Annotated in this window: 51 protein-coding genes, 1 tRNA gene and 1 pseudogene (2 of these 53 only partly in view); 20 read left to right on the forward strand and 33 right to left on the reverse strand. The window is 66.6% G+C overall.

Translation table 11 applies throughout. The features are described 5' to 3' along the window. The 6 genes from lepA to rpoE form a co-directional block, all read right to left on the reverse strand. Nucleotides 1-716, reverse strand: the 5' end (the start) of a protein-coding gene (gene lepA, locus ACSX1D_RS15350) for a translation elongation factor 4 (RefSeq protein WP_439859329.1). It extends 1,084 nt beyond the left edge of the window; 716 of the gene's 1,800 nt are visible here — the first part of the coding sequence; its start codon is at nt 714-716; its stop codon lies beyond the left edge, outside the window. A gap of 148 nt (nt 717-864) precedes the next feature. Next, nucleotides 865-2,295, reverse strand: coding sequence for a DegQ family serine endoprotease (locus ACSX1D_RS15355; RefSeq protein WP_439859330.1), 1,431 nt, complete (start codon nt 2,293-2,295; stop codon nt 865-867). Between the two features lie 37 nt (nt 2,296-2,332). Beyond that, entirely contained in the window at nt 2,333-2,788 is a 456-nt protein-coding gene (locus ACSX1D_RS15360; RefSeq protein ID WP_439859331.1) for a SoxR reducing system RseC family protein, read from the reverse strand. Then, a complete protein-coding gene (locus ACSX1D_RS15365; RefSeq protein ID WP_439859332.1) occupies nt 2,785-3,741 on the reverse strand; it encodes a MucB/RseB C-terminal domain-containing protein in 957 nt (318 codons plus the stop codon). The genes ACSX1D_RS15360 and ACSX1D_RS15365 overlap by 4 nt, the downstream gene beginning before the upstream one ends. A gap of 8 nt (nt 3,742-3,749) precedes the next feature. Further along, entirely contained in the window at nt 3,750-4,337 is a 588-nt protein-coding gene (locus tag ACSX1D_RS15370; protein WP_439859333.1) for a sigma-E factor negative regulatory protein, read from the reverse strand. A 31-nt stretch (nt 4,338-4,368) separates the two neighbouring features. After that, complete coding sequence (rpoE, locus tag ACSX1D_RS15375) at nt 4,369-4,950, reverse strand: RNA polymerase sigma factor RpoE (RefSeq protein ID WP_439859334.1); 582 nt, start codon at nt 4,948-4,950, stop codon at nt 4,369-4,371. Between the two features lie 377 nt (nt 4,951-5,327). Here rpoE and nadB point away from each other — a divergent pair, with 377 nt between their 5' ends. After that, a complete protein-coding gene (nadB, locus tag ACSX1D_RS15380; RefSeq protein ID WP_439859335.1) occupies nt 5,328-6,944 on the forward strand; it encodes an L-aspartate oxidase in 1,617 nt (538 codons plus the stop codon). Here nadB and ACSX1D_RS15385 read toward each other — a convergent pair. Both ACSX1D_RS15385 and ACSX1D_RS15390 read right to left on the reverse strand, forming a co-directional pair. Further along, nucleotides 6,913-7,365, reverse strand: a complete 453-nt coding sequence (locus ACSX1D_RS15385; protein ID WP_439859336.1) for a protein YgfX — start codon at nt 7,363-7,365, stop codon at nt 6,913-6,915. The genes nadB and ACSX1D_RS15385 overlap by 32 nt on opposite strands. Continuing rightward, nucleotides 7,349-7,603: a succinate dehydrogenase assembly factor 2 gene (locus ACSX1D_RS15390; RefSeq protein ID WP_439859337.1), complete on the reverse strand. Its 255-nt coding sequence runs from the start codon at nt 7,601-7,603 to the stop codon at nt 7,349-7,351. The genes ACSX1D_RS15385 and ACSX1D_RS15390 overlap by 17 nt, the downstream gene beginning before the upstream one ends. A 189-nt stretch (nt 7,604-7,792) precedes the next feature. Here ACSX1D_RS15390 and ygfZ point away from each other — a divergent pair, with 189 nt between their 5' ends. Next, nucleotides 7,793-8,734, forward strand: a complete 942-nt coding sequence (gene ygfZ, locus ACSX1D_RS15395) for a CAF17-like 4Fe-4S cluster assembly/insertion protein YgfZ (protein ID WP_439859338.1) — start codon at nt 7,793-7,795, stop codon at nt 8,732-8,734. A gap of 37 nt (nt 8,735-8,771) precedes the next feature. Then, nucleotides 8,772-9,611, forward strand: a complete 840-nt coding sequence (locus ACSX1D_RS15400; protein ID WP_439859339.1) for an HDOD domain-containing protein — start codon at nt 8,772-8,774, stop codon at nt 9,609-9,611. Between the two features lie 79 nt (nt 9,612-9,690). Here the strand turns inward: ACSX1D_RS15400 and ACSX1D_RS15405 are convergent, their stop codons facing one another. Next, on the reverse strand, nt 9,691-11,082 hold the full coding sequence (locus ACSX1D_RS15405) for a sensor histidine kinase (RefSeq protein WP_439862337.1): 1,392 nt from the start codon (nt 11,080-11,082) through the stop codon (nt 9,691-9,693). Nucleotides 11,083-11,098: 16 nt separating this feature from the next. After that, complete coding sequence (locus ACSX1D_RS15410) at nt 11,099-11,770, reverse strand: response regulator (RefSeq protein WP_439859340.1); 672 nt, start codon at nt 11,768-11,770, stop codon at nt 11,099-11,101. A gap of 242 nt (nt 11,771-12,012) precedes the next feature. Here ACSX1D_RS15410 and ACSX1D_RS15415 point away from each other — a divergent pair, with 242 nt between their 5' ends. The 6 genes from ACSX1D_RS15415 to ACSX1D_RS15440 all read left to right on the forward strand — a co-directional run bounded on the left by ACSX1D_RS15415 (nt 12,013) and on the right by ACSX1D_RS15440 (nt 18,366). Further along, a complete protein-coding gene (locus ACSX1D_RS15415; RefSeq protein ID WP_439859341.1) occupies nt 12,013-13,275 on the forward strand; it encodes an OprD family porin in 1,263 nt (420 codons plus the stop codon). Nucleotides 13,276-13,303: 28 nt separating this feature from the next. Beyond that, nucleotides 13,304-14,281 (forward strand): Bug family tripartite tricarboxylate transporter substrate binding protein, encoded by a 978-nt coding sequence (locus ACSX1D_RS15420; RefSeq protein WP_439859342.1) that lies wholly within the window; start codon nt 13,304-13,306, stop codon nt 14,279-14,281. Between the two features lie 85 nt (nt 14,282-14,366). After that, nucleotides 14,367-14,810 carry a tripartite tricarboxylate transporter TctB family protein gene (locus ACSX1D_RS15425; RefSeq protein ID WP_439859343.1) on the forward strand — a complete coding sequence of 148 codons (444 nt, stop codon included), beginning with the start codon at nt 14,367-14,369 and terminating at the stop codon, nt 14,808-14,810. A 1-nt stretch (nt 14,811) separates the two neighbouring features. Continuing rightward, entirely contained in the window at nt 14,812-16,320 is a 1,509-nt protein-coding gene (locus ACSX1D_RS15430) for a tripartite tricarboxylate transporter permease (protein WP_439859344.1), read from the forward strand. Beyond that, nucleotides 16,313-17,377, forward strand: a complete 1,065-nt coding sequence (locus tag ACSX1D_RS15435) for an AbrB family transcriptional regulator (protein ID WP_439859345.1) — start codon at nt 16,313-16,315, stop codon at nt 17,375-17,377. Before ACSX1D_RS15430 ends, ACSX1D_RS15435 begins: the two co-directional genes overlap by 8 nt. A 107-nt stretch (nt 17,378-17,484) precedes the next feature. After that, entirely contained in the window at nt 17,485-18,366 is an 882-nt protein-coding gene (locus ACSX1D_RS15440) for a DUF6279 family lipoprotein (RefSeq protein ID WP_439859346.1), read from the forward strand. An 8-nt stretch (nt 18,367-18,374) separates the two neighbouring features. Here ACSX1D_RS15440 and ung read toward each other — a convergent pair whose 3' ends face one another. The 3 genes from ung to ACSX1D_RS15455 form a co-directional block, all read right to left on the reverse strand. Continuing rightward, entirely contained in the window at nt 18,375-19,067 is a 693-nt protein-coding gene (ung, locus tag ACSX1D_RS15445) for a uracil-DNA glycosylase (protein ID WP_439859347.1), read from the reverse strand. A gap of 61 nt (nt 19,068-19,128) precedes the next feature. Next, complete coding sequence (locus ACSX1D_RS15450) at nt 19,129-19,785, reverse strand: DJ-1/PfpI family protein (protein WP_439859348.1); 657 nt, start codon at nt 19,783-19,785, stop codon at nt 19,129-19,131. A 101-nt stretch (nt 19,786-19,886) separates the two neighbouring features. Beyond that, nucleotides 19,887-20,783 carry an AraC family transcriptional regulator gene (locus ACSX1D_RS15455; RefSeq protein ID WP_439859349.1) on the reverse strand — a complete coding sequence of 299 codons (897 nt, stop codon included), beginning with the start codon at nt 20,781-20,783 and terminating at the stop codon, nt 19,887-19,889. A 194-nt stretch (nt 20,784-20,977) separates the two neighbouring features. Between ACSX1D_RS15455 and ACSX1D_RS15460 the strand changes: the two genes are divergently transcribed. From ACSX1D_RS15460 to mmsB, 5 genes are all read left to right on the forward strand, one after another. Next, on the forward strand, nt 20,978-22,471 hold the full coding sequence (locus ACSX1D_RS15460; protein ID WP_439859350.1) for a CoA-acylating methylmalonate-semialdehyde dehydrogenase: 1,494 nt from the start codon (nt 20,978-20,980) through the stop codon (nt 22,469-22,471). A 70-nt stretch (nt 22,472-22,541) separates the two neighbouring features. Further along, nucleotides 22,542-23,705, forward strand: coding sequence for an acyl-CoA dehydrogenase family protein (locus ACSX1D_RS15465; protein WP_439859351.1), 1,164 nt, complete (start codon nt 22,542-22,544; stop codon nt 23,703-23,705). 75 nt (nt 23,706-23,780) lie between these two features. Beyond that, a complete protein-coding gene (locus ACSX1D_RS15470) occupies nt 23,781-24,599 on the forward strand; it encodes an enoyl-CoA hydratase (protein ID WP_439859352.1) in 819 nt (272 codons plus the stop codon). A gap of 41 nt (nt 24,600-24,640) precedes the next feature. After that, entirely contained in the window at nt 24,641-25,744 is a 1,104-nt protein-coding gene (locus ACSX1D_RS15475; protein ID WP_439859353.1) for an enoyl-CoA hydratase/isomerase family protein, read from the forward strand. Nucleotides 25,745-25,837: 93 nt separating this feature from the next. Further along, on the forward strand, nt 25,838-26,722 hold the full coding sequence (mmsB, locus tag ACSX1D_RS15480; RefSeq protein WP_439859354.1) for a 3-hydroxyisobutyrate dehydrogenase: 885 nt from the start codon (nt 25,838-25,840) through the stop codon (nt 26,720-26,722). Nucleotides 26,723-26,797: 75 nt separating this feature from the next. Here mmsB and ACSX1D_RS15485 read toward each other — a convergent pair whose 3' ends face one another. From ACSX1D_RS15485 to ACSX1D_RS15535, 11 genes are all read right to left on the reverse strand, one after another. Further along, nucleotides 26,798-27,943, reverse strand: coding sequence for an alginate O-acetyltransferase AlgX-related protein (locus ACSX1D_RS15485; protein WP_439859355.1), 1,146 nt, complete (start codon nt 27,941-27,943; stop codon nt 26,798-26,800). A gap of 12 nt (nt 27,944-27,955) precedes the next feature. Continuing rightward, nucleotides 27,956-29,371 carry an MBOAT family O-acyltransferase gene (locus ACSX1D_RS15490; RefSeq protein WP_439859356.1) on the reverse strand — a complete coding sequence of 472 codons (1,416 nt, stop codon included), beginning with the start codon at nt 29,369-29,371 and terminating at the stop codon, nt 27,956-27,958. Nucleotides 29,372-29,381: 10 nt separating this feature from the next. Beyond that, nucleotides 29,382-30,053 carry an alginate O-acetyltransferase AlgF gene (locus ACSX1D_RS15495; protein WP_439862338.1) on the reverse strand — a complete coding sequence of 224 codons (672 nt, stop codon included), beginning with the start codon at nt 30,051-30,053 and terminating at the stop codon, nt 29,382-29,384. 2 nt (nt 30,054-30,055) lie between these two features. Then, nucleotides 30,056-30,715 carry an SGNH/GDSL hydrolase family protein gene (locus ACSX1D_RS15500; protein WP_439859357.1) on the reverse strand — a complete coding sequence of 220 codons (660 nt, stop codon included), beginning with the start codon at nt 30,713-30,715 and terminating at the stop codon, nt 30,056-30,058. A 49-nt stretch (nt 30,716-30,764) separates the two neighbouring features. Further along, nucleotides 30,765-31,421 (reverse strand): SGNH/GDSL hydrolase family protein, encoded by a 657-nt coding sequence (locus tag ACSX1D_RS15505; protein WP_439859358.1) that lies wholly within the window; start codon nt 31,419-31,421, stop codon nt 30,765-30,767. A 9-nt stretch (nt 31,422-31,430) separates the two neighbouring features. Beyond that, nucleotides 31,431-35,366: a cellulose synthase subunit BcsC-related outer membrane protein gene (locus ACSX1D_RS15510; protein ID WP_439859359.1), complete on the reverse strand. Its 3,936-nt coding sequence runs from the start codon at nt 35,364-35,366 to the stop codon at nt 31,431-31,433. Then, the gene (gene bcsZ / locus ACSX1D_RS15515; RefSeq protein WP_439859360.1) at nt 35,345-36,517 is read right to left on the reverse strand and encodes a cellulose synthase complex periplasmic endoglucanase BcsZ; all 1,173 of its coding nucleotides are present in this window, start codon (nt 36,515-36,517) and stop codon (nt 35,345-35,347) included. Before bcsZ ends, ACSX1D_RS15510 begins: the two co-directional genes overlap by 22 nt. An 8-nt stretch (nt 36,518-36,525) precedes the next feature. After that, nucleotides 36,526-38,826, reverse strand: coding sequence for a cellulose biosynthesis cyclic di-GMP-binding regulatory protein BcsB (bcsB, locus tag ACSX1D_RS15520; protein WP_439859361.1), 2,301 nt, complete (start codon nt 38,824-38,826; stop codon nt 36,526-36,528). Further along, nucleotides 38,823-41,006: a UDP-forming cellulose synthase catalytic subunit gene (bcsA, locus tag ACSX1D_RS15525; protein WP_439859362.1), complete on the reverse strand. Its 2,184-nt coding sequence runs from the start codon at nt 41,004-41,006 to the stop codon at nt 38,823-38,825. The genes bcsB and bcsA overlap by 4 nt, the downstream gene beginning before the upstream one ends. Beyond that, nucleotides 41,003-42,160: a cellulose biosynthesis protein BcsQ gene (gene bcsQ, locus ACSX1D_RS15530; RefSeq protein WP_439859363.1), complete on the reverse strand. Its 1,158-nt coding sequence runs from the start codon at nt 42,158-42,160 to the stop codon at nt 41,003-41,005. Before bcsQ ends, bcsA begins: the two co-directional genes overlap by 4 nt. A 459-nt stretch (nt 42,161-42,619) precedes the next feature. Further along, nucleotides 42,620-43,069 (reverse strand): hypothetical protein, encoded by a 450-nt coding sequence (locus ACSX1D_RS15535; protein WP_439859364.1) that lies wholly within the window; start codon nt 43,067-43,069, stop codon nt 42,620-42,622. Between the two features lie 309 nt (nt 43,070-43,378). Here ACSX1D_RS15535 and ACSX1D_RS15540 point away from each other — a divergent pair, with 309 nt between their 5' ends. The 5 genes from ACSX1D_RS15540 (at nt 43,379) to ACSX1D_RS15560 (ending at nt 47,231) form a co-directional block, all read left to right on the forward strand. Then, nucleotides 43,379-44,851, forward strand: coding sequence for a sensor domain-containing diguanylate cyclase (locus tag ACSX1D_RS15540; RefSeq protein ID WP_439859365.1), 1,473 nt, complete (start codon nt 43,379-43,381; stop codon nt 44,849-44,851). After that, nucleotides 44,848-45,075 (forward strand): cysteine-rich CWC family protein, encoded by a 228-nt coding sequence (locus ACSX1D_RS15545; RefSeq protein WP_439859366.1) that lies wholly within the window; start codon nt 44,848-44,850, stop codon nt 45,073-45,075. Before ACSX1D_RS15540 ends, ACSX1D_RS15545 begins: the two co-directional genes overlap by 4 nt. 2 nt (nt 45,076-45,077) lie before the next feature. Continuing rightward, the gene (locus ACSX1D_RS15550) at nt 45,078-45,782 is read left to right on the forward strand and encodes a 16S rRNA pseudouridine(516) synthase (RefSeq protein WP_439859367.1); all 705 of its coding nucleotides are present in this window, start codon (nt 45,078-45,080) and stop codon (nt 45,780-45,782) included. 391 nt (nt 45,783-46,173) lie between these two features. Next, nucleotides 46,174-47,058, forward strand: coding sequence for an alpha/beta fold hydrolase (locus ACSX1D_RS15555; protein WP_439859368.1), 885 nt, complete (start codon nt 46,174-46,176; stop codon nt 47,056-47,058). Nucleotides 47,059-47,157: 99 nt separating this feature from the next. Continuing rightward, nucleotides 47,158-47,231 (forward strand) — tRNA-Gly (locus tag ACSX1D_RS15560). A 665-nt stretch (nt 47,232-47,896) separates the two neighbouring features. Here the strand turns inward: ACSX1D_RS15560 and folE are convergent. The 3 genes from folE to ACSX1D_RS15575 form a co-directional block, all read right to left on the reverse strand. Next, entirely contained in the window at nt 47,897-48,451 is a 555-nt protein-coding gene (folE, locus tag ACSX1D_RS15565; RefSeq protein ID WP_439859369.1) for a GTP cyclohydrolase I FolE, read from the reverse strand. 79 nt (nt 48,452-48,530) lie between these two features. Beyond that, the gene (locus ACSX1D_RS15570) at nt 48,531-49,325 is read right to left on the reverse strand and encodes a hypothetical protein (protein WP_439859370.1); all 795 of its coding nucleotides are present in this window, start codon (nt 49,323-49,325) and stop codon (nt 48,531-48,533) included. A 97-nt stretch (nt 49,326-49,422) separates the two neighbouring features. Then, nucleotides 49,423-50,262 carry an oxidoreductase gene (locus tag ACSX1D_RS15575; RefSeq protein WP_439859371.1) on the reverse strand — a complete coding sequence of 280 codons (840 nt, stop codon included), beginning with the start codon at nt 50,260-50,262 and terminating at the stop codon, nt 49,423-49,425. Between the two features lie 227 nt (nt 50,263-50,489). Between ACSX1D_RS15575 and ACSX1D_RS15580 the strand changes: the two genes are divergently transcribed. After that, complete coding sequence (locus ACSX1D_RS15580; protein ID WP_439859372.1) at nt 50,490-51,509, forward strand: amidohydrolase family protein; 1,020 nt, start codon at nt 50,490-50,492, stop codon at nt 51,507-51,509. 37 nt (nt 51,510-51,546) lie between these two features. Here ACSX1D_RS15580 and ACSX1D_RS15585 read toward each other — a convergent pair whose 3' ends face one another. The 6 genes and pseudogenes from ACSX1D_RS15585 to ACSX1D_RS15610 all read right to left on the reverse strand — a co-directional run. Beyond that, entirely contained in the window at nt 51,547-52,104 is a 558-nt protein-coding gene (locus tag ACSX1D_RS15585; protein WP_439862339.1) for a DMT family transporter, read from the reverse strand. Then, nucleotides 52,084-52,476: pseudogene (locus tag ACSX1D_RS15590) on the reverse strand (DMT family transporter); the annotation flags it as partial. The gene ACSX1D_RS15585 and the pseudogene ACSX1D_RS15590, both read right to left, overlap by 21 nt. Nucleotides 52,477-52,622: 146 nt before the next feature. Then, nucleotides 52,623-53,486: a cache domain-containing protein gene (locus ACSX1D_RS15595; protein ID WP_439859373.1), complete on the reverse strand. Its 864-nt coding sequence runs from the start codon at nt 53,484-53,486 to the stop codon at nt 52,623-52,625. 47 nt (nt 53,487-53,533) lie between these two features. Further along, nucleotides 53,534-54,658: an acyl-CoA dehydrogenase family protein gene (locus tag ACSX1D_RS15600; RefSeq protein WP_439859374.1), complete on the reverse strand. Its 1,125-nt coding sequence runs from the start codon at nt 54,656-54,658 to the stop codon at nt 53,534-53,536. A 29-nt stretch (nt 54,659-54,687) separates the two neighbouring features. Continuing rightward, a complete protein-coding gene (locus tag ACSX1D_RS15605; protein WP_439859375.1) occupies nt 54,688-55,488 on the reverse strand; it encodes a crotonase/enoyl-CoA hydratase family protein in 801 nt (266 codons plus the stop codon). Then, nucleotides 55,485-56,402 carry the 3' portion of an acyl-CoA dehydrogenase family protein gene (locus tag ACSX1D_RS15610; protein ID WP_439859376.1) on the reverse strand. It continues 156 nt past the right edge of the window, so only the last 918 of its 1,074 coding nucleotides appear in the window; the start codon falls outside the window, past its right edge; it ends in the stop codon at nt 55,485-55,487. The genes ACSX1D_RS15605 and ACSX1D_RS15610 overlap by 4 nt, the downstream gene beginning before the upstream one ends.

The following is a 56,402-nucleotide window of genomic DNA, read 5'->3' on the forward strand; positions in this document are numbered from 1 at the left end:
CTGTCGACCTGGTGGATCTTGCCGGTGGACTTGACCAGCACCTTGTCGCCCTTCTTGATGCGGCCGTGGCGTACGCGCACCAGGGACACCACACCCAGGTAGTTGTCGAACCAGGAGTCGATGATCAGCGCCTGCAGCGGTGCCTCGATCTCGCCCGTGGGCGCCGGGATGACCTGCACCAAGCGCTCCAGCACCTCATCCACGCCCATGCCGCTTTTGGCGCTGCAGGGCACGGCGTCGGTCGCGTCGATGCCGATGATGTGCTCGATCTCGTCCTTGACCTTGTCCGGATCGGCCTGGGGCAGATCCATCTTGTTCAGTACCGGCATGACCTCCAGGCCCTGCTCGATGGCGGTGTAACAATTGGCCACGGACTGGGCCTCGACACCCTGGCCGGCGTCCACCACCAGGATCGCCCCTTCACAGGCAGCCAGGGAACGGCTCACCTCGTAGGTGAAGTCGACGTGGCCGGGGGTATCGATGAAGTTCAGCTGGTAGGTCTTTCCGTCCCGCGCCTTGTAGTGCAGGGTCACGCTGTGCGCCTTGATGGTGATGCCGCGCTCGCGCTCCAGATCCATGGAGTCCAGCACCTGGGCCTCCATTTCACGCTCGCTCAGGCCACCGCACATCTGGATGAAACGGTCAGCCAAGGTGGACTTGCCATGATCGATATGGGCGATGATGGAGAAATTGCGGATATGACTCAGGTCACTCACAGAACAACACTCGAAAAGGCCGCAGGCGACTGCCCGCCGAAAATAGCCGGGAAGTGTACCCGATCGGCGCCACGCACGTCACGCCCAGGCGCCGATCGGCAGGCATGAAAAGGGCGAACTGCGCCGCCCTGTTTCAGGATTGGCGGGGCTACTCCGCCAGCTTGAAGGTGATGAAGCTTGCCCGCCCCTGACGCAGCACGCGCATCGACACCGAACGATTCTTCGGCAGCGACTGGGCAACCTGGGTGAAGGTCTTGGCCGAATCGATCGCCTGGTTGTTCAGGTGGGTGATCACATCGCCGGAGCGCAAACCGATCATGGCCGCCGGCCCGTCCAGCACCTCGGTGATGACCACCCCGCCCTGCAGATCGAGGCTCTTGCGCTGCTCCGCGGTCAGCTCGACCACCTTGACCCCGAGACGATTGCTGCTGCGCTCGCCACCCGGCGCCGCGGCGCCCGCCAGCATCTCGCCTTCCTCAGGCAAGGCGCCGATGGTGAGCTTGAGCTTCTTGCGCGACCCTTCGCGCACCACATCCAGCTCGGCCTTGCTGCCCGGCTTAAGCCCACCGACCAGATGAGGCAGATCAGCGGACATGATGATCGGCTTGTCGTTCAGGCTGAGGATCACATCGCCGACCTGCAGTCCGCCCTTGGCGGCGGGTCCGTTGTCCAGCACCTGCGCGACCAGCGCCCCGGCCGGCTTGTCCAGGCCGAAGGACTCGGCCAGGTCCTTGTTCACTTCCTGGATCACCACCCCCAGCCAGCCGCGACTGACCTTGCCATCGACCTTGAGCTGCTCGGCCACATCCAGGGCCACGCTCATCGGAATGGCGAAGGACAGGCCCATGAAACCGCCGGAACGGGTGAAGATTTGCGAGTTGATGCCGACCACTTCGCCTTCCAGATTGAACAGCGGACCACCGGAGTTACCCGGGTTGATCGCCACGTCGGTCTGGATGAACGGCACATAGCTTTCGTTCGGCAGGCTGCGCCCCTTGGCACTGACGATGCCGGCCGTTACCGAGTGATCGAAACCGAACGGCGAACCGATCGCCAGCACCCACTCGCCGACCTTCAGGTCCTCGGACTTGCCGAGCTTGACGGTGGGCAAGTTGCGTCCCTCGATCTTCAGCAAGGCCACGTCACTGCGCGGATCGCTGCCCACCAGCTTGGCCTCCAGCTCGCTGCGATCCGACAAGCGAACGAGAATCTCGTCGGCATCGGCGATCACATGATTGTTGGTCAGCACATAGCCATCGGCAGAGATGATGAACCCCGAACCCAGCGATTGAGCCTCGCGCTGGCGCCCGCCACCCGGCGAGCGCGGCACCTGCGGGATGTTGCGCTCAAAGAACTCGCGAAAAATAGGCGGCAGGCCCTCAAGGTCAGGCATCGGCAATTGCCCGGCACCGGCTGCGGCCCGCTCCGGGATCTTCTGCCGGGTACTGATGTTCACCACGGCCGGCGAGGCCTCCTCGACCAGCTCGGTAAAGTCCGGCAACTCCGCATGCGCGGCGACCGCCTGCCCTAACAGCAGCACTGCAAGCAACGCGGAAAAACACAGTTTCAGGCTAGGCATCGACATACAGCTCCCCATCCAGAAGAAACAAAAAGACTCACAACGTAGAGACATGACCCGCGATCAGGGCACGCAAGACCACTGGCTGCAGGGCCGGATCACCGGCGGTGCACGCACTGCGCCAGCGAACCGCGCCCCACGACAGCCCGAGCCCAAGGAAGGCGCCGAGCACGACATAGGGCTCGGCCAAGGCCAGGCGGTCGGCGAGCAACGCCGCGCCGAACAACCCTAGCAGAGGCATCAGGTACACCAGAAGGGAACCACGCACCAGCAGGTCTTCACGCACACCGATCACCACCGCATCGCCCACACTCAGAGACAGATCGGACAAGGCGCGCACATGACCACGACGACCACCCGCCCCGAGGCGATCGAGCACCCCCTGACCGCAGCCGGCACTCACCGAGCAGCTGGAGCAGGTGCTCTTGCGTAGCGTCTCGACCCACACGGCACCTGCTTCGACCGCAACCACCCGCCCCTGTTCTTCGATCATGGCGTGCCCGACGACTCTTCAGCGCGCATCGACAGCGCCACGCGCTCGGCCGTGCCCAGCGGAATCTCGCCGACCACCGTGACCATCACATCACCGTCACCGGTCGCCATACGCCGCGACACCGCCGCGGTCGGACCAAGCTGGCTGCGTGCATCCTCCACCAGAGCCCCTTGCAGCGGCTCGAGGAACACACTGAAACGCGCCACGCCATCGTCGTAGACCAGACAGGCAACCGACTCATCCGAGGCCGGACTGCGCCGCCGACTGCTGCTGCTCAGGGCAAACCCCGGGGGTAGCCAGTCCGCTCGCCAGGCACCGGCGGCAGGAGCCTGGGCCTCGACCATGCGCACGGGCTTGCAGCTCACCCCTGGCCGCAACGAGCCATCGGACAGAGGCGACGACGTATCCAGGCGGGTGAATTGAAAACGCTCGAGCAGCTGCCCCTTGTCATTGAGCAGCAGGGTCTTTAGCGGCAAACCGCTGTCGCGGTCCAGGTGCAGCTCGACGCCGTAGCGGTGCTGATCGCGCGGCACCAACGCCAACACGACGGCCGCGCGATTGGCCACCCGGGACTCGCCGACGACTCGCAGCTCATACCATTTCTCGAGCTGCCGGACATCAAGCACACGGGCGGGCCACGCCTGGTTGCCGGCCACCTGATCGGCCAGCGTGCTGCTTACACACTCGGCACGTCCATTGACCCGTAGCACCTCCTGGGCCGGACCATCCAGCTGCAGGAGACGCTCACGCACGGCTCCGCCCTGCTCCACACGGTGCCAGATGCTATGGGTAGAGAAGCTGCCGTTGCGCTCGTAAACGAAAGTACCCTGAAAGCTCTGACTGCGCTCTGCCTCGGCCAGGCGCCGCAGCCAGTCTTGCGCATTCTCGGCAGCGACAGCGGAAAACGCCCAGCCACTGCCGCAGAGAAAAACCAAGAGAGGAATAAAGCGCATGCGACTCCTTAACGGCTTTCCAGGCTTGCTGCGCGCGCGTAAGGCAATGCGCTCTCGCCGCCACTCAATGCTGCCTGCTGAGCGTGCTGCCGCAGATAGGCCGGCAAACGCTGCTCATGCCACCCCGCCTCGGTCTCGCCGGCCTGTTGCGCCACCGGCTGCTCGCCTGCGGCGCTGTAGCCCGCCAGCATCGCAGGCCCCTGCACCTGCGGGCTGACCAAGGCCGGCTGCGCGGCCTGCTGCGCCAGCTGCATGCCAGTGACCTCATCCTGGTTGTACAGGCGCACGCCCGCCAGCACGGCGACCGTTACCGAGGCTGCCACAGCCAGGCGACCGACAGCGCGCCAGGGGCCGCGAACCACTTTTTGGGCCACCGGCAGCGCTTCATCGGCAAGCGCCGCAGAGACCGCGGCGGCGATGTCCAGCTTGGGCTCCAGCAACTCCTTGTGCATTGCCGCGCGGGCGATCTGGTAACGCGACCAGGTCGCGCGCAGCTCGCCGTCGTTGCTCGCGCTGAGCACGCGCCGCAATTCCAATTCGTCCGCTTCGTTATCCATCACCGCGGACAGCGATTCCTGCAGGGCTTCTCGACTCATGGCGGTTCCTCTCTTGGCTGTCGCCGCTGTCTTAGGCTTCCTGCAACAAGGGTTGCAGGGACTTGTCTATGGCCTCGCGCGCTCGAAAGATTCGCGAACGCACGGTACCCACCGGACACTGCATTACGCTGGCAATGTCCTCGTAACTGAGACCATCGAACTCACGCAAGGTTAGGGCCGTACGCAAATCTTCTGGCAACTGCTGGATGCTGCGGTGCACCGTGGCTTCGATCTCATCGCGCAGCAACAGGCGCTCCGGCGACTCGATGTCCTTGAGGGCATGATCGCCGTCGTAGAACTCCGCATCCTCAGCACTTACATCGCTATCCGGCGGTCGCCGTCCCCGCGACACCAGATGGTTCTTCGCCGTATTGATGGCAATCCGATACAACCAGGTATAGAACGCGCTCTCGCCACGGAAATTCCCCAACGCCCGATAGGCCTTGACGAAGGCCTCCTGCGCCACATCCTGTGCCTCATGGCTGTCGTGCACGAACCGCACGATCAACCCGAGAATCTTGTGCTGATACTTCAGCACCAACAGATCAAACGCCCGCTTGTCGCCGCGCTGCACGCGCTCGACCAGCTGCTGATCCTCTTCCTGGGTTAGCATGAACACTCCTCATGGCGCTCGAAGGAGTGTCGCGCCTGCCGCTGACTCGGCTTGCCAAAATAGACTCGGGCGTTGCGCAAAAGTTCTCCCCCCCAAACAAGCTTCCGGCAAATCGCTTTTTAGCGTCGCACGGAATAACGCGACAGTGAGCCGCTCCCTGCCGCGCAAATAATCTTAGGCCACCCGCTCGCGCCTCAGACGCCGGTCTCGCTGAAAGACGAAACTCCGCGCCACCTTGAACACGACCCACCCTGGGCGACCGTTTATGGAACCCGAAACGCTAAGAAAGTTCCCAAGCGCCACAGCCCGTCATAAGCGCGCTATTGTGCCGACCACCCCCTCTATATACTAGGGGCGCTTCTTCGCGGAATTTGCACATGAGCCAACACTACCAGCACGACGTTCTAGTCATTGGCAGCGGCGCAGCCGGCCTGACACTCGCCCTGACCCTCCCCGAGCACCTGCGCATCGCCGTGCTGAGCAAGGGCAACCTGGCCAATGGCTCCACTTACTGGGCCCAGGGCGGCGTGGCGGCGGTGCTGGACGACAGCGACACGGTCGAATCCCATGTCGAAGACACGCTCAATGCCGGCGCCGGCCTGTGCCGAGAGGACGCGGTGCGCTTCACCGTGGAGCACAGCCGCGACGCGATCCAGTGGTTGATCGACCAGGGCGTGCCCTTCACCCGTGACGAGCAGAGCGCCGGTGAAGAGCGCGGCTTCGAGTTCCACCTGACCCGTGAAGGCGGCCACAGCCACAGGCGCATCATTCACGCCGCCGACGCCACTGGCGCGGCGATCTTCAACACCCTGCTGGACCAAGCCAGGCAGCGCGCCAATATCGAGCTGCTGGAACAGCGAGTGGCGGTCGACCTGATCACCGAACGCAAGCTCGACCTCGACGGCCAGCGCTGCCTGGGCGCCTACGTGCTCAACCGCGACAGCGGCCAGGTCGACACCTTCAGTGCCCGCTTCGTCGTTCTCGCCACCGGCGGCGCGGCCAAGGTCTACCTCTACACCAGCAACCCGGACGGTGCCTGCGGCGACGGTATCGCCATGGCCTGGCGCGCCGGCTGCCGGGTCGGCAACCTGGAATTCAACCAGTTCCACCCGACCTGCCTGTACCACCCCCAGGCCAAGAGCTTCCTGGTGACCGAGGCCCTGCGCGGCGAAGGCGCGCTGCTCAAGCTGCCCAATGGCCAGCGCTTCATGCCGCGCTTCGATCCGCGCGGCGAACTGGCCCCGCGCGACATCGTCGCCCGCGCCATCGACCATGAGATGAAGCGCCTGGGCGCGGACTGCGTGTACCTGGACATCAGCCACAAGCCCGCGGAGTTCATCAAGTCGCACTTCCCGACTGTCTACGAGCGCTGCCTGGACTTCGGTATCGACATCACCCGCGAACCCATCCCGGTGGTACCGGCGGCGCATTACACCTGCGGCGGCGTGGTGGTCGACCACAATGGCCAGACCGACGTCCCCGGCCTGTACGCCATCGGCGAGACCAGCTTCACCGGCCTGCACGGCGCCAACCGCATGGCCAGCAATTCACTGCTCGAGTGTTTCGTCTATGCCCGCGCCGCCGCCAGCCATATCGCCCTGGCACTGGACCAGGTGCCCATGCCGGCCGACCTGCCCTGCTGGGATGCCAGCCAGGTGACCGACTCCGACGAAGACGTGATCATCGCGCACAACTGGGACGAACTGCGGCGCTTCATGTGGGACTACGTCGGCATCGTCCGCACCAACAAGCGCCTGCAGCGCGCCCAGCACCGGGTACGCCTGCTGCTCGACGAGATCGACGAGTTCTACAGCAATTACAAGGTGAGCCGCGATCTGATCGAGCTGCGCAACCTGGCCCAGGTCGCCGAGCTGATGATCCGCTCGGCCATGCAGCGCCGCGAAAGCCGCGGCCTGCACTACACCCTGGACTATCCCGAGCAGCTGCCCGTGGCCGAGGACACTATTCTGGCGCCGCCCACCTACGCCGACTGAACTTCAGCCGCACCCGCAGGCGCCGATGCAGGTCGCGCGCCAGCGCATCGCGCGGGATGCACAGGCCGCGCACCCGCCACTCCCCGGCCAGGCGAAAGCGCAGCACCACGATCGACGGCAAGGCCAGGCTGTCCGGCCTCAGCTGGATCGCCTGCCAGCCCTTCGCCTCGCTCCACAGCTGCCAGCCATCGGCGCCACAGCGCACGCCGCGGAAGGCCTCGGGCGCACTCAGCAGGATGTGGCGCGGCAGCACCCAAAGCGCATGGAGCAGGCACAGCGCAAGCGCCAGGCCATAGCCCCAGGGCGGCAACTCGACCAGCAGCAGGGTGAGCAGAGCCAGCGCCTGGATCAGCCCATAGCAGAGCAGCAGCTGCCGCGACGGCCGCCAGCGACATTCGAAGCCGTCACTTGGGCTGGACACGATCCAGAATCATGCGAACCATGCGCTTGAGGTCGGCATCCTCCGGCTCGCCGCGCTGCATGAACCAGCCGAACATGTCCTGATCCTCGCACTCGAGCAGCTTGCGGTAGCGCGCCTGATCCTCGGCATCGAGGTCCGCGTACACCTCCTTGACGAATGGCACCAGCAGCACGTCCAGCTCCAGCATGCCGCGACGGCTGTGCCAGAACAGGCGATTGAGTTCAGTCGAGTCGACCATTAGCAGATTCCTTGAGATTGCCGAGCGTTGAGTCAGCCCGGCAGTATAACGGCGAAAGCGCAGGCTGTTGATCTCGGCGGACGGGCGCCTGCAAGCCTGTCCGCCGGCTGTGCGCTCAGGCGCTGACAAGCCTCCGGTGGCGCTCTATGATGTCGCCCCTGACTCTTATCCAGCGATCCCTAGTTCCCCATGGCCGAAACCGCATTCTTCTGCACCCTCAGCCACGAAGGCATTCTCGCCGTTCGCGGCCCAGACGCCAGCAAGTTCCTCCAGGGCCAGCTGACCTGCAACCTCAATTACCTAAGCGACAACCGCTGCAGCCTCGGTGCCCGCTGCACGCCCAAGGGCCGCATGCTCTCGAGCTTCCGCATCGTCAACGTGGCGGATGGCTTCCTCCTGGCCATGGCCAGCGAACTGATCGAAGCGCAGCTGGCGGACCTGCAGAAGTATGCGGTGTTCTCCAAGTCCAAACTCGCCGATGAGCGCGATGCCTGGGTGCGCTTCGGCCTCAGCGGCGGCGATGGCGTGCTGGTCAGCCTGGGGCTTGATCTGGCCCAGGATGCCGATTGCGTGGCCCGCGCCAACAATCTGCTGGCGCTGCGCCTGAGCGACGGCCGCAGCGAGCTCTGGGCGCCAGCCAGCGAGGCCGAGACCCTGCGCACCCGCCTGGCCGCCCAGCTGAGCGAGGCACCGCTGAACGACTGGCTGCTGGCCCAGGTCCGCGCCGGCGTCGGCCAGGTGCTGGGCAGCACCCGCGAACTGTTCATCCCGCAGATGCTCAACCTGCAGGCCCTCGGCGCGGTGAGTTTCAAGAAAGGCTGCTATACCGGCCAGGAGATCGTCGCGCGCATGCAATACCTGGGCAAGCTCAAGCGCCGCCTGTACCGCCTGCGCATGGCCGGCGAGCACCTGCCGGAGCCGGCGGTCGAACTGTTTTCCCCGGTACACAGTTCCGGCGTCGGCGAAGTGGTGCTGGCCGCCCGAAGCGACAGTGGCATCGAACTGCTCGCGGTACTCCAGGAGGACGCCATGAAAGATGGGCGCATCCACCTCGGCGCCCCCGAAGGCCAGCCACTGACCCTACTCGATCTGCCCTACGGCCTGGATGCAGACCGCGAAATCCAGCGCTGACACCGTCCTCGCCGCCCGACTCAGAAGAGAACCGCGCATGAGCAAGCTTGCTGAAAAAGTCCAAGAAGAACTGCTCCAGGCCATCGACAACGATGCCCTGGTCCTGCCCACCCTGCCCGAGGTCGCCTTGCGCGTGCGCGAAGCGGCGGAAAACCCCAACGTCGGCATTCCGGATCTGAGCAAGGTGATCGGTAACGACGCCGCGCTGACCGCACGGATCATCAAGGTGGTGAACAGTCCGCTGCTGCGTACCAGCAAGGAGATCACCGACCTGCAGATGGCGGTGAGTCGCCTGGGCATCAACTACACCAGCAACCTGGCCACCGGCCTGGCGATGGAGCAGATGTTCCAGGCCACCTCCGACGTGGTCGACCGCAAGATGCGCGAGGTGTGGAACAAGAGCACCGAGATCGCCGGCATCTGCCATGTGCTGTGCCGCCACTACACCCGACTCATGCCGGACCAGGCGACCCTCGCCGGCCTGGTGCACCAGATCGGCGTGCTGCCGATCCTCACCTACGCCGAGGAACACAGCGAACTGCTGTCCGACTCGATCAGCCTCAACCATGTGATCGAGAAGATTCACCCGATCATCGGCGACAAGATCCTGCGCACCTGGGAATTCCCCGAGCAGATCGCCATGGTGCCCAGCCAGCACCTGAATTTCAGCCGCGACAGCGCCAAGGCCGACTATGTCGACATCGTCCAGGTCGCCACCCTGCAGAGCTACCTGGGCAGCGAGCACCCACTGACCCACCTGGACTGGAGCAAGGTTCCGGCATTCGCCAAGCTCGGTCTCGAGCCGAACGTCGACATGCAGGAAGACGAAGACCTCTCCGCCGCGATGGAGGCGGCCATGGGCATGCTACAGGGCTGACTCGGCGGAAGTCAGCCGCTGCAGATCGCCCCAGCGGGCGATCTGCAGCAGTCCCTCCTAGGCAGTGCCCAGCGCCGACTCAGCCCGCCTCCTGAGCAAACTCCACCCGCACCAGCAGACCGCACGGCTGCGCCTGATGCAGGCTGATCGAGGCCCGGTGGGCGCGGCAGATCTCGCCGACGATGGCCAGCCCCAGGCCGGCGCCGGCGCCCCGAGGGCCACGTCGATAGAAGCGCCGGAACACCTTCTCGTGTTCCTCCGGCGGTATGCCCGGACCGTCGTCCTGCACCTCCAGCACCGCCGGGGCCAGCACCCGCACCACCACGTTGCCGCCCGCGGGGATATGGGCCAGGGCGTTGTCCAGCAGGTTGCACAGCAATTCGTTGAGCAAGTTCGGCTCGCCGCGTAGCCACACCGGCTGCTCGGCCTCCAGGGCCAGGGAGACGCCGCGGGCATGGGCCAGGGGCGCCAGGGCCAGGCCCAGCTCGCGAGCCAGCTGGCTGAGGTCGAGACGCTCGGCGCCACCCTCGGCGATCGCCCGCGCGCCGCTCTCGATGCGCGCCAGGGAGAGCAGCTGGTTGGCCAGCTGGCTGAGGCGTTCGGTATTCTGCGCCGCTTCCTCCAAAGTTCCGCGCCACTCCTGCGGCTGCTGCGCGCGCAACCCCAACTCGACCCGCGCCTTGAGCGCCGCCAGGGGCGTGCGCAGCTCGTGGGCCGCCTCGGCGATGAATTGCGACTGGCGCTCAAACAGGTTGCGTAAGCGCTCGTTGAACTGGTTCAAGGCATTCACCAGCGGCCGCAGCTCCCGCGGCAACTCGTCGTCGGGCAGCGGTCGCAGGTCATCGCTGCCACGCTCGGCCACCGCCCGGCGCAGGCTCTCCAGCGGGCGCAAGGCGGCGCTGACCGCCAGCCACACCAGCAGCAGCGCGCTGAGCGAGAGAATGCCCATGCGCCACAGGGTACCGAGCAGCAGCTCGCGGGCCATGCGCTCGCGGGCACCCTGGGTCTCGGCCACGCGGATCTCCGCGACGCCGTTGAGCGCCGGCTCGCTGACCGGTTGCAGCAGGCTGACCACCCGCACCCCCTGGCCGCGGAACTCGGCATCGTAGAAATGCGCCAGGGCCGGGTAGTCGTCGGTACGCGGGGTGCCGGCCGGCGCGCCGGGCAGCTGCTCATAGCCGGAAACCAGCACACCGTGCATGTCCAGCACCTGGTAATAGATACGCCCGGCACTGTCGTAGGCGAAGGTATCCAGGGCGACGTAGGGCACGTTGGCCTTGAGCCGGCCGTCGTCGCTATACAGGCCCTGGGCGATGGCCCGCGCCGAGGCCAGCAGGGTGCGGTCGTAGGCGGTGTCGGCGGCGCGCCGGGCGCTCCAGTAGGCGCTCAGGCTGCTGAGCAGGAGGATCAGCGCCAGCAGCAGCGCCAGGCGCCGCAGCAGGCGCCCGCGCAGGCTGCCCGGTTCGCTCACCGCCGGCCTCAGGCGTTCAGTCACCAACGGCCTCCAGCAAGTAGCCCAGGCCGCGGAAGGTGACGATGCGCACACCACTGCCCTCGAGCTTCTTGCGCAGGCGGTGCACGTAGATCTCCATGGCATCGCTGCTGGCCTCCTCGTCGAGGCCGAACACCTGGGCCGCCAGCTGCTCCTTGCTCATCACCCGGCCGGGGCGGGCGATCATCGCCTCGAGCACCGCCTGCTCGCGGGATGTCAGGCTCAGCGGCTCGCCGCGTAGGCTGAAGCGCCGGGTGCCAAGATCGTAGAGCAGCTCGCCGCAGCGCTGCTGCTGTTCGCCGCCCAGCAGGCTGCGGCGCAACAGGGCCTTGACCCGCGCCTCCAGCTCGCTCAGCTCGAAGGGCTTGGCCAGGTAGTCATCGGCGCCCAGGTTGAGGCCATGGACCCGGTCCTTGACCTCGCCACGGGCGGTCAGCATCAGCACCGGCAGGGTCTTGCCCCGCTCGCGCAGGCGCGCCAGCACCTGGAAGCCATCCAGCCGCGGCAGGCCGATGTCGAGAATCGCCAGGGCATAGTCCTCGCTGGCCAGGGCCAGGTCGGCGGCCACCCCGTCATGCAGCACGTCCACCGTCCAGCCGGCCGCCTTCAGGGCCTGAGCCACGCTGGCCGCCAGTTGTGGATGGTCTTCGACCAGCAATACCCGCACCGCCACCTCCAAACCGGCTCACTGCCGCTGCTCACGTCATCAGAGGGCGGAAGTGTACCCCTGCCGCCCCTGCCGTGAAGCACCGAACGCCCCGCCGCGGACATCCTGGGAAAACTTTCGGCCATGAAAGCCTGGCGAAAGCTTGAGTCCCTAGCATCGGTTTCAGGTGGCTCGATCCACCTGCCCAAACGGCCTGCACAGTGGTGTGCAGCCGCTACAAAAATAATAGTGGAGACCACCGGATGCCCAACGCATCACGCCAGGCATTGTCGCCTGTTCACCTGCTCAGCCTGGCCATCGGCACGGCACTGCTCGCCCCTGCTGCACAGGCCGCCTTTATCGATGACAGCAGCGCCAGCCTGTCCACCACCAACATCTACCTGAACCGCGACTTCCGCGAAGGCGACGGCCAGAACAAGCGCGAGGAATGGGGCCAGGGCTTCATCCTCGGCATCAAGTCCGGCTACACCGAGGGCAGCGTCGGCTTCGGCCTCGACGCCCTGGGCCTGCTCGGCATCAAGCTAGACTCGGGCGGCGGCCGCACCGGCACCGGCCTGCTGCCGACGCAGGAAAGCGGCGGTGCCCCCGACGAGTTCAGCCGCCTGGGCCTGACCGCCAAGGTCAAGGTCTCCGCCACCGAGCTGCGCTACGGCTCGCACGTGCCCGACCTGCCGGTGGTCAAGGCCAGCGACAGCCGCCTGCTGCCCCAGGTGTTCGAGGGCGGCCTGCTGACTTCCGCCGAAGTGGAGGGCCTGACCTTCACCGGCGGGCGCCTGGACAAGGTCATCGACCGCGCCTCGAGCAACTCCGAGGCGCTGGTGCTCAACAGCAGGAACAAGCGCTTCCCCGGCGGCGTGACGGCCGACCACCTGAGCCTGGCCGGTCTCGACTACCAGTTCAACCAGAACCTCAAGGGCCGCTACTTCCATGGCGAGCTGGACGACATCTACCGGCAGAACTTCTTCAACCTGCTGGCCAGCTACCCCCTGGGCAGCGGCACCCTGGCCGCCGACCTGCGCCTGATGCTCAGCGACGACTCGGGCCTGGCCAAGGCCGGCACGATCGACAACCGCGCACTGAACGGTGTGCTCAGCTACGCCCACAGCGGGCACAAGCTGAGCCTGGCCTACCAGGACATGAGCGGCGACACCGGCTACGCCTACATCGACGGCAGCGACCCCTATCTGGTCAACGACTCCGCCAACGACTACGCCAACCCCGACGAGAAATCCTGGTCGGCCCGCTACGACTACAACTTCGCCGCACTCGGCCTGCCCGGCCTGAACGTGCTCGCGCGCTATATCAAGGGCACCGACGCACGAATCATCGGCAGCGACGCGCGTGGCAGCGAGTGGGAACACAACTTCGAGGTCAAGTACGTGGTGCAGAGCGGCCCGGCCAAGAACCTCTACGTACGCCTGCGTAACGCGAACTTCCGCTCCGACTTCGCCCGCGACTCCGACGAGTACCGAGTGGTCGTCGGCTACACGCTGCCAATCCTGTAATCCACAATAACAATCGAGAGGTAACCCCATGAAAACTGTCTTCAGCAAACTCGCCCTGGCCACCGCCTGCCTGGCCTTCTCCAGCCAACTGCTGGCCGGCGAACCCAAGCGCCCCGAGTGCATCGCCCCGGCCAAGCCCGGCGGCGGCTTCGACCTGACCTGCAAGCTGGCCCAGAGCGGCCTGAAGGACAGCGGCCTGCTCAAGGCGCCGATGCGCGTCACCTACATGCCCGGCGGTGTCGGCGCGGTGGCCTACAACGCGGTGGTGGCCCAGCGCGCCGATGACCCGGGCACCATCGTGGCCTTCTCCAGCGGTTCCCTGCTCAACCTGGCCCAGGGCAAGTTCGGTCGCTACGACGAGCACGCGGTGCGCTGGCTGGCCGCGGTCGGCACCGACTACGGCGCCATCACCGTGCGCGCCGACTCGCCGTACCAGACCCTGAATGACCTGGTCGACGCCCTGAAGAAGGACCCGTCGAGCATCGTCTTCGGCGCCGGCGCGACCATCGGCGGCCAGGACTGGATGCAGACCGCGCTGATCGCCCGCGCCGCCGGCATCGACCCGAAGGACCTGCGTTACGTGGCCTTCGAGGGCGGCGGCGAGACCCTCACCGCCATGCTCGGCGGCCACGTGCAGGTGACCAGCAGCGGCCTCGGCGAAGTCACCCCGCAGCTGGCGGCGAACAAGGTGCGCATCCTCGCGGTGCTGGCCGACGATCGCCTGCCGGGCAAGCTGGGCGACATCCCCACCGCCAAGGAGCAGGGCTACGACATCAGCTGGCCGGTGATCCGCGGCTTCTATGTCGGCCCAGAAGTCAGCGACGAGCAGTACGGCTGGTGGAAGCAGCAGTTCGACAGCCTGCTGGCCCGCGAGGATTTCGCCAAGCTGCGCGAGCAGCGTGACCTGCTGCCGCTGTCGATGACCGGCGAAGAACTGGATGCCTTCGTCTTCAAGCAGGTCGAGGAGTACAAGACCCTGGCCGGCGAGTTCGGCCTGGTCGAGTAACTCCGCCTGCTCCTGCGCAGGATGGGCCGAGCGCCGCCCATCCTGCGACTCCTGGGTCCTCCCGACCTCGACAAGGTAAACCGTCATGTATGTCCGCCTGTTTTCCGCGGTCTGGCTGCTGCTCTGCGCCGGACTCGCCGTTCTCGCCTGGGGCTTCCAGGCACCCTTCGCCTACGACCCGGTCGGCCCGCGCGCCTACCCCCTGCTGCTGCTCGGCCTGATGGCCGCCGGCAGCCTTTGGCTGCTGTTCAAGCCTGGCGCCACGCGGCTCCAGCTGCACCTGCCCAGCGTCAAACGCACGCTGCTGTGCGTGCTGGCCCTGCTGGCCTACGCCCTGCTGTTCGAGACCCTGGGCTTCGTCCTCAGCACGGCCCTGGCGACCTTCGCCCTCGGCCTGCTGTTCACCGGTCGCCTGCTGCCCTGCGCCCTCAGCGGCGTGCTGATGGGCGTGCTGCTGTATGGCCTGTTCGACCTGTTGCTGGACGTGCCGCTGCCGCTCGGCGTGTTCGACGTTTTCGTGGAGAGCTGAGATGGAAACCCTACAATTTCTGAGCCAAGGCTTCGACGTCGCCACCCGCCCGGACAACCTGCTGGTGGCGCTGTTCGGCGCCTTCGTCGGCACCGTGGTCGGCCTGCTGCCGGGCCTCGGCCCGATCAACGGCGTGGCCCTGCTGCTGCCCCTGGCCTTCGCCTTCGGCCTGCCGCCGGAGACCGCACTGATCCTGCTGGCCGCGGTGTACCTGGGCTGCGAGTACGGCGGACGCATCTCCGCCATCCTGCTCAACGTGCCGGGCGACGCCGCGGCGGTGATGACCACCCTCGACGGCTACCCGCTGGCACGCCAGGGCAAGGCCGGCATCGCCCTGTCGCTGTCGGCGGTCAGTTCCTTCGTCGGCAGCATCGTCGCCACCTGCGGCGTGGTGCTGTTCGCCCCGCTGCTGGCCAAGTGGGCGGTGGCCTTCGGCCCGGCCGAATACTTCGTGCTGATGATCTTCGCCATCGCCTGCCTGGGCGGTATGGTCGGCGACAAGCCGGTCAAGACCCTGATGGCGGCGCTGATCGGCCTGGCCCTGGCCACGGTCGGCGTCGACTCGACCACCGGGGTGTACCGCTTCACCTTCGGCAGCGTCAGCCTGTCCGACGGCATCCAGTTCATCATCGTGGTGATCGGCTTCTTCAGCGTCAGCGAGATCCTGGTGATGCTGGAGAACACCCACGCCGGGCAGAAGGCGGTGAAGACCAGCGGCCGCCTGCTGTTCAACCTCAAGGAGTTCTGCGCCACCTTCTGGACCATGCTGCGCAGCGCCCTGGCCGGCTTCGTCATCGGCACCCTGCCCGGCGCCGGCGCGACCATCGCCAGCGCCATGACCTACATGACCGAGAAGCGCCTGGCCGGCAGCGGCGGCAAGTTCGGCGAGGGCGACCTGCGCGGCCTGGCCGCCCCGGAGGCGGCCAACAACGCCTCGGCCTGCGGCTCGCTGATCCCCATGCTGACCCTCGGCGTACCGGGCTCGGGCACCACCGCAGTGATGATCGGCGCCCTGGCGCTGTACAACATCACTCCGGGTCCGATGCTGTTCGAGCAGCAGCCGGACGTGGTCTGGGGCCTGATCGCCTCGCTGTTCATCGGCAACGTCATCCTGCTGGTGATGAACATCCCGCTGATCGGCCTGTTCTCGCGCATGCTCAGCGTGCCGAACTGGATTCTGGTGCCGGCCATCACGGTGATCAGCATGGTCGGGGTCTACGCCGTGCACAGCACCACCTTCGACCTGCTGCTGATGATTGGCCTGGGCGTGTTCGGCTATCTCCTGCGCAAGCTGGACTTCCCGTTATCGGCGGTGATCCTCGGCTTCGTCCTCGGCGAGCTGATGGAGGACAACCTGCGCCGCGCCCTGTCGATCTCCGCCGGCGAGCTGAGCATCCTCTGGTCCAGCCCGATCACCCTGTGCCTGTGGACGCTGGCCGCGCTGATGCTGGCCATGCCGGGCCTGCGCTGGATGCGCGGACGCAGCCGCGCGCGCCTGGCCAATGCCTGATCTGGCCGCCTCGCCGCCCGGCTGGCGCCGCTGGTGGGCCACGCCCCTGGTCGGCCTGGCCGGCGGCTACCTGGCCAGCCTGATCGGCTGGCCGCTGCCGTGGATCATCGGCTCGCTGCTGGCGGTGATCGCCGCCCGCTGCGGCGGCTGGCTGATCGGCGAACTGCCGGGCGGGCGGCAGACCGGCCAATGGCTGGTCGCCAGCGGCATCGGCCTGCATTTCACCGGCGAGGTGATGACGCAACTGCTCGGCCACTTCACCCTGATCCTCGCCGGCGCGGTCGGCACCCTGCTGCTGAGCCTGATCGGCATCGCCCTGCTGCGCCGCGCCGGGCTCGACCGCGCCACGGCGTTCTTCGCCAGCATGCCCGGCGGTGCCAGCGAGATGGTCAACCTGGCCCAGCGCCACGACGCACAGATCGCCCGGGTCGCCGCGGCGCACAGCCTGCGCCTGTTGCTGGTGGTGCTGCTGGTGCCGGCGCTGTTCGCCTGGAGCCTGCCGCCTGGCGCGCCAGCGGCCCCCGCCGCGGAGAACGGGCCCTGGCTGGCCGTGCTGCTGCCGGCTGGCGCCGTGCTGGCCCTGTTGTGGAAGAAGCTGCGCCAGCCCAATCCCTGGATGCTCGGTCCGCTGACGGCATGCGCCGTGGCCAGCGTCGCCTTCGACCTGCAACTGGGGCTGCCGCCCGGCCTCGGCCAGGCCGGCCAGTGGCTGATCGGCTGCGCCCTGGGCTGCCACTTCGACCGCGCCTTCTTTCGCAGCGCGCCGGGTTTTCTCGCCCGCATCCTGCTGTTTACCCTGCTGGCCATGCTCACCGCCGCCGGACTGGGGCTGGCCCTCGGCTGGCTGGCCGGGGCCGAGCCGACCGCACTGATGCTCGGCATGATGCCCGGCGGCATCACCGAGCTGTGCCTGACCGCCGACGCCCTGCAGCTCTCGGTGGCGCTGGTCACCGCCCTGCAGGTGTTGCGGCTGTTTCTGGTGATGTTCCTGGCCGAGCCGCTGTTCCGCCTGTGGCAGCGCCTCAGGCCCGCAGACCTACCCACGACCACGCTTTAGCCCGCCTCGTGCGGGCTCTTTTTTGCCGCCACGCCGGCAGGCCGGGCGACGGGCAAGGGCCTGGCGTATCCTTCAGCGAACGAACCCACGGCTACGGAACCAAACCCATGGCGCTGCCCCGGCATAGACACCTGAAGTCCCTGCTGGCGCTGCTCTGCCTCTGTGTGCTGCTCGCCGGCTGCAGCCGTTTCGAACTGATCTACCGCAACCTCGACTGGTTGCTGCCCTGGCGCCTGGACCACTACCTCAACCTCGACCGCCAGCAACAGGCCTGGCTCAGGCCGCGCCTGCAGGCGCACCTGAACTGGCATTGCAGCCACGAACTGCCGCGCAACCTGGCCTGGCTGCAGCGCAGCCGCGAGCTGGTCGAGCAGCCGCCGCCCAGCGCCGCGCAGCTGCTCGCGCACTTCGCCGAACTCGATGCGGCGCTGCAGCGCCTCGCCGTGCAGATCACCCCGACCGCCATCGCCCTGTTGCAGGGCCTCGACGAGGCGCAGGTGGCCGGCTTGCGGGCCACCCTGGCGGACGATCACCGCGATGACCGTGAGCGCTATCTCGAGCCGCCGCTGGAGGTGCAGATCAGCGAACGCGCCGTGCGTATGGAGCAACGCCTCGAGCCCTGGTTCGGCCGGCTCGACGACACCCAGCGCGGCCATGTGCGCCAGTGGTCGACGGTCCTGGGCGAGCAGAATCGCCTGTGGCTGGGCAACCGCCTGCGCTGGCAGCGCGAATTCCTGGCGGCGCTGTCGGCACGGGACAGCGCGGCTTTCCCCGCGCGCCTGAGCCGCCTGCTGCAGGAGCGGGAAAGCGTCCACGACGCCGAGTCCCGTGACGCCTACCCGCGCGCCCGGCAGGCCGCCGCCGAGCTGTTCAGCCAGCTGCTCGGCAGCGCCGATGCGGACCAGCGCCAGCGCCTGAGCCAGCGCCTGGCGCAGCTCAGCCGCGACCTGGCCGAACAGCTCGGCGCTGCGCAGCCGGCCCGCGCCTGAGCGCCGCCCTACAGCTCGGGCAGGCGCCAGTCCACCGGGGTCAGGCCGTTCTGTTCGAGGAACTTGTTGGTGCGGCCGAAGTGGCCGTTGCCGATGAAGCCGCGGTGTGCGGACAGCGGCGAGGGATGGGGCGAGCGCAGGATCAGGTGCTTGGTCGGGTCGATCAGGCGCTCCTTGCTCTGCGCATGGGCGCCCCACAGCAGGAACACCAGGCGCTGGCAATGGCCGCTGACCACCTCGATCACCCTGTCGGTGAACGGCTGCCAGCCCTTGCCGGCATGGGAGCCGGCATTGCCGCGCTCGACCGTCAGCGAGGTGTTGAGCAGCAGCACGCCCTGTTCGGCCCAGTGCTGCAGACAGCCGTGGCCGGCGATGTCGATGTTCAGGTCGCGCTTGAGTTCCTTGTAGATGTTCAGCAGCGACGGCGGCGTCGGCACCCCCGGCTGCACCGAGAAGCACAGGCCATGGGCCTGGCCCGGACCGTGGTAGGGGTCTTGGCCGATGATCACCACCTTGACCCGCTCCAAAGGCGTGGAGTTGAGCGCGTTGAAGATCAGCGGCCCCGGCGGGTAGATCTCCTTGCCGGCGGCCTTCTCCTGGCGCAGGAAGTCGCCCAGCGCCTGCATATAGGGCTTGTCGAATTCCTCGCGCAGGGCCTGTTTCCAGCCGGCCTCGAGTTTGACGTTGTCGACAGCGGTCATGCCTGATTCCTGGTCTTGCGAGCGAAGGGACCCGGCACGCTAGAGAAGCCCCCGGCGCAAGTCAAGGCGCCGCCCGGTCGTCCCAGTCGTACTGCATCTGCCGGGCCGTGGCGCGGGCGAGTTCGACGCCCAGCAGGCGTCCGACCAGGTGCAGGCTCATGCCGATCCCCGCCGAGATGCCGGCCGAGGTGACCAGCGCGCCGCGATCGACGAAGGGCACCGACTCGACCACCTCGAGCTGCGGATACTGCGCGCGCAGCGCCGGGATGTCCTCCCAGTGGGTGGTCACAGGCCCACGGCCGAGCAAGCCGGCCGCAGCCAGAATGAACGCGCCGGTGCATACCGAAGCGGTCAGGCTCGCCCGCCCGGCGGTCTCGGCGACCCAGGCCAGCGTGGCCTCATCGCCCTGCGGCTGGGTCACCACACCGCCGGGCACGATCAGCACATCGCAGGGCGCGGCGTCGGCGAAGCCGCGCTCAGGCATGACCCGCAGGCCGTGCCTGGCGCTGACCAGGGTCCGGCTGGCGGCCACCGCATGGACGAGGAACGCCGGGTGCGCCAGCCCCAGCTCGCGAAGGGCCACCCGCGAGGCCACCGAGAACACCTCGAAGGGCCCGGCGAAATCGAGCACCTCCACCTCGGGGTACAACAGGATGGCGATGTCCAGGGGACGCTGGCGGACCAGCGTGGCGAGTGTCTCGATAGTGGCGGTGCTCATGCTCGGCTCCCGGCTTGCTGGATGAGCCCCATGATGCGGCCGGCCGGCACGCCGGGAAATGACAACGCGCCCACGAATACGGCCAGCGGCAGGCGCGCCGGTCAGCCCTGGTGCAGGGCCCGGTAGTGGCTGGGCGCCATGCCCACCACTTTGCGAAACAGCCGGGAGAAGTAGTAGACATCCTCGTAGCCGAGCTGCTCGGCGACCTGACGGATTCCCTGGCTGCCCTCGTCGAGCAGGCGGCAGGCGTGGGCCATCTTCAGCTGGATGAAGTCCTGGATCGGCGCATGGCCGGTCAGCGCCCGGTAGGTCTTGGCGAAGTGGAAGCGCGACAGCTTGAACTGGGCGGCCAGCTCGTCGAGGTTGAGCGAGCCGTGCAGGTGGGCGCGCATGACCGCCTGCACCGCATCGACGTCCAGCACCCGCCCGGACTTCAGCTTGGCCCGCGCCGGCAGCACCGCCAGGGAGGCCAGCAGCGCCTGCAGCTGGTGCGCGGCGTAGATGAAGTGCGGCAGGCTCAGGCCCTGCTTGCGCAGGCCCAGCAGCGCATCGAACTCGGCCAGCAGGCGCGGCTGCACACCGATGTGCCACAGCGGCCCCTTGCCCAAAGGGCGCAGGAATTCCGTGGCCAGCTCGCCGTCGAAGTGCACGAAGTACAGGGTCCAGGGTTTGCCGGCATCGGCGCCATAGGCATGGGCCTGTCCCTTGGGCAGCAGCAGCAGGTCGCCCCCTGCGACCGCCATTCGTCCATCCGCGGTCTCCAGCCAGCCCTGGCCGGCGCGGCAGTAGATCAGCAGGTGGTCGATCGGCGCCGGCCGGCTCATGCGATGGCCCAGGGCCTCCGGGTAGAAGCCCAGGGCCAGCGGATAGCAGCCCTGGGCCAGAGGATGGCGGGCCAGCAACCGGCGCAGGCGCGGCGGCGTGATGAAGCGCACGCCGTTGGCCGGCAGCGGCCAGTTCGAGGTGTCGACCTGTCGAATCCGGGTAGTTTTATCCATCGCCATGTCCTGCGCCCCTGCGACTCAGCTGTGAGCCCCGAAACCAGCGCACCGGATGTCCAGCGCCTGGCCTTGGCAGCCTATTCAATCCCAAGATCGTCCATCCCCAGGCCAAGATCGTCAATCCACAAGGCGCTTCGAGGCGGCTATAACAATAGGCAAACAACAACCGCACCCAGCCCGTGGAGGGAACGATGGCCAAGGCAATCCCGCAGTTGATCGAAGGCGAATGGCGCGAGAGTCGCAGCCGCGAATTCATCGAGGTCACCGACCCGGCGACCCAGGAGGTGCTGGCCCTGGCGCCCAAGGCCACCGCCGAGGAGATCGAGGCCGCCGTGGCCAGTGCCAAGGCGGCTTTCCTCGACTGGCGCGAAGTGCCGGTACCGGAGCGCGCGCGCCTGATGCTGCGTTACCAGCACCTGCTCAAGGAACACCACGACGAGCTGGCGCAGATCCTCGCCGGGGAAACCGGCAAGACCCTGGCCGACGCCAAGGGCGACGTCTGGCGCGGCATCGAGGTGGTCGAGCAGGCCGCCAACATCGCCAGCCTGATGATGGGCGAGACCGCCGAGAACGTCGCCCGCGATATCGACACCGCCAGCTGGATCCAGCCCTTGGGCGTGTGCACCGGAATCACCCCGTTCAACTTCCCGGCGATGATCCCGCTGTGGATGTTTCCCCTGGCCATCGCCGCCGGCAACACCTTCATCCTCAAGCCGTCGGAACAGGACCCGCTGACCCCCAACCGCCTGGCCGAACTGTTTATCGAGGCCGGCGCGCCCAAGGGCGTGCTGCAGGTGCTGCACGGCGGCCGCGAGGTGGTCGACAGCCTGCTCACCCACCCGGACATCCGCGCCATCTCCTTCGTCGGCTCGGTGCCGGTGGGCCAGCACATCTACCGTACCGGCACCGCCCACCTCAAGCGCGTACAGGCCTTCGCCGGGGCGAAGAACCACATGGTGATCCTGCCGGACGCCAACAAGGACCAGGTCATCAGCAACCTGGTCGGCTCCAGCTGCGGCGCCGCCGGCCAGCGCTGCATGGCGATCAGCGTGGCGGTGTTCGTCGGCGAGTCCAGGCAGTGGATCGAGGAGTTGCGCGCGCAGATGGCCGAACTGCGCCCCGGGCCCTGGACCGACCCGAGTGCCGCCTACGGCCCGCTGATCAGCCAGCAGGCCAAACAACGGGGGCTGCGCCTGATCGCCGAGGGCAAGGCCGAAGGCGCCGAGTGCCTGCTCGACGGTTCGCAGTGCACGGTGCCGGGCTACCCGAACGGCAACTGGCTGGGCCCCACCCTGTTCCGCGGGGTGACCACCAAGATGGGCTTGTACCGCGAGGAAATCTTCGGCCCGGTGCTGGTGTGCATGGAGGTCGACACCCTGGATGAGGCCATTGCCCTGGTCAACGCCAGCCCCTACGGCAACGGCACCTCGATCTTCACCCGCTCCGGCGGCGCCGCGCGCCACTACCAGCACGCGGTGGAAGTCGGCCAGGTCGGCGTCAACGTGCCGGTGCCGGTGCCGCTGCCATTCTTCTCCTTCACCGGCTGGAAGGGCTCGTTCTACGGCGACCTGCACGCCTACGGCAAACAGGGCGTGCGCTTCTTCACCGAGACCAAGACGGTCACCACGCGCTGGTTCGACGAGTCGCCCGTCACGGGGCCGAACATGACCATCCACCTGAAATGATGGGCGCCGGGCCGGCCAGCCGCCGGCCTGGTTCGGGCCTCTGCGCCACCGAATCTCACAAGGATCCGCAATGGACTTCGAACTCAGCGATGAACAACGCCTGCTGGTCGACAGCGCCCGCGCCTTCGCCGCGCAGGAACTGGCCCCTAACGCCGCCGACTGGGACCGCGACCACCAGTTCCCGGTCGAGGTGATCAAGCGCGCCGGCGAACAGGGCTACCTGGCCCTGTACCTGAACGAAGAGGATGGCGGCCTGGGCCTGTCGCGCCTGTCCGCCTCGCTGATCTTCGAGCAGCTGGCGGCCGGCTGCGTGGCCACCACCGCCTACATGACCATCCACAACATGGCCATCTGGATGCTCGCCAGCTTCGCCGACGCCGCGCTCAAGGCCCAGTGGCTGCCGCGCCTGATCAGCGGCGAGCTGCTCGCCTCCTACTGCCTGACCGAGCCGGACGCCGGCTCCGACGCCGCCCGCCTGCGCACCCGCGCGCGCCGCGACGGCGACAGCTACGTGCTCGACGGCAGCAAGTGCTTCATCTCCGGCGCCGGCAGCACCGACGTGCTGATCGTCATGGCGCGCACCGGCGAGGACGGCGCCAAGGGCATCTCCTGCTTCCTGGTGCCGGCCGACGCCGAGGGCATCGAGTACGGGCGCAACGAGCTGAAGATGGGCTGGTGCGCGCAGCCGACCCGCTCCATCAGCTTCGAAGGCGTGCGCATCCCCGCCGGCAACCGCATCGGCCCCGAGGGCCAGGGCTTCGTCTATGCCATGAAGGGCCTGGACGGCGGCCGCATCAATATCGCCAGCTGTTCCCTGGGCGCGGCCCAGGCGGCGCTGGAGCAGTCGCTGCGCTATGTCGAGGAACGCAAACAGTTCGGCAAGCCGCTGAGCGAATTCCAGGCCCTGCAGTTCAAGCTGGCCGACATGCTCACCGACCTCACCGCCAGCCGGCAGATGGTGCGCCTGGCCGCGCACAAGCTGGATAACCGTCATGGCGAGGCCAGCCTGTACTGCGCCATGGCCAAGCGCTTCGCCACCGACCACTGCTTCAGCCTGTGCAACGAGGCCCTGCAATTGCACGGCGGCTATGGTTATCTGAACGACTACCCGCTGGAGCGCTGGGTACGCGACAGCCGCGTGCACCAGATACTCGAGGGGACCAACGAGATCATGCGGGTGATCATCGCCCGCCGCCTGCTCGAGCAGGGCGGCATGCTCGATCGCCTGCTGTAGGGTGCGCCATGCGCACCGTTCGCCCTGGTGCGTACGGCGCCCCCTACACGCCCAAGCCATGACACGAGGACCGCTATGAGCCACGCCATCGAACCCTACAACCCCGGCCTGTTCGACCTGACCCACAAGATCACCGTGGAGAAGCACGGCCACACCGCGCTGATCACCATCAACCATCCGCCGGCCAACACCTGGGACCGCGAGTCGCTGATCGGCCTCAAGCAGCTGATCGAGCACCTCAACCGCGACGATGACATCTACGCCCTGGTGATCACCGGCCAGGGCGGCAAGTTCTTCAGCGCCGGCGCCGACCTCAAGCTGTTCGCCGACGGCGACAAGGCCCGCGCCCGCGAGATGGCCCGGCGCTTCGGCGAGGCCTTCGAGGCGCTGCGCGACTTCCGCGGGGTGTCGATCGCCGCGATCAACGGCTACGCCATGGGCGGTGGCCTGGAGTGCGCCCTGGCCTGCGACCTGCGCATCGCCGAGCGCCAGGCGCAGATGGCCCTGCCGGAAGCCACCGTGGGCCTGCTGCCCTGCGCCGGCGGCACCCAGGCGCTGGCCTGGCTGGTCGGCGAAGGCTGGGCCAAGCGCATGATCCTCTGCGGCGAGCGCATCGACGCCGAGACGGCGCTGCGCATCGGCCTGGTCGAGCAACTGGTCGACAGCGGCGAAGCCCGCGGCCACGCCCTGCTGCTGGCCTCCAAGGTGGCGCGGCAGAGCCCGGTGGCGGTGCGCACCATCAAGCCGCTGATCCAGGGCGCCCGCGAGCGCAACCCGAACCAGTGGCTGGCGCAGGAGCGCGAGCGCTTCGTCGACCTGTTCGATGCCGACGACACCCGCGAAGGGGTCAATGCCTTCCTGGAGAAGCGCGACCCGCAGTGGCGCAACAAGTAACCCTGGGAGCGGCAGACGACGGCCGCCGGACGAGAATGACCATGAATGTGAGTTTCCAGCTACACAACAGCCTGCATGGCAACCAGATCGGCATTGCCAGCCTGGATGCGCCGAAGAGCCTGAATGCCCTGACCCTGCCGATGATCGAGGCCCTCGACGCCCAGCTCGCGGCCTGGGCCGAGGACCCCAGGGTGGTCTGCGTGCTGCTGCGCGGCAACGGGCCCAAGGCCTTCTGCGCCGGCGGCGACGTGGTCCAGCTGGTGCAGGAATGCCGCGCCCATCCGGGCGAGGTGCCGCCCCTGGCGCGGCGCTTCTTCGCCGACGAATACCGCCTCGACCACCGCATCCACCGCTACCCCAAGCCTCTGATCTGCTGGGCCCACGGCCATGTCCTGGGCGGCGGCATGGGCCTGATGCAGGGCGCCGGCCTGCGCATCGTCACCCCGTCCAGTCGCCTGGGCATGCCGGAGATCAATATCGGCCTGTACCCGGATGTCGGCGGCAGCTGGTTCCTCGCCCGCCTGCCCGGCCGGCTCGGCCTGTTCCTCGGCCTGACCGCCAGCGGCATCAATGCCCGCGATGCCCTGGACCTGGACCTGGCCGACCGCTTCCTGCTCGACAGCCAGCAGGATGCGCTGATCGAAGGCCTGGTCCAGCTGAACTGGCAGGAGCAGCCGCACATGCAGCTGCACAGCCTGTTCAAGGCCCTCGAGCACGAGGCCCGCAGCGAGCTGCCGGAAGCACAGTGGCTGCCGCGCCGCGAACGCATCGACGCGCTGCTCGACCAGCCCGACCTGCCCGCCGCCTGGCACGCCCTGGCCGCCCTGCAGGGCGACAGCGACCCGCTGCTGGCCCGCGCCGCCAAGACCCTGGCCCAGGGCTGCCCGCTGACCGCCCACCTGGTCTGGCAACAGATCGCCCGGGCCAAGCGCATGTCCCTGGAGCAGGTGTTCCAGATGGAATACGCCATGAGCCTGAACTGCTGCCGTCACCCCGACTTCCCCGAGGGCGTGCGCGCCCGCCTGATCGACAAGGACCAGGCGCCGCGCTGGCACTGGCCGGACGTTTCGAACATCGCCGCCGAAGTGATCGAGGCCCACTTCAGCGAGACCTGGGAAGGCCCCCACCCCCTCGCCGACCTGTGACGGCATACCCATAGGGTGGGCGGGGCCGCTGGGCCCCGCGCGCCGAATACCGAAGGCATGGTGCGCAAAGCGCACCCTACAAGGAGCACGACGATGACCCAGATCGCCTTTATCGGCCTCGGCCACATGGGCCTGCCCATGGCCCGCAACCTGCTCAAGGCCGGCTTCAGCCTCAAGGTCTTCGACCTGGTTCCCGCTGCCATGGAGGAGCTGGTCAAGGAAGGCGCCCAGGCGGCCAGCAGCGCCGCCGACGCGGTGCAGGGCATGCAGGTGGTGATCAGCATGCTGCCGGCCAGCCGCCACGTCGAAGGCCTGTACCTGGGCGACGGCGGACTGCTCACCGCGCTCAAGCCCGGCACCCTGGTGCTGGAGTGCTCGACCATCGCCCCGGAATCGGCGCGCAAGGTGCACCAGGCCGCGGCCGCTCGCGGCCTGCAGATGCTCGATGCGCCGGTGTCCGGCGGCACCGCCGGCGCCGCGGCCGGCACCCTGACCTTTATGGTCGGCGGCGACGCGGCGGTACTGGAGAAGGCCCAGCCGATCTTCCAGGCCATGGGCAAGAACATCTTCCACGCCGGCCCCGACGGCGCCGGCCAGGTGGCCAAGGTGTGCAACAACCAGGTGCTGGCGGTGCAGATGATCGCCACCGCCGAGGCCATGGCCCTGGGCGTGGCCAACGGCCTGGACCCGGCGGTGCTGGCCGAGATCATGCGTCAGAGCTCGGGCGGCAACTGGACCCTGGAGAAGTACAACCCCTGGCCCGGGGTGATGGAGAACGCCCCGGCGTCCAAGGACTACAGCGGCGGCTTTATGGCCGAGCTGATGGCCAAGGACCTCGGCCTGGCCCAGGAGGCGGCCCAGGTGACCGGCAGCAGCACGCCGATGGGCGCCCTGGCCCTGCAGCTCTATCGCCTGCTGCTCAAGCAGGGCAAGGGCCAGCGGGACTTCTCGGTGGTGCAGCAGCTGTTCGTCGAGTAGCCCGCCAAGGCGACCCGCAACAAGGCCAGACCGCCAATTCCGGTCTGGCCTTTTTCCTGCGGGCGTCTCGCGGCGCTACATGGCGTCGAGCAGGGGTTCGTCGCGGTAGGGAGGCTGCAGGTCGCGCTCGGGGATCTCCCAGACCAGCAGGCGCGGCGGCGTCTGCTTGAAGGCCGGGCTGTCGAAGTAGTCCTTGGCCGCGCCGGAGAATTCGCCACCATCCTTGGCGAAGTTGCCGACGCGGCTGCTCAGGGCCCGTTCGAGAAAGCCGATGAAATTCGAGTTGCGCGAGAACGAGGTGCCGATCACCGCGATGTTCGGCAACTGGCTGTCGCCGAACAGGTCCTCCTCGGCCAGGGCATCTGCCACCCCCGCCTCCGCCACTTCCTGCAGGCGGGTGGCGGCGACGACCTCGACGCTGGGCTGCAGCAGCGCAGGCATCCAGTCCAGGCCGGCCAGGCGCACCAGATCCCCGGGGCGCACCTCAGGCTCGAGCAACTGGCTGGTGTAGTGCTTGCGCGGCGTCGCCTCGACCCCGAGCTCGGCGATACGCCGGCTCACCGCTCGGGCGGCGGCATCGGCGCCGAGCTCGCTCCAGTGGGTATCGGTGCGCAGGAAGGCGGCACTGCCCAGGGGCTGCAACACCGGCGTCAGGTCCACCACTGGCACGCCCGCCGCCGCCACGGCATCGCGCCAGCGCTGCACGCGCCCGGCCAGCTGCGCCGCGCGCTGCAGGTGGCAGAGCTCACCGGCGGCAATCCGACTCTTGTCCGGCACCACTACCAACAACAGCTCGATGCCACGCGCGGCCAGCTGGCCCTGCAGCTGAATGACCGTCTGCGCGCGCGCCTGGGCATTGGCGGCGGCCTGGCGATGCACCTTCAGCTCATCGCCGAGAAACAGCCAGCCGGGGCAGCCCTGGCGCACGCGGCTGCCGGTATCGCCGATCAGCAGCCAGCTGGCCGCCCGCTCCAGGTCCGCGGCGTGCTCGGCGAACGGCACCTTGGCCAGCTCGCGGGCGATGCGCTGGGTCACCTCGCCCTCGAAGACCTGCTGCCAGCTGAGGGTTGCGACGGGCTTCAGCGCCACCCGCTCGCTCACCAAGATGGCCCACAAGGCACAGGCCAGGCCGGTCAGCAGGAACCACAGCATGACCAGGCCGGCCAGGGCACTGCGCTTGGCGGCCCGCTCTTCGGCAGATGAATCACGGTTGTCGGTCATCTCATCGGCCCCTTAAAACTGAAAGTACAGGAAGGGTACGGTTTCCCGGCTGGCGATCAGGGCGAACGACAGCAGAAAGCCCAGCACCGGCCACAGCGAGCCCAGCAGGTTGAACAGCGGGTTGTCCCCCAGGCGCGCCTCGCAGCGCTGCTGGTAGATCGGCGCAAGCACGCAGAACACACCGAGCGCGGCGGCGATGCCGTGGGCCGGGCGCAAGGTCGCCGCCAGGGCATCGCCCAAGGCGAAGGCATGCAGGCCGAACTGGCCGGCGTACATGTTCAGCGCCGTGGCGAAGTCCGGGGCGCGGAACAGGGTCCAGGCCAGGGCGACGAACAGCAGGGTCAGCACATGGGACAGGGCCCTGGGCATGGCGAACCAGCCGGCCCCGCTCCAGATCCGCGCCACGCACAGGGCGATACCATGGGCGGCGCCCCACAGCAGGAAGTTCCAGCTGTCGCCGCCGTGCCACAGGCCGGCGATCGCCATGGTCAGGAACAGGTTGCGGTAGATCAGCCATCGGCTGCCGCGGTTGCCGCCCAGGGGGATGTACAGGTAGTCGCGCAGCCAGCTGGACAGCGACAGGTGCCAGCGCCGCCAGAAGTCCTGGATGCTGTGCGCCAGATAGGGCCGGTTGAAGTTCTCCGGAAAGTGAAAGCCGATCATCAGGCCGATACCGATGGCCATGGCGCTGTAGCCGGCGAAGTCGAAGAACAGTTGCAACGAGTAGGCCAGGCAGCCGACCCAGGCATCGACGAAACTCGGCTGTTCCAGGGCGAATGCCACGTCCACGAGCGGCGACAGGCTGTCGGCCACCAGCACCTTCATGCTCATGCCGATCATGAAGCGCCGCGCGCCCAGGCTGAAATTGCGCCGGCTCAGGCCGCGCTGGGACAGCTCTTCGCTGACCCAGCTGTAGCGGATGATAGGCCCGGCGATGGACTGGCCGAACATCAACAGGTAGGTGGCGTAGTCGACGAAACGGCGCTCGACCTTGACCGTGCCGCGGTGCACATCGACCAGGTAGGAAATCGCCTGCAGCACGATGAACGACAGCCCCGCCGGCAGGGCCACCTTCTGCCACTCCAGCGGCAGCGCCCCCAGCGACAGCAACAGCTCGCCCAGGCTGGCGGCGAGGATGTTGGCGTACTTGTACCAGCACAGCACCAGCAGGTTAAGCACGATCAATCCGGCCAGCCAGCGCACCCGCGTCTTCGACCCGCGCGGCGCGCGGTCGATCAGCAGCCCCCCCACCCAGGTGATCACCGTCAGCACCGTGTGCAGCAGCATGAACATCGGGCTGAGCCAGCCGAAGAACATCCAGCTGCCCAGCAACAACACGCCGTTGCGCCACTGCGGGCGCGCCAGCACATAGATCAGCAGGACAAGGGGCAGGAAGAGCGTGAGGAACTCGAGTGAAGTGAAGACCATGGTCTATGCGTCAGTTCGCCAGGTTGTCGAGGGCCTGGAACAGACGGGGGCCTTGCGCCGATGGCACCAGAAACAGGGTGTAGCGCTGACCGGCTGCCAGGTCCCCCAGGGCCAGGGGATCACCGGCCGCCGCACCGCCACAGCGCAGCTGCACGGTCAGGTTCAGCGGGTTGATCGAGCGCCGCTGCAGGCTGCCGGTGGCCACGGCCTTGAAGATGTCGACATTGCGCCCGGCCACTTGCAGGCCGGCCTCCTCGCAGCCGGCATCCAGGCTGTAGAACCCCAGCGAGGCCTTCAGCGCATTGAAGTCATCCGGCTGCTCGCGCACGGTCAGCACCTGCAAGGGCTGGCCGGCCTGGGCCAGCGCCACCACGCTGGCGAACTCGCCCGGCGCGACCCGGACATCCAGGGCGTGCTGCTGCTCGCCCAGGCTCAGCGAACCCTGCACCGCCTTGCCGGCCGGCACGGTGAGGAAGTCCGAGGCCCGCTGTTCGCCCTCCAGGCGCAGGCTGGCGCCGGAACCCTTGGCGGTCAGCTGCAGGGCCTGCTCCCCGGCATTGAAGAAGCGCAGGAACGCGGCATCCTCGCTGGGGCCGGTGGGATAGAGCGGAATCTCGGCGGCCTGGGCAACGCCCAGGCCCAGGGCGCAACCCAGGCCGGCCAGCGATCGAAGGGCGCGCATCATCATTTGGCTCCCTTGAGCTTGTCGGCCGGCAGCTTGGCCATGGCCTCGGCAATCGCGTTGCCCCAGGCCTTGTAGCCAGCCACGGTGAAGTGCTGGCCATCGGTGGTGATCCACTGGCCGGGTTTGGACAGGGTCAAGGAGTCGATGTAGCTGCACGGGGCGACGTTGGCGGCGAGGAACTTGGACATCAACTGGGTGCGCGCATCGTTCTTCTTGTACATGCCGCCGACCTTGCCCCAGGCCGGACCGACCCACACGCAGCGGGTGCCGGTTTCGCCGATCGCCTTGGTCAGGCCGGTCACGCTCTGCCAGGCCCAGGCCTTGGGAAACGCCGGCTTGTCGTAGGAGGCCATGGTATCGCCGATCACCAGCACCACCACGTCCGGCTTGTTCTGCGCGATCAGCTGCTTGATCGGCGTGGTGCTGGCGCCGCTGCCCTTGAGCAGCAGCTTGCCGTTGTTGTCCTGCACGGCGCCGCAGTCGACCTTCTTGCTGGTCAGCCAGTCGGCGGCGCTGGCGCCACAGGCGCCGATGGAATGGACCTTGGCGCCCTTGGCGACGAGCGCCGCATTGAGCGGCTCGGTCAGGTGGTTGGCCAGGCTCATGTGGCTCTCACCGAGAACCAGGAGGGTCAGGCCGGCAAGCACGGATGAAGACATCGAAGAACTCCTCGACTAGATCATTGCAAAAAAGGGATGGAGGCTCGCGTTACTGGCCGGCGTCCTTGCGTACGCCTTCCAGCGCGCCGCTGATGGCGCTCCCCCACTGCTTGTAGCCCTGTGCAGTCAGGTGCTGGCCGTCGGTGGTCGCCCACTGGCCGGGCTTGGCGAACGTCAGCGAATCGATGTACTTGCAGGGCGCCACGTTGCTGGCAAGGAACGCGGACATCTGCTTCGCCTTGGCGTAGGTCTTGCCGTACTTGCCGCCCTCGGTGCCCCAGTTCGGGCCGACCCAGGCACACTGGGTGCCGGTCTCGGCGATCGCCTTGGTCAGGCTGGAGGTCTGCTGCCAGACCCAGGCCTTGGGGAAGGTCGGCTTGTCGTAACCGGCCATGGTGTCGCCCATAACGATCAGCACCAGGTCCGGCTTGTCCTTGGCGATCAGCTCCTTGATCGGCGTGGTGGTGGCCTTGCCGCGCAGGACCACGGCCGCCTCCTTGCCCCGCCGCTCGGCGGCGCCGCAGGCCCCGCCGGGTGTGGCCTTGAGCCAGTCGCCGGCGTTGGCGCCGCAGATGCCGATGGAGTGGACGTTGGCGCCCTTGCGCAGCAGATCGTCATGCAGGCCGCCGATCAGGTAGTAGGGGGTCGCCATGTGGCTGTCGCCGATGATCAGAATGGACAGGCCGGCAAGCAATGAAGAAGCCATTGAAAACCTTCAGTTAGCGTAAGGAGATTGATAGGGAGAAACCGGCAGCGCCATCGGCCCGGTCATGTCCTCGAACAGGTAGCGCAGGTACAGGCCGCCGTGCCATTGGCGATAGTCCTGGGCGTTGTCGACGCCCACCTGGCCGCCGACGAAGAAGTTGCTGCCCAGGCGGTATTCGGCGGCGCCGGCCAGGTTGTAGCCGATGCCGGTGCTGTTGCTGCCCTGGTACACCGCCGCGCCGCCGGAGGCATTGCTGGCTGCGGCCTGCAGCGCGGCATCGGCGGGGTGGAAATCGGCGTCGTCCTGCTCGATCGCCTGCACGCCCACGGAGCCCTTGAGCTGGAAGGTCAGGCGGTCGTAGCGACGGGCCCAGGTCACCGGCACGCCCACGGCGAAGAAGCTCTGCGGGCTGAAGTAGCCCCCGTGGCCGTAGGTGAAGTGGCCCTGGTTGTCCTGGTAGCCGATGCCCAGCAGGTCCAGGCCGATGGTGGCCTGGCCGTCCTCGTCGTTCTCCAGGTACCAGTAGACCCCTGCGCCCACTTCCCCGCGGTCGTTGTCCGCGACCTTGTTGCCCATGAGCCGGTGCATCCCGCCGTAGAGGTAGGCGCCCACCTCGCGGTTGTCGTAGCTCAGCTGCGCACGAGCGCCATTGGCGGTGACGCCGCCCCATTTCTGCCCGGTGCGCTGGTCTTCGGCGCCGGCGAAGGACAGCAGGCTGTCGGTGACGGCGCGCCGCGACAGACCGGCGCTCCAGTGCAGCTCCGGGGTGCCGGCGAAGGCGCGCTCCAGGCTGACGCCACCGACGGCGGTGCTGTAGAGGAAGCCCTGGGGCGTGGTGCCGAGGTCCGCCTTGAGCCCCTGGCCCGGGTTCTCGAAGGCCAGCGCCAGGCCGACACCGGCGTCGCGCTGCGTGCCCGGCGACATGCCCGGGTTGGCCAGCGTCGCCGCCGGGCCACCGCCGAAGCGATCGCGGGCCGCCTCGCCGATGCTGCCGGCATTCAGCGACACCGGGGTGACGCGCACGGCCAGGCGGTTGTCGCCGAGCGGGATACTGGCCTCGAACGGCGCCTGGATATCGGTCAGCTTGCTCAGGCCGGACTCGCTGTCATTGCTGCGCCCGCTCAGCCCTTGCGCCAGGTAGGGGCTGCGCTGCTGGAGGATGTCATCCAGGGCGCGCGCCGCCTCGCTCATGCCGGCGCGCGGATCGTACTCGGCGGCTTCGGGCGAGACGGCGAAGGGATTGGCCGGGGCCCCGGCTGCGGCATAAGCGCCGGCCGGCAGGGCCGCAGTGCGGTAGCCCGGGTCGCCGGCCGGGCGCTCGAGCGGCGCCGGAAGCGTGCCGCCGGCCGGCGCCGGCGCCAGCGACAGACTTGGCAGCGGCGCGGGAATAGCCGCTGGCGCCACGGCCGTCGAGCCGATTCCGGCGAAGGGGTTGGCCGGGGCGGCGGCCGGCTTGCTGCTGGCGGCATAGATCGGCGTCCGCTCGCGCTTCTCCTGGGCCACCACCCGGGCGAGCAGCTTGGCGGCCGTGCCGGTACGCCCCAGGTAGCGGTAGACGCGCGCTGCCGTGGTGAGGATGTCGACATCGTTGGGGGCCAGCTTCAGCGCCTGCTCCAGCGCCGCCTCGGCGTAGGCGTTCTCGGCCTGCTGGGCCGCCATGTCCGCGGCGCCGACCTGCAGGTTGGCATCGTCGGGGTGACGCTCGACCAGCGGCTTGAGCAGTTCCAGCGCCTTGGCGGTGTCGCCGTTGGCGCCATACATGCGCGCCAGGGCGGACACCGCCAGACGGTCCTGGGGACGCTGGACCAGCGCCGGCGTCAGGGTGTCATAGGCGGCGGCCAGCTCACCGCGCTGGCGCAGCTGCTCGGCCTGGCGCACCCGGTAGTAGAACAGCAGGTCGTCGTACTGCTGGCGCTGCGCCGCGGTCATGCCGCGGCCCTGCAGGTCGCGCAGGATGCCCGCCACTTCCACGTCGTGCTCGGCCTCCAGCAGCACGCTGGCGTAGCTCAGGGTCAACGACAGGTCGGGGCGCGGGCTGCGCTGCAACAGGTCACGCATGATGGCGATGGCCCGCTGCGGATCGTCCGCGTCGGCATAGGCCGCAGCCAGGGCGGACAGACGCGCCGGCTTGCCTTCGGCCTGCGCTTCGATGCGGCCGAGGAACGCCCGCGCCTCGGCTTTGCGGCCGCTGCGGCTGATCTCGTCGATCTGCTGCAGCTGCTGGTTGAAGTCCACCTCGGCCACCAGGCGATTGATGTCGGCGTTGCGCGAGTCGTAGGGAATGCGGGCAAGCATGGCCTGGGCCTTGTTCCACTCGCCCAGCTCGATGGACAGCAGGGCACTGGTATAGAGCGCATCACGATCGTTCGGCTGCGCCTCCAGCAGGCCGTCCATCAGGCTGCGCGCCTCGTCCACGGCGCCCAGGTCGACATACAGGCGGGCCAGGGCGAAACGCGCCCAGGCATTGTCCGGGTCGTCGCGCAGGGCCGACTCCAGCGCCTGGCGCATGCCCTGGACGTCGCCGCGCTGCTCGGCCGCCCGGGCCCGCTGCAGGGCCTGTTCGGCACGCAACTGGGCGAGCCCGCCGAGCTTCTCGCGCTCGGCCTCGGGTAGGCCTTCGAGCAGGCGCAGGGCCTCGTCCGGCTTGCCCTGTCCGCCCAGCACCTGGGCCAGGCCACGCAACGCCCGGGCCTTCTGCGCGCCCAGCGCCAGCGCCTGGCGATAGCCCGCCTCCGCCGCGGCCAGCTCACCCTGCCGGGCCTGCAAGTCGGACAGGGCCAGCAGCGCCTCGCTGTCCTTGGGTTTGAGGCGGCGCGCCTGCTCCAGCTGCTGGCGGGCGTCGCCGCCCCTGTCACGCGCCAGGCTGTCGCGCGCCTGCTGCAGCAGCGACCAGTAGCGCACATCGTCCAGCGCGCGTTGCCAGGCGCGCCCCCCGCCCTGCTTGAGCGCCTTGCTCAGCAGCAGCTCGGCGTCATCGAAGCGCTCCTGGCGCTGGCGCAGCAGGCCCAGACCGCCCAGGGCATCGGCGTCATTCGGATGGCTTTTCAGGTAGGTCGTCAGCTCGCGCTCGGCCACCGCCAGGTCGTCCTCCTCGAGCGCCTTCAGGCCACGCTCAAGCTGCGGATCGCGCCGCCAGGCGACGCCGCCGCCGCTGCCCTGGCTACGCCCCTTGCTCAGCAGAGCGCGGATCTCCGCGTCGTCCGGATGGCTGCGCAGGAACTGTTCGAACAGCGGCTGCTGCGCAGGCTTCGGCGGGCCGATCCAGGTCAGCGCCAGGCGCCAGGTCTCGTCGGCGTCGCCCCCGATATCCTCGCGCTGGGCCAGCTTGGCCAGGGCGCGAATGCCCTCCTCGCGCGCGCCCTGATTGCGCGCCAGGTGCTTGGCGAGGAACAGCGCGGTGTAGGCGTCGTCCGGGTATTCGCGCTGCAGACGCTCCAGGCCGCTGCGCGCCTCGGCCCAGTGCCGATCGACGAAGCCCAGGTTGTTGTAGAACTCCAGGCCGATCTGGCCCTGGGCCGGTTTGCCGCCCAAGGCGCGGCGATAGACCTCGACGGCCTTGGCGCGCTCATTGTTCTCCACCAGCAGGCGGGCCTCGTCCAGCAGCTGCTGGTTGGCCGGCTCGAGCAGGCGGATGTCCTGCTCGAGCAGCAGGGCCTGGCGCGGCAGCGGTTCAACGGCCTGCAGGCGTTGCAGGTACTCGCCGGCCGAGTCCGGCCTGCCGGCCTGGACCTCGATCAGGCCCAGCCCGTAGAGGGCTTCCGGCTGGTTGGCGTCGAGCAGCAGCAGCTTGTGCCAGGCCTCGGCGGCCCGCTTGGGCTTGTCCTGGGCCTGCCAGAAATGGCCCTGCTCGATCAGCAGACTGCGGGCGTCGCCGGGCTCGGCCTGGACGCCGCCGTGGGCCAGGGCGGCCAGCAGCGCCAGGGTCAGCGGGCGGTAGCGGAACATGAAGACTCCCAAAGCGGTTGCACACGGCCATCGGCCGCGAAGCGGTAGTACTGGTCAGCCCAGCCGAGGCCGAACAGGCTGAGCATGTAGTCGTAATAGAAAGGCGCTGGGCCGCTGCCGGCGTGCCACTGCTCCAGCGCGTCGCGGGCGCGCTGGTACTGCAGGTCGGCCAGCCAGGGCTGCTGCTTGGCCTGGAAATAGGGCACCAGCGCGGCGGAGAAGCCGCTGGGCGAAGCGCCTTCGACCTCGCCGGTACGCACATTCACCTTCTCCGGCGGCAGGCCGCTGGAGGCCGTTGCCCGCGCCATGCCGCCCAGGCTGTCGAGTACCTGGGCAGCCAGCGGGTCGGCGCCGTGGGTCATCCCGGCCCAGAGGTAGACGCGGATCGCGTCGTAGCTGCCGACATCGCCGTTCATCGGGTCGCTGGTGAACAGCCCGGCGCTGTCGGAAACCGCGCGGTAGCCGATCCAGTCGGCGGCAAAGCCGTGCGCGCCGGCCTGGCGCAGCAGGCTGACGCTCTGTTCGGCGATGGCATTCCAGGGGCCCTGCGGGTCCACCGCCGCCAGGCGGCGCATCAGCGGCAGCGGCTGGTAGCTGGGGTTGATCCGCCAGAGGTGGCCGATATGCGAGAAGCCGATCGGCCCGGGCAGCAGCACCGGGCCCAGGCCCGGCAACTCGGTGACTTCGCGCTGCTTGACCTGTGCCAGCAGGCCCAGCGCGTCGGCCCGGTAGTGCGGTTTGTGCCACAGCCGGTCGGCCTCGAGCAGCGCGTAGGCGAACCACAGGTCGGCATCGGAGGCCGAGTTGGCATCCTGAACCTGCCAGCGGCCATCCTTGCCCTGGCCCCAGAGCCAGGCCGGCAGATTGTTCTGCGGATCGTTGCCGGCGAGGTTTTCCCGGCTCCAGCGCCAGATCGTCTCGAAACGCGCCTGGTCGTTGGCCACCAGGGCGAAGAACAGCGCGTAGGACTGCCCTTCCGAGGAGCTGTGATTCTTCTCCAGGCTGGACTCCAGCACGCGCCCGTCCGGCTGGATCCAGCGCTCGGCGAAGCGCTGCCAGTGCGGCCATTCGACGACACAACTGGCCTGCGCCGTAGCGCCGGCCAGGAGCGCCAGCAGAGCGGCGCACAGCTTTACCACAGGCCGCAGCATGAGCGGCCTCAATCCTTCAGCCGGGCGCGCGCGCGGGCACGCAGGCTGTAGAACGCCAGGACGCTGGCCAGGCCGACGGTCAGGGCGGTCAGCAGCAGCATCCAGCCGAGGTGATGGGCCAGCAGCCATTGCAGGTAGCGGAACCAGCCGAGTTTACCGACGTAATACTGTTCGTCGGCCAGCAGCGAGCTGATGCGCTTGCCGTTGACCACCGCCAGGCTGCCCTGGATCGACTGCTCGTAGTCTTCCCCGCCGATCAGCGCGGCGCTGACCTCGGCGAACCGCTCCGGCTGACTGGCGGCAATCACCACCACGCTGCGCCCGCTGGCCAGTGGCGACTCGAAGCCGGCCAAATAGCCGCTGGCCGTGGCGCCGCTGACCGCCAGGCTGCTGCGGGTCTGGCGCAGGTTGGCCTGGGCATCGGAGCTGACCCAGTTGCGCACGCGGTAGACCAGGTCGGACAGCTCGAAGCGCTGCTGCTGGCCGTCGATATCGGCCGGCATGTGGCTCGCCCAGCGCTGCAGCAGGGGCTGCCTGCCGCCCGCGGCGAACACCAGCAGGTCCTTGTCCTTGAGGGCGTCCTCATCCTCGGCCTGGGCGACGGTCAGCGCGGTGGCCGGGTGGCCGGTGGACTCGCCGAAGCGCCCGAGCACGGTCAGGTAGGCCGAGTACTCCGCCACCCCGGCGGCATCCGGCATGACCACGGCGGTTTCCGAGAGGTCGGCCAGGCGGGTGAAGGGGAAGCCGCTGCTCTGGAACACGCCCAGGTTGGGCATGGCGATGAAGTGCTCGTAGCCACTCAGGTCGAGGGTCGAATCCGGCTCGATCACCCCGCGCATGTTGTCGATGATGATGTCGCGGCATTCGCCCTGCTTGATGTAGTCGTACATGAAGCGCAACTGCAGCGTGGACTGCAGCGGCATGCTGTCCAGCGGCAGCAGCAGCTCGGTCTCCTGGACCAGGCTGTCGTCCTGCTGCAGAGCGGCCAGCAGCGACTCGTCGGCCTGCAGGCGCTCGAGCGACGGCAGCGGCAGCGACTTGAGGAAGCGGTCGCTGATGCTCACCAGCAACGAGGAGTTGGTCGACACCGGCTGCGGCGTATAGCGGTACTTGAGGTGCAGCGGCACGCCGGGCTGGCGCCAGTTGAACAGGTCCGGCGGCAGGCGCATGCCGACCCTGATGGTGCCCGGGTCGTAACCGGCGACATTGAGCTGGCGGGCTTCGATCAGCTCGCCGAGCTGCACCGGTCGATCGCTGGGCAGCCAGTTCGGCGCATCGTAGGGCTGGCGCGGTTGCAGGGTGGCGACCTGGTTGACCACAACGCTGGAACCCGAGAGCGTCTGGCTGCCGCTCACCAGGGCCAGGGCCGCCTGCTTGAGCTGCTCGCTGTCGCGGCCGGAAAGCACCAGCAGCTTGCCGAAGGGATCATTCGGGTTGGTCATCAGGGTCAGGCTCGGGCCGGCGCTTTCCGCCAGGGTCAGCCCGTCCACGGTGCCGGCGCCGCTGAGCAGGACGATGGCATTGCCCTCGGCCGGCAGCTCGCGAAGGCTGACCGGGAACTTCGCCCCACGGTAGCTGGCCAGCGCGCCGAACCAGGACGACACCGCGCCGGCTGCCTCCAGGGTCCGATTGTCGGGGCTGGCGGCAAACACGAAGGGCAGCTCGAGCAGGCGCGCATCGCGCGGGTCGAAGAACGGCAGCGGCAGCCTGGCCAGGTCATCGGGCAGGGCAATCGGCGTGACCTGGACTTCCAGGCGGCTGGCATTGCTGATCTTGGCCCACAGGCTGGAGTGCAGCGGGTCCTCGCACTGCATGGTGTAGTGGCCGATCAGCTGCAGGCTGAGGCGGTTGAACTCGGTGATCAGGTGCGGCGGAATGTCGATCAGCGACTGCTGTGGCACCCCGGCGGTCTCCGCGGGCAGGGCCAGGCTGGCCGCCACTTCGTTGTTGACCAGCAGGTTGATCTGCGACAGGTCGCTGAGCAATGCCGGCGAGTAGCTGTAGTCCAGGGCCAGGCGCGCGCCCGTCACCACCTGGTCGGCACGGATATCGAAGGTGACGCTGTCGCTGCCTTCGACCCCACGTAGGTTCATCGGGTAGTGGGCACCCAACTGCTTGAGCGTGTAGCTGTAGGTACTGACGTTCTCCAGCGGCGGCGCCTCGACCGGCTCGCTGGTTTCGACCTCGCCGGCCTCGGCAATCTCGGCCTCGTCGGCGTACCCATGCTGGGCGCATGCCATGAGCAGGATGGAAAGCAGCAGCGCCAGTTTGCGCCCGCCGGCGGGCGCTCCGTTGCATGTGAGACTCATGAGTTCCTCAGAATGGAGTTTGCCGATAGGGACAGCGCGCGCGTGCGCTGAAGCAGTGCGTCCAGGGTGGCCCTGGAAAGCAGGCAGATGCCGCGCCAACCGATGCCGGAGACTTCGCCCAGCGCGGCCAGCGGGGTATCGACCGCGCCATTGCCCCAGGCGGTGGCCCAGGTGTCGGCCCGTGAAAAGGTCATACGGGCCAGCTCGCTCTGCTGCTGCAGGCTCAGGTCGATGAAGTTCAACCCCAGCGTCTGCTCGTTGCTGAACACCACGCTGGCGGGGAACACGCCTTCCACGCTGCCACGGAACAACGTCACCTGCACCCGCTCACCGCGCGCCACGCGCATCCCCTCCGGCAGGCTGACACCGACGCCACGCTGGGAGAAGTCCTTGGTCTGGCAGGCGATGGTCTGGCCGTCGGCGAGGGTCAGCCTGGCCGGCAAGGCGGCGAACACCCGTGGCTCGGCGCGGATCTGCCGAGTCTCACTGGCCACCGCCACGGCAGCGGCGCTGATAATGATGTTGTAGAGCGTCCAGACCAGGTTGATCAGCAGGGTCACCACGCTGGCATCCGCATCGAAGCCCAGCTTGACCACGCCCACCAGCAGGCCGATCAGGTTGAGGATCAGCACCACGATATAGGGCCGCGCCATCTTCCAGTCGAAGTAGCTCTGGTCGATCATCCCGCCCTTGGCCGTGACGTTGAACTTGCCGAGTTTCGGGTTGACCATGGCCAGCAACACCGGCCGCATGATGTACCAGGCCAGTACCGACTCGTAGACCTCGTTCCAGAACGAATGGCGGAAGCGCCCCTGGATGGTCGAGTTGGTCACGCTGGCGATCATGATGTGTGGCAAGGCGTAGGCGACGATCAACATGGCCGGCGCCTGGAATATCTGCGCCTCGAAGATCAGGTAGGCCAGCGGCGCGGTGAGGAACACCAGGCGCGGCAGACCGTAGAAGAAGTGCAGCATGGCGTTCAGGTAGCACAGGCGCTGGCCGAGCTTGAGGCCCTTGCCCAGCAGCGGATTGTCGGTGCGGAAGATCTGCGCCATGCCGCGCGCCCAGCGGATGCGCTGGCCGATATGCCCGGACAGGCTTTCCGTGGCCAGGCCGGCGGCCTGGGGAATCGCCAGGTAGGCCGTGTTGTAACCGCGACGATTGAGCTTCAGGGCGGTATGCGCGTCCTCGGTCACCGTCTCGATCGCGATGCCGCCGACTTCCTCCAGCGGTGCGCGCTTGATGATGGCGCAGGAACCGCAGAAGAAGGTGGCGTTCCACAGGTCGTTGCCATCCTGCACCAGGCCGTAGAACAACTCGCCCTCGTTCGGCACCGAACGGAAGGTATTGAGGTTCTTCTCGAACGGATCGGGCGAGAAGAAGAAGTGCGGCGTCTGCAGCATCGCCAGCTTCGGGTCCTTGAGGAACCAGCCCATGCCGATCTGCAGGAAGGAGCGCGTCGGCACATGGTCGGCATCGAAGATGGCGACGTACTCGGCCGACGTCTGGGTCAGGGCGAAATTGAGGTTGCCGGCCTTGGCGTGCGCGTTGTCGGGGCGAACGATGTAGCCGATGCGGAACGACTCGCAGAACTCACGAAACTCCTCGCGACGTCCGTCGTCGAGCACATGCACGCGCAGCTTGTCCTTCGGCCAGTCGATGGCCGCGGCGGCGAACGCGGTCAGCTTGATGATTTCCAGCGGCTCGTTGTAGGTCGGGATGAACACATCCACCGTCGGCCAGGTACTGCTGTCGGCCGGCAGCGGATAGGGTTTGCGACGCAGCGGCCAGGCGGTCTGCAGGTAGCCGAACAGGAGCACCGTCAGGGCATAGAGCTCGGCCAGCACCAGGCCGTAGCCGAACAGCATATCCAGCCAGCTCTCGAATCCCAGCGAGTCGGTCAGACGCCAATACATGTAGCGCAGCGAGGCCATGACCGACAGCATCACCATGGCCAGGACGGCCAGGCGGCTGGCGACCCGGCGCAGTACCAGCGCCGCCCCCAGGCAGATGGCAGAGAATGCCAGCTGCCCCTGGAGCTCCAGGGGCACGACGATCAGCAGCGCCAGGAAAGACGCGACCAGCACGACCAGGCCGGCGTGCGCCAAACGCTGCAGCGCGCCAGGTCCGCCACCCGCCGTCGAAGCCCGGCGGGCGCGCCACACATCGAGCGCTTTCATGCCGATTGCTCGCGCCGTTCAGTCGCAGCCAGCCTAGCGAGAAGGGCCTGGGAGCAGGCCTGAATGTCGTGACTGCCCTGACCGAAGGGATCGCAGTCGAGCACGCTGCGGTTGTAGGCCAAGGCCTCGGCGATCGACTGATCCCAATGGATCATGCCAATCACCTGGTCCCCCAGCACACCGCGCATGATCTGGGTAATGTCCCTGCTCAGCTGGCGCGCCGGATCGACCTGGTTGATCACATACGCGGCGCCGAGAAATTCGCGCCGTTCCCCCGCATGGCTATCGATCAGGCTCTCTATCTTCGGCAAGGTGGCGTAGGACGCGGCGTCCGGCAGGCTGACCACCAGGGCCAGGTTGGCCAGCGACAGCGCCTGCTGCAGGTAGATCGAGGGCCCGGGCGGCGTGTCGAGCACCACCAAGGTGCCAGCGGCCAGCTGCAACTCGGACAAGCGCCGCGCCAACCAGTCGGGCTCCTGCTCCAGGCGACGCTCGAAGGCCCGCCGCTGCCCCTCATCGACCGAGCCATAGGGCAGGATGGAAACGCCCAGGGCGCTGTCCTGGCAGCTGTCGCGCAGCGCCGCTTCGTCGACGCATTGGGCAATCCCTGCAGATGCCGCGGCCGGCCCCGGCGCGACGGCAACCCCCAGGTGGTGGCACAGGGCGTTCTGCGGATCGAGCTCGACGGCCAGCACCGCTTCCCCCTGACGCTGCATGGCGACCGCCAGGTTGGCGGCAACGGTGCTCTTGCCCACCCCGCCCTTGGCCGAGATGACGGCAATGATCTTCAGGTGCGAAAGCTGCGGTCGTCGGACCTGGGCGAGCGCCGGCCAGCCATCGACGCGCTCGCCCCGCGCAGCCTGCGCCAGCTTGCTCAGCATGCCTGGCAGACTTTTCCCGGCCCAGGCGGTAGCACTGGCGCAAAGGGGTGCAACCGGCGCGCATTCCGCGGCCGGCTCCTGCGCCGATAACAAGGAGGCGGCCTGCTGATCGACGCTTGACGCAGGGGCCGATTGGCGCGCCTCGTCCTTGCCCGGATCGGCCCGGCGCCCCGGAGGTGCGCACTCGTCTTGTTCCTCGGAAAATTCCTGATACTGAGCCGAACGACCGCCGAACAGCTTGAACAGACTCGAGATATCGCTCGAAGTACTCATACGAAGATGCTTCCGGATTCAATGAGGCAGCGACTTGGCTATCGACGCCAATAAATAAGCGTCAATAAAACAGCGTATCACTCGAATTATTTTAAGTTGTGTCAAATAGATAGCGCGGCGCCATTTAATAGCAAAGTGCCACCCGATTCAACTCCGGAGGGACCGGTAAACGCCGCCAATGCTGGCGTGGAGAGCCCGAGCGAACGAGCCCCTGCGATCGGCAAACAGGAGCGGGACGCTCAACCACGCCGAATAGCGGACATCGGGTGCGACCTGTGCGTCGCGAGACAACTGGCAGACCGAACAGGCGGATTGCAGGACGTTCGTGAGCTGAACCTGGCACACCGGCCAAGTGCCGCGAAACGCCTTCCCTGGCCCGGCTAAAGAAGCGCCCTAATCAGCTCCGCAGCGGCCCCTTGAGCGCGCAGAAGTCAGGCCCTGCCTCGCAGCGACCGGCATTTACCAGCCGTGTCGCCGGCTGTTGCGCCGGCTATCCCGTCGAATCTCCTGGTGCTGCTGGTACCTCGGCGTGCGCTCCTGCGGCTTGAGGTGCTGACCGCGCCAGCCGCGCCGCGGCTCGGCCGAACGATAGTCGCGACGGCCGTCGATGCGGCGCATGGACCGCCGTTCGTCCCGGGAAAAACGCGCCGGGGGCGCCGGCAGGTAGTGGCGATCGTCGAAACGGCGGCGGTCATATCTGCGGCCTTCATGCCTGCGCGCGTCGTAGCGACGCACGTCATGGCCGTGATAACGCGGCACCCCGTATACCGGATAGCGCTGCACCTGATAGTGGTTGATCGAGTGGTAACGGTCATGACCCCGGTAGCCATGGTCGTAGCCACCGCCGTATACCGCACAACCGCTCAGCGACAGCCCGAACAAGGCTGCAAGCATGGATTTGTAGAACATGGCGGGCTCCTCCGAGCGCTGGAACAACGCCGACCGCAGCCGACACCTGGGATCGCTCCCACAGCATCTGACCGTCGCCGCCGCAATCCGGTCCGCCCCATGGATGACAAGGTGTTACAGCGCAGCCGCTACCCGCGGGCTACGCCGATCCAGCGCCTCTCCGGGCGCGTCGCAGGGAGCCGGAAAACACGCCCTCTTTCGCGAACCTCCGGTGCGCGCACCGCAAGCGGAAATCGCCAGCGATGACGCCAAGGCCACGGCGCGCTAGCATGGCCGGCTCCAACTCCCCCACGGAACGCCGATCAGCGCATGCCCCTCGCCACCTCGAAAACCGGCCAACGCGCGCTGGTCCTGCTCCTGCTGGCCCTGCTCGGCAGCGGCTTTCTCGCCACCTCCCTGGTCAGCTACCGCACCGCCCTCGAGTCGATCCGCGAGAGCATCGTCAACACCGAGCTGCCGCTGACCTCGGACAATGTCTATTCCGAGATCCAGAAGGATCTGGTGCGCCCCGTGCTGATCGCCTCGATGATGGCCCGCGACACCTTCGTGCGCGACTGGGTGATGGCCGGGGAACGGGACGTCGAGCAGATGACCCGCTACCTGCACGAGGTCCAGACCCAGTACGGCACGGTCACCAGCTTCTTCGTCTCGGAAAGGTCGCGCACCTACTACCAGGCCCAGGGCGTGCTCAAGCAGGTGCAGGAAGACACGGCGCGCGACGCCTGGTATTTCCGTGTGCGTGACATGGCCACGCCCTACGAGATCAATGTCGACGTCGACATGGCCAACCAGGACCGCCTGACGGTGTTCATCAACTACCAGGTGTTCGACTACCAGCAGCGTTTCATCGGCGCCACCGGCGTGGGCCTGACCGTGGACGCCGTGGTCCAGCTGATCGACGCCTACCAGCAGCGCTACGGGCGCGGCGTGTACTTCGTCGACCGCACCGGTCGCATCGCCCTCACCGGTGCCGACGGCGGGCCCCAGGGCGCCCGGACCGGCCAGTCGCTCGGCGAACTGGAGGGGCTGCGGGAGCTGCTGGACCGAGCGGGGCAACCCGAGGACGGCAACTTCCGCTACGAGGAACAGGGCCGCGGGCACTTCCTCAACGTGCGCTACATTCCCGAGCTGAACTGGTACCTGTTCGTCGACAAGCAGGAATCCGGGGCCCTCGCCGCCATCCGCCACTCGCTCTACCTGAATCTGCTGATCTGCCTGCTGGTGACCGTCGCCGTGCTGAGCGTCGTCAGCATCGCCCTGCGCCGCCACCAGACGCGCATCGCCGCCCTGGCCACCACCGACATGCTCACCGACTTGCCCAATCGCCGCGGCTTCGAACTGCTCGCCAATCAGGCGATCCAGGAGGCGCGGCGCAATCAGGGCCCGCTGTGCGCCCTGCTGCTCGACCTCGACCACTTCAAGCAGCTCAACGACAGCCACGGCCACCTGGCCGGCGACGAGGTGTTGCGCGGCTTCTCCGCCCGGCTGCGGCAGGACCTGCGCCAGTCCGACATCATCTGTCGCTGGGGCGGCGAGGAATTCATCGTCCTGCTCAAGGACAGCTCGCCGGAACAGGCGCGCCAGCTGGCGGAGAAGATCCGCCTGCACACCGAACAAAGCAGCTTCCACCATGCCGATGGCCAACTACGGGTCACCACCAGCATCGGCCTGGCCGAGCTGCACCCGGGCGACACCCTCGACCAACTGATCGGCCGCGCCGACCGCGCCCTGTACCGCGCCAAACAATCCGGCCGCAACCGCCTGTGCGAAGAAACCCTATGACCATCTGCGCCTCCCGCTGTCCGCTCTGTGGCCAGGACAACCAGTGCGCCCAGGTCGAGGCCTCGATGCCCGTTAGCCACTGCTGGTGCTTCGACGCGACCATCGAGCGCGAGGTCCTCGAGCGCCTGCCACAAGCGCAGCGCAACCGCGCCTGCCTCTGCCCCCGCTGCGCCCGGGGACTGCCTCCGGCCACCGCGACTCCGACGGCGGCCGATCCCGACTGACCATGCGCCTCGACCGCTTCCTCAGCAACCTGCCGCGCTTCAACCGCCAGGCCGTTCGCCAGCTGCTCGCCAGCGGCGGCGTGCGCCTGGACGGCCAGGTCAGCCGCGACGGGCGCAGCGAGGTCAGCGTGTTCAGCCGGGTCGAGCTGGGCGACGGCGAAGTACTGCAGGCCGGCAAGCGCGCGCGCTATTTCATGCTGCACAAGCCGCTCGGCGTGGTCAGCGCCACCGAGCACTCCGACCACCGCACCGTGCTCGACCTTTTGGACGAGCCGGACAAGCACGAGCTGCACCTGGCCGGGCGTCTGGACCTCAACACCAGCGGCCTGCTGCTGATCACCAACGACGGGCAATGGTCGCGCCGGGTGACCCTGCCGGAAAGCCAGAAGCCCAAGGTCTACCTGGTCGAGACCGAGGATGTGATCGAACCGGTCTATATCGAGGTGTTCGCTCGCGGCCTGTACTTCAGCTTCGAGGACCTGGTCACCCAGCCTGCCGAACTGCAGATCCTCGCGCCCCGCCGCGCCCGCCTGACCCTGCACGAAGGACGCTACCATCAGGTCAAGCGCATGTTCGGCCACTTCCGCAACAAGGTCGTCGGCCTGCACCGCATCAGCATCGGCGACATTCACCTCGATGCGCGGCTGGCCCCAGGCCAGTACCGCGCGCTGACGGCGCGAGAAGTCGCCGGATTTGCCCGCGACTGAGCCTGCCGTCGCAATGGACTGCCGCAAACGGCGACGATCGAAGAAAGTGAAATTGGTGCTTGCCAGGGCCGCGCCGCTGCTGCTTAAATCGAACCATAAGGTCTTGACGTGACCACGCGGTCGCAAAAGCCATCTAAGCGTTCTTTCGGTTGTCTGCGCACTGCGCAAAAATGGGTTCCTGCCTGGTTACACGACGCCTCTCCAGCCCCCTGCAAAGGCTGGAGCGGACGCTCTATTTCGACCCTAACCGATTGAAAATAAATAACCTATAAAAACCCCCAGCCTGACATCGCGCTGTCACGTCCAGGCGCTTTCCTGACTGTCCTACTTTGCTCGGCAAACGCCGCCACCCGGCCGCTTGCCATGCCTACTTGCGCCAGGAGGAAACAACATGAAGCCAGCTATCGCGGTCGTCGATGTTCACGGGAGTTTCAAGGTCCACACCGAGTTTTACGCCAACCCCAGCGCGCGCAAGACCATCATTCTGGTCAACGGCTCGCTGGCCACCACCGCCGCCTTCGCCCAGACGCTCAGGTACCTGCATCCGCAGTTCAACGTGGTGCTCTACGATCAGCCCTACGCGGGCCAGTCCAAGGCGCACAACAGCAACATCCGGCCGATCACCAAGGAGGACGAGGCCTACATCCTCCTCGACCTGATCGAGCGCTTCAGAGTCGACTACCTGCAGTCGTTCTCCTGGGGCGGCGTGCCGGCGATGATGGCCCTGGCGCAGCGGCCGGCGCGCATCGAAAAGGCGGTAATCACCTCCTTCTCGCCCCTGCTCAACGAGCCCATGCTCGACTACCTGGAGAAGGGCCTGATCAGCCTGCAGGCGGTGGATGGCGTGGGCCTCGGCCACCTGGTCAACAACACCATCGGCAAGCACCTGCCCTCGCTGTTCAAGCGCTTCAACCACCGCCACATCAGCAGCCTGGACGAGCACGAGTACCGGCAGATGTACGCCCACGTCAATCAGGTGGTGCACATGGAGAACCACTGCCAGATGGAGTGCCTGGCGACGATCGACATCCCGCTGCTGTTCGTCAATGGCGAACACGACGAATACACCTCGCCCCAGGACGTGCGCCTGTTCGCCGAGCACCTCGGCGATTGCCAGTTCGCCACCATCGACAATGCCGGGCACTTTCTCGACATGGAGCACAAAGGCGCCTGGTCGCAGACCCGCGACGTGCTGCTGGGCTTCCTGCAAGGCCCGGCGCGACGTGAGGCGGCTCATCGCCCGAGCCCCGAAGCCCAGCACGCCATCGCCCTATGAGGCACGAGATCGAGCCGCAGTCGCACCGAGGCGCTACACATTGCGTTCGGTGCGGGCTTCATTTCGGCGGCGAACTCTGGTACAAAGTCACCCGCTCAAGCGGGCGTCGTATAATGGCATTACCTGAGCTTCCCAAGCTCATGACGAGGGTTCGATTCCCTTCGCCCGCTCCAGTATTTCCGCAGCCTCCAGCCCTATCAGGGTAGCCCATATAGATCTGGGGGCCGTTTCGGGGGCCGTTTCAAGCCAGGGCATCCCCTCAGATATCCTGGATAGCCTGCCATATACCAGCGCTCTGAATTGCGAATGCCGTCAACTAGGCCAATCCAGCGCCCCATACGGCCGGTAATCTGTAGACCTTGAATAGGCAAGCGCTGCAGAAATTCAGAACCACCGCGGCCAACTTCTTTTCCGGCAGTAGCAATCGAGACTCTCCCGATTACGAGTCTCAGCCAGCTCGCACCGACCTACCCTCCTAAGCCAGAGTCGCAACAGAACCGTTTTCAGCCAAACCGGCCATGCCCCCACACTTCTCGGCCGACCTGAACGGATTTCGAATCCAATATCTACGCCATATTTTCAAAGACACCCCAAACAAGCTACTGATTTAAAGAACATCCACGCAACAGAACTAAGCAAGCCGCACCATGTTTTGGGGGCGAAATACCCCCAAATATCCCCCAGCACAGCCGACGGCCTACGCGAATGGCAGCAACATACGTCGATGACCGGCGCTTTTCGCTCACTTCCCTCAGTAACACTTTACGATTCGAAGAATGGGTGAATTCCTGCGTCAGTAGTGGATAACCCACCTAGGATTCAACAGAGGCCTGGCAGTTTACCGATCTATCAGTTGCAGGAATTCCTGGCGGGTATTGGTCGACTCGCGGAAGGCGCCGAGCATCACCGAGGTGCTCATCAGCGAGTTCTGCTTCTCCACCCCGCGCATCATCATGCACATGTGCTTGGCCTCGATCACCACCGCCACGCCGGCGGCGTTGGTCACCTGCTGCACCGCCTCGGCGATCTGCCGGGTCAGGTTCTCCTGGATCTGCAGGCGGCGGGCGAACATGTCGACGATCCGCGCCACCTTCGACAGGCCCAGCACCTTGCCGGTGGGGATATAGGCGACATGGGCCTTGCCGATGAAGGGCAGCAGGTGGTGCTCGCACAGCGAGTACAGCTCGACGTCCTTGACCATCACCATCTCGTCGTTGTCGGAGGCGAACAGGGCGCCGTTGACCACTTCCTCGAGGCTGGTCTGGTAGCCGTGGCAGAGGTACTGCATGGCCTTGGCCGCGCGCTTGGGTGTGTCCAGCAGGCCTTCGCGCTCGGGGTCCTCACCTATACCAATTAGAATGTCATGAAAAAGACTGTCCAGTACTCTGCTCATTGAAAGCCCCTCACTGTCCACTTAAGGGCGTCGACGTCCGCCATTGGCTCTTGCCCCTCTTCTCGCCTGATGGCACCCACTATCCATGCGCGCGACTATCCAAGGTGCGCGCCTCGTTATCTAGGGTCCGCATAGCGTTCCCCAAGTAGCGCGATACGGCGTCCGGCGCCCAGTTCCCAGTCGGTTCGAGCAAATGTCCGCGCACGAATCGGTAGCTCCTGAGTGGTGCGTTCAGCCTCTGTGCAAGCGCTGGGTCGTGCTCGGCCAGCTCAGCGAAGCCGCGTTCGATACCAGCATCCATTGCGCTGAGCGCCTGCTTGTCAGGTATCCAGATATCGCCGCCGAAATTTGGGAAGGACGCCATCTGGTAGTACAGCAGCATGCGTCCGATATCGTGGCTGAGCCCGTGGAGCCGGCGCAGCGTCTGCGCCCCCTCGGGCAGTGCGCTGTAGCGATCGCGCAGGGATGTTTCCAGCCGGATATGCGCCTCAATGACCCCTGGCAACCATCGTGAATAAGCCGGCCACACTGAGCGTACGTCGGCCGTACTCTGTGGCAGCTGCTGGAGCTGGGCAAAAGCATCGGCGAGCAGGCGAATCTGCTCGGCCAACCGGGCGTCGTCAGCTTTCGTAGATAACTCGCTCAAGCGCTTAAAACTTAGACTGAAGGCTTCGAGGTTTCCCGCTTCATAGGGAATGCCGTTGAGGTTGTAGTAAAGCAGGACGCTGACCGTAGTCATTGTCGCCAGCGTGCGCATTTCCTGGAGCTCTTGGCGGTCCAGCGCGGCCAACGCTTCTCCTCTGCTACAGGCCAGTAGCATCAGGATCAACAGGTAGTTCAGCCGACGGCTTTTTTTGCAGTTATCACGTTCCAAAACGCTCTCCTTGTTCAGGCTATGTCCACGCTAGCCCATAACCGATAAATCAATCCTTACCTACGCTTGCAACTAAGGTGCGCAACTGCGCTGAGCATCAACTGAAGTCTCCATCGGTCAATAGCGACCGTTCGCGCCACTGTTCGATCTCCCGCTCCATGGCTGCTAGCTTGCCGGTTACTACCTGTAGCGCGTCAGAACCAGCGAGATAGCGCAGTGGTGGCGCTTCTTCGGCGGCTATGCGCACCAGCATCGCCCCAAGCCTGGCCGGATCGCCGGGCTGTTGGTGATTGTTGGCCGCAGAGGATGCTTTGATCTTCTTGCTGAACTCGATGTAATCCTTCAGGCCTTCGCCACCCTGCGCCGCGGAGCTGTCGTCGAGGAAGTCGGTGCGGAAGGCGCCAGGTTCGACAATGGTCAGGTGGATGCCGAACTGCGCCACTTCCTGGGCCAGCGCCTCGGAGAAGCCCTCAACCGCGAACTTGGCCGAGCAATACAGCGCGGCGCCGCCCATGCCGGCCACACCGGCGATCGATGAAATGTTGAAGATGTGCCCGGAGCGTTGTTCGCGCATCGCGGGCAATACCGCGCGGCAGACATGGAACACGCCAAAGACGTTAGTGGCGAACTGCCGCTCGACAGCCTTCGCGTCGTTTTCCTCGAAGGGTCCCAACTGACCATAACCGGCATTATTGACGGCGACATCGATGCGTCCAAAACGGCGCAGAGCGGCCTCCACCGCCAAGGCCGCCTGCCCCTCCTGGGCAACATCCAATTGCACCGACAGCACCCGCTCGCCGTAGCAGCCATACAGGGTTTCGAGCCGGGCCAGATCGCGGCCCGAGGCGACCACATTGTCGCCGGCAGCCAGCGCAGCCTTGGCGATTTCCGCACCGATGCCGCGCGACGCGCCAGTGATGAACCATGTCTTGATCATTATTGTTCTCCGGGTTCAGGCCAGTGGCCGGAAAAGTCAGGCGTGTCTGTCCAGCGAGCTGACCAGCCTCGCTCGTCGCGACGCAGCTCATGATTATATGAACATAGTTACAGTTTTTGTTCATATAATTTATAGTCCAGTCAGTCTCCCGGAACGACTCCAGGCCGAACACTTGCTAGGCGTGTCTGTCGCTGCGTTGCAGATCACCGAGATAAAGGAGTACACAGATGCTGATCGATATTCACGCTCACCTTGTGACCAAGGGCATGCTCAATCGCCACGCGTTCTGGGGCCCCTTCATGAAAACCACGGGCTTCACCGTCGGCCACTTCTCCCTAGGCACCAAGCAACCGTCCAAGGCCGCCAACGATGAAGAGGCCGAAGCCAACCTGCTGGCACGCATGACCCACGAGAGTCGACGCAAGCTGATGGCCGAGCGCGGAGTGGACAAACTGGTGTTGTCGGCCCCCTCACATGCCTTCATGTACTGGGCTGACGAGTTCGGCAGCGAATACGCGCGGATCTGCAACGACGAAATGTCCGCCTATTGCCGCCAGGACCCGGCGCACTTCGACTTCTGGTGCCATGCCAACCTGGCCGAGCCGGCTGCCGCGGTGGAGGAAATCGACCGCGCCGTCACCCAGTTGTGCGCCAAGGGCGTGTGCGTCGGTGGGACTAATTTCAACGGCATAGAGACGTACGACGAACGCCTGTTCCCGGTTTGGGAAAAGATCGCCCAACTGGATGTGCCGATCATGGTGCATGGCTTCAATCAGTCGATGTACTGGGGCGACAAGCACAGCGACGACAAATTCGAGACGACCTCCATCGTCGGCGACTGTGTCGATGAAACCCTGTTCTTCTGGTACCTGATCTGTGGCGGTGCGCTGGACGCCTTCCCCAACCTCAAGGCCTACATCACCCATGCCGGCGGTATGGCGGTGTTCCAGCTGGGTCGCCTGAGCGAGCTGAACCGTGCCATGGCGCCGGATGCCCGTAATCAGAAGCCGCTCATGGACTACATGCCAAACTTCTACTTCGACCTCGATGTACATGCACCGGGCCTGCGCCGAGGTGTCGTGGAGGTGGTCGGGGTCGACCGGCTGGTCTATGGCACCAATTTCGGTGGCGCCTACGACCATGGCGATCTCACCGCAGGCCTCGGCCTCAATGACAGCGAACGCGAAAAAATCCGCAGCGGTAATGCCATCCAGCTGCTCAAACTGGATATGCCCGGCTCTCTCTGAGCCGCCAACTGCAGCTCGGTGTGGGCAGCACCACAGCTCAATTGCCAGGTCGATTGGTCGGCGGATAGGCGCTGGATGACTCGTCCTGCGGCAATGGATCGACGGCGGGTTTGAGCCGTCCCTGCGCCAGCGCAATACCGCACAAGATCAGCCCGCCACCGACGGCGTGGTAACCATGCAAGGCCTCGTCGAGCATGAGCACCGCGAGCACGGCGGTGAGCAGCGGCACCAGGTTCATGAACACGGCGATCCTCTCCGCGCCCAGGATGGCCAGTGCGTAATTCCACAGGCCCGGCGCCAGCCCCGACGCGAACAGCCCCGCATAGACCACCAAGGGGATGTTCTGCGCGGTCAGTTGCACCGACGCTGCGAGCAGGAAGGCTGGAGTCAGCACCAGCAGGCCGCAGAATATCTGTACATAGAGTGCCACCCAGGTAGAAACCGGCAACTGCCAGCGTTTCAGCAGCAGGCAGTACAAGGCGTAGGAGACCGAAGCCAGCAGCATCATCAGCTCGCCCTGGCCCATCCCCTCCGCCCACAGCCGGCAGGGTTGCCCCGCGCTGATAAGCAGCGCCAGGCCAACGAATGAAAGCATCCCACCCAAACAGATACCTGGCGTGGGCCGGGTACGCAGCAGCGGGATGGCGAGGACGATGGTCAACAGCGGCATGGTGCCGAGGATCAAGCCCATCGACATGGCTGAAACCGTGTGCGCCGCGAAATAGGCCAGCGACTGGTACAGCGCCATGCCCAACACGCCGAGGCTGAACAGCTGCCAGAAATGCCGTGTTATCGACTGCCGCTGCCGCCAAACTCCAGACAGCAGCCATGGGCTGAGCAGCACAAAGGCGAGCAGCCAGCGGTAGAAGGAAATGGCTGCAGGGTCGATAGCCCCCACCGCCAGGCGATTGACCACGGTGCTGCCGGCCCAGATCAGCGAAGCCAGCACGGGCAGGATATAGAGCATGGGACGACTGCCCCCTCGAGCGGCATTGATTCTGCGGCCCAGGCTTTATCGATAGCCGGACGGCCGCTCCATGGCAACGAGGGCTCGCTGTGCCTACCTGGCGACCCGGATAGACGACACGCGCGGCGCTGGCGACTCAGCCGAAGTCAGCGCGGCTTCTGGTAATACCCCACCGCGACCGCATAATCGCCAACCTTACGAATCAAGGTGCTCTTGCTCTCGCTGCGCCCAGTCACCGGATTGCGCCACAGGTAAGTGAGTTCGCCCTCGCCTTTGCCGTTGACGATCTCGAGCATTTGCTCGCCAATGGGCACATGATCGTCCGACTGCACGGCACGGAAGTCGGTGCCAACCATTCTCAGGTTGTAGCCGTGTGCGACGTAGCGCTCCGTTCGCAGATCGGCGACGAACACATAGAGATCGTCGCGAATAAAGTTCGCATCCAGGCTGTTGATGCGCTTGAAGGTTTCCTTGGGGTTCTCGGCCACGGCGGCCACGGCCCGCTCCAGCAGACTCTCCGCCTCTTCCGGGCTGGCGCGCGGCATGTAGTAACCAACCGCAAAGATGCGCTCGCCGACCCGTCGAAAGAACACATGCTTGCGTTCGACCTTGCCGTCGTTCCAGTTCAGCCAGCGGTACTCGGCGCGGTGCACAGCGCCGCTGTCAGGCAGGTTCAATGCCTCGCGAAACGCCGCGTTGAGCTCGTCATTCAGTGCGCTACTGATATTGCGCCCGACCAGGTTCACCGAAGGCCCACCGCTGGCCAGCATCACTCCGGCAGTATCCAGGACATAGACATATAACTCGTCGTCGATGAACTCGCCTTGGCGGCTGAACGCTGCCAACGCCGCGTCGCCGGTCGCTTGGTAATGCGCCACGGCCTTGTCCAACAGGGCTTTGGCGCGCTCGGCCTCCGGGGCGTAACGTTGTTCGAGCGTCTCCTGCGCGGCTACGCCCGACAACGAGAACAACCCCAGGAGCAGGAGCAAGGTAGAACGAAGCAACATCATGGCAAATTCCTCAACGACTGATCCTGCGAGGACCGTTCAACGGCATTTCACAGCGTGCGGCCGATGATTTCCTTCATGATTTCCGAGGTGCCGCCATAGATACGCGCCACCCGCGCATCGACCCAGGCGCGGCTGATCTTGTACTCGCTCATAAAACCGTAGCCACCATGCAGCTGGAGGAACTCGTCGAGCAGCTTGCCCTGCATTTCCGAACCTAGCAGCTTGGCCATGGCCGCGACGTCCGGGGCCAGCTCGCCACGCATCACCTTGGCCAGGCAGTCGTCGACGAACACCCGCAACATGGTCGCCTGCGCCTTGGCTTCGGCGAGCTTGAAGCGAGTGTTCTGAAAGTCCAGCACCGGCTTGCCGAAAACCTTGCGCTCGCGGGTGTAGTCGATGGTTTCTTCGAGCAGCGTGTGGATCGACTGCGCCGCGCGAATGGCGATGATCAGTCGCTCCCAGGCCAACTGGTGAGTGAGGTACTTGAAGCCCTGGCCTTCTTCGCCCAGGCGGTTACTCGCCGGCACCCGCACTTCGTCGAAGAACAGCTCGGAGGTGTCTTGGCCCTTCAAGCCGATCTTTTCCAGCAAACGCCCCTTGGAAAAGCCTTTGCGCTCCTCCTCGATACAGATCAGCGTCAGCTCTTTGGCCGCCGGATCGAGCTTGGTCGCGGTGACCATCAGCCCGGCGTTGCCACCATTGGTGATAAAGGTCTTCTGTCCGGAGACGATGTAATCGTCTCCATCGCGGCGAGCCAGGGTGCGCATGGAACGCAAATCGCTGCCGATGCCCGGCTCGCTCATGGCGATCACCCCGATCAGCTCACCACTGACCATGCGCGGCAGCCACTTGAGCTTCTGCTCTTCACTGCCGTAGGCCACGATGTAGGGCGCGACGATCTCCGAATGGGTGGTGAAGCCCACCGCGGTGGCGTTGGCCCTGGCCAGTTCCTCGATCATCACCGCCGAGTGACCGAAATCGCCGCCTGAGCCGCCGTACTCCTCCGGCACGGTCGAGCACAGAAGCCCGAGTTCGCCGGCCTTGAGCCAGACGTCCTTGGGCACGATGCCGTTCTTTTCCCATTCATGCAGGTACGGAACGATCTCGCGATCGACGAAACGCCGCGCCATTTCGCGGAACATGTTGTGGTCTTCCCGGAAAACGCCACGCATGGCTATCACTCCAAATTCGGTTGGTGGTCTCAACGGTCCTGGTAGTCAGGCTTGCGCTTGTCCATGAAAGCAACGACGGCCTCATGGTGGTCTTCCGTATGATGGGCCAACGACTGATAGGCAGCCGACAGCTCCAGCAGCGAATCCAGGCGCATGTGCTGACCTTCGCGCAGCAGGCGCTTGCACAGACGCAGGGCATGGCCAGGGTTACTGGCGATACGCTGGGCTAGCGCATGCGCCTCGGCCTGCAGGGTCTCATGGGTGCAAACCTGCTCCACCAGTCCCCAGTCCAGCGCCTTGGCGGCGTCGATGGTGTCGCCGGTGAAGGCCATCAGGCTGGCCTTGGGAATGCCGATGATGCGCGGCAGCAACCAGGCGCCGCCGTCGCCGGGCACTATCCCCAGGCGCACGAAGCTTTCCGCGAACAAGGCCGAGCTGGAAGCCAGGCGGATGTCGCACATACAGGCCAGGTCCAACCCGGCGCCGATGGCCGGGCCGTTGACCGCGGCGATGACCGGGATGTCCAGCTCGTAGAGCGCCAGCGGAATGCGCTGGATGCCATCGCGGTAGGTATTGCGCAATTCGTACGGCGAACCGGCGAAGATGCCGCCGCGCTCGCGCATGTCCTTGACGTTGCCACCAGCACAAAAGGCGCTACCGTTGCCGGTGAGCACCATCACTCTCGCCGAACGATCGCGGCGCAGTTCGGCACAGAGATCCACGAACTCCTGGATCTGTTCCGGTGAAGTCAGCGCGTTGCGGGTCTCCGGGTGGTTCATGCGCACGGTGACGATGCCGCCCTCGCGCTCGATCTGCAGGAAGGGACTCATGCCGATTTCCTCTCGAGAGTGCGTAGCTGTTGATTGGCGTGGTCGGTCAACAGCGCCCAGTAGCCATCGCCGCCTGCGCCGCAGACCATCTGGCCGATGCGCTGACTCCACAGGCTCGCCGAACCGAATTCGCTGCGCCAAGCCCACAGCCGTCGCGACAACAGATGCAGCGAGTATTCCTGGGTGAAACCGATGGCGCCGTGCACCGAGTGTGCGATGCCAGCGCCAACGCTGGCGGCTTCCGCAGTACTGACCTTGGCCGCGGCGATGGTCAGGGTGGCGAAAAGCGTATCCGACTCGGCGAAGGCGGCTTCCGCCGCAATACCCGCCGCCGCGGCCTGTTCGGAGAACACCGCAAGCTGCTGCTGAATCGCCTGGAAGGCCCCGATAGCACGGCCGAACTGGGTGCGCTCGCGGGCATAAGCCGAGGTCATATCCAACAGGGCATGCAACGCGCCGGCGATCTGCGCCGAACGCAGCAGTGCGCCGCCCAACTGCAACACCTCGGCCGACAGCGATGCGGGCAATGGCGCAGAGGCCAGCACCCGGGCACCGGTGAAGTGCAGGCTGTCGCGCGGTTCACCGGCCACGTTCAGGCTCAATGTCTGGCTGGCAGCACTCTCGGTGGACAACAGCACCACGCTCGGCGTCGCGCTGTTGCGATCGGCGATGGCCACCAGGCTTTGTGCGTGCCGGCCCCAGGGCACGTCACGCAGCGCCCCAACCACGGCACCATCGCGCAGGCTCAGATCGGCCTCCGCGGCGAAGCTGAGAATGTCGGTCTGAGGCTCGAGGCCGACCTTGCCGAGCAGCCAGTTGCCCAACAGGGCCTCACCCAGCGGGATAGGTGCGGCAAAGCGACCCGCCGCGCGGGCCAGCACGTAGAGGTCGGCCCAGCCGGCCTCGGCACCGCC

The organism is Pseudomonas sp. MBLB4136 (assembly GCF_051904765.1).
Lineage (GTDB): Bacteria > Pseudomonadota > Gammaproteobacteria > Pseudomonadales > Pseudomonadaceae > Aquipseudomonas.

Bases quoted from the DNA above. Each gene is read 5' to 3' on its own strand.
- ACSX1D_RS15355 (WP_439859330.1), bottom strand. From the start codon at position 2,295: ATGCCTAGCCTGAAACTGTGTTTTTCCGCGTTGCTTGCAGTGCTGCTG.
- ACSX1D_RS15360 (WP_439859331.1), bottom strand. From the start codon at position 2,788: ATGATCGAAGAACAGGGGCGGGTGGTTGCGGTCGAAGCAGGTGCCGTG.
- ACSX1D_RS15365 (WP_439859332.1), bottom strand. From the start codon at position 3,741: ATGCGCTTTATTCCTCTCTTGGTTTTTCTCTGCGGCAGTGGCTGGGCG.
- ACSX1D_RS15370 (WP_439859333.1), bottom strand. From the start codon at position 4,337: ATGAGTCGAGAAGCCCTGCAGGAATCGCTGTCCGCGGTGATGGATAAC.
- rpoE (WP_439859334.1), bottom strand. From the start codon at position 4,950: ATGCTAACCCAGGAAGAGGATCAGCAGCTGGTCGAGCGCGTGCAGCGC.
- nadB (WP_439859335.1), top strand. From the start codon at position 5,328: ATGAGCCAACACTACCAGCACGACGTTCTAGTCATTGGCAGCGGCGCA.
- ACSX1D_RS15390 (WP_439859337.1), bottom strand. From the start codon at position 7,603: ATGGTCGACTCGACTGAACTCAATCGCCTGTTCTGGCACAGCCGTCGC.
- ygfZ (WP_439859338.1), top strand. From the start codon at position 7,793: ATGGCCGAAACCGCATTCTTCTGCACCCTCAGCCACGAAGGCATTCTC.
- ACSX1D_RS15400 (WP_439859339.1), top strand. From the start codon at position 8,772: ATGAGCAAGCTTGCTGAAAAAGTCCAAGAAGAACTGCTCCAGGCCATC.
- ACSX1D_RS15415 (WP_439859341.1), top strand. From the start codon at position 12,013: ATGCCCAACGCATCACGCCAGGCATTGTCGCCTGTTCACCTGCTCAGC.
- ACSX1D_RS15420 (WP_439859342.1), top strand. From the start codon at position 13,304: ATGAAAACTGTCTTCAGCAAACTCGCCCTGGCCACCGCCTGCCTGGCC.
- ACSX1D_RS15425 (WP_439859343.1), top strand. From the start codon at position 14,367: ATGTATGTCCGCCTGTTTTCCGCGGTCTGGCTGCTGCTCTGCGCCGGA.
- ACSX1D_RS15430 (WP_439859344.1), top strand. From the start codon at position 14,812: ATGGAAACCCTACAATTTCTGAGCCAAGGCTTCGACGTCGCCACCCGC.
- ACSX1D_RS15435 (WP_439859345.1), top strand. From the start codon at position 16,313: ATGCCTGATCTGGCCGCCTCGCCGCCCGGCTGGCGCCGCTGGTGGGCC.
- ACSX1D_RS15440 (WP_439859346.1), top strand. From the start codon at position 17,485: ATGGCGCTGCCCCGGCATAGACACCTGAAGTCCCTGCTGGCGCTGCTC.
- ung (WP_439859347.1), bottom strand. From the start codon at position 19,067: ATGACCGCTGTCGACAACGTCAAACTCGAGGCCGGCTGGAAACAGGCC.
- ACSX1D_RS15450 (WP_439859348.1), bottom strand. From the start codon at position 19,785: ATGAGCACCGCCACTATCGAGACACTCGCCACGCTGGTCCGCCAGCGT.
- ACSX1D_RS15455 (WP_439859349.1), bottom strand. From the start codon at position 20,783: ATGGATAAAACTACCCGGATTCGACAGGTCGACACCTCGAACTGGCCG.
- ACSX1D_RS15460 (WP_439859350.1), top strand. From the start codon at position 20,978: ATGGCCAAGGCAATCCCGCAGTTGATCGAAGGCGAATGGCGCGAGAGT.
- ACSX1D_RS15465 (WP_439859351.1), top strand. From the start codon at position 22,542: ATGGACTTCGAACTCAGCGATGAACAACGCCTGCTGGTCGACAGCGCC.
- ACSX1D_RS15470 (WP_439859352.1), top strand. From the start codon at position 23,781: ATGAGCCACGCCATCGAACCCTACAACCCCGGCCTGTTCGACCTGACC.
- ACSX1D_RS15475 (WP_439859353.1), top strand. From the start codon at position 24,641: ATGAATGTGAGTTTCCAGCTACACAACAGCCTGCATGGCAACCAGATC.
- mmsB (WP_439859354.1), top strand. From the start codon at position 25,838: ATGACCCAGATCGCCTTTATCGGCCTCGGCCACATGGGCCTGCCCATG.
- ACSX1D_RS15485 (WP_439859355.1), bottom strand. From the start codon at position 27,943: ATGACCGACAACCGTGATTCATCTGCCGAAGAGCGGGCCGCCAAGCGC.
- ACSX1D_RS15490 (WP_439859356.1), bottom strand. From the start codon at position 29,371: ATGGTCTTCACTTCACTCGAGTTCCTCACGCTCTTCCTGCCCCTTGTC.
- ACSX1D_RS15495 (WP_439862338.1), bottom strand. From the start codon at position 30,053: ATGCGCGCCCTTCGATCGCTGGCCGGCCTGGGTTGCGCCCTGGGCCTG.
- ACSX1D_RS15500 (WP_439859357.1), bottom strand. From the start codon at position 30,715: ATGTCTTCATCCGTGCTTGCCGGCCTGACCCTCCTGGTTCTCGGTGAG.
- ACSX1D_RS15505 (WP_439859358.1), bottom strand. From the start codon at position 31,421: ATGGCTTCTTCATTGCTTGCCGGCCTGTCCATTCTGATCATCGGCGAC.
- ACSX1D_RS15510 (WP_439859359.1), bottom strand. From the start codon at position 35,366: ATGTTCCGCTACCGCCCGCTGACCCTGGCGCTGCTGGCCGCCCTGGCC.
- bcsZ (WP_439859360.1), bottom strand. From the start codon at position 36,517: ATGCTGCGGCCTGTGGTAAAGCTGTGCGCCGCTCTGCTGGCGCTCCTG.
- bcsB (WP_439859361.1), bottom strand. From the start codon at position 38,826: ATGAGTCTCACATGCAACGGAGCGCCCGCCGGCGGGCGCAAACTGGCG.
- bcsA (WP_439859362.1), bottom strand. From the start codon at position 41,006: ATGAAAGCGCTCGATGTGTGGCGCGCCCGCCGGGCTTCGACGGCGGGT.
- bcsQ (WP_439859363.1), bottom strand. From the start codon at position 42,160: ATGAGTACTTCGAGCGATATCTCGAGTCTGTTCAAGCTGTTCGGCGGT.
- ACSX1D_RS15535 (WP_439859364.1), bottom strand. From the start codon at position 43,069: ATGTTCTACAAATCCATGCTTGCAGCCTTGTTCGGGCTGTCGCTGAGC.
- ACSX1D_RS15540 (WP_439859365.1), top strand. From the start codon at position 43,379: ATGCCCCTCGCCACCTCGAAAACCGGCCAACGCGCGCTGGTCCTGCTC.
- ACSX1D_RS15545 (WP_439859366.1), top strand. From the start codon at position 44,848: ATGACCATCTGCGCCTCCCGCTGTCCGCTCTGTGGCCAGGACAACCAG.
- ACSX1D_RS15550 (WP_439859367.1), top strand. From the start codon at position 45,078: ATGCGCCTCGACCGCTTCCTCAGCAACCTGCCGCGCTTCAACCGCCAG.
- ACSX1D_RS15555 (WP_439859368.1), top strand. From the start codon at position 46,174: ATGAAGCCAGCTATCGCGGTCGTCGATGTTCACGGGAGTTTCAAGGTC.
- folE (WP_439859369.1), bottom strand. From the start codon at position 48,451: ATGAGCAGAGTACTGGACAGTCTTTTTCATGACATTCTAATTGGTATA.
- ACSX1D_RS15575 (WP_439859371.1), bottom strand. From the start codon at position 50,262: ATGATCAAGACATGGTTCATCACTGGCGCGTCGCGCGGCATCGGTGCG.
- ACSX1D_RS15580 (WP_439859372.1), top strand. From the start codon at position 50,490: ATGCTGATCGATATTCACGCTCACCTTGTGACCAAGGGCATGCTCAAT.
- ACSX1D_RS15585 (WP_439862339.1), bottom strand. From the start codon at position 52,104: ATGCTTTCATTCGTTGGCCTGGCGCTGCTTATCAGCGCGGGGCAACCC.
- ACSX1D_RS15595 (WP_439859373.1), bottom strand. From the start codon at position 53,486: ATGATGTTGCTTCGTTCTACCTTGCTCCTGCTCCTGGGGTTGTTCTCG.
- ACSX1D_RS15600 (WP_439859374.1), bottom strand. From the start codon at position 54,658: ATGCGTGGCGTTTTCCGGGAAGACCACAACATGTTCCGCGAAATGGCG.
- ACSX1D_RS15605 (WP_439859375.1), bottom strand. From the start codon at position 55,488: ATGAGTCCCTTCCTGCAGATCGAGCGCGAGGGCGGCATCGTCACCGTG.